Source organism: Rhizobium sp. 16-488-2b, from assembly GCF_017741815.1.
In the GTDB taxonomy this organism is placed as follows: Bacteria; Pseudomonadota; Alphaproteobacteria; order Rhizobiales; family Rhizobiaceae; genus Rhizobium.
Genome location: NZ_JAGHMF010000010.1, coordinates 1 through 57671, shown reverse-complemented (window position 1 = coordinate 57671; position 57671 = coordinate 1). Strand labels below are relative to the sequence as shown.

The window sequence follows — 57671 nt, the reverse complement described above, 5'->3', positions numbered from 1 at the left end:
CCGCAGACAGAATTTCAGCTTGAACAAGTCGAGCTCCTGCGCCAGCCGGTGAAAGGGTCTCGCGATTCAGTGAGTGACACTTATGGAATCAGCGATTATCGGTATCAACCTTTTCGGCGCTGTTGCTCTGTTGCTGTTCGGCCTCAGCCAGGTAAAGGACGGAATGACGCGCGCCTTCGGCGCAAAGCTAAGGGTCGGTCTAGCGAAAGGGACCCGCAGTGGATTTCGTTCGCTGGTCGCGGGTTTCGTCGCAACGATCGCCCTTCAGAGCTCGACCGCGACCGCGCTCATGGTCGCATCATTCGTCGAGCGCGACCTCATTGTGCCGGCGATGGCCCAGATCGTACTGCTTGGTGCAAACATCGGTACCGCTGCAACGGCGTGGATCGTGGCACTCGGCCTGGAATGGCTATCGCCGCTTCTTCTCCTTGCCGGTGCCTTCCTGATGCGCCGGCGCTCGGCGCCGATGCAGGGCGCCGGTGCAGCAATTGTCGGTGTCGGGCTCATGCTGCTCTCGCTTCATCTTCTCTCGGGAGCAACGGAACCGTTGCGCCAATCGCCGGCTCTGACCGTCTTCATTGGGATGCTCGGAAACGCGTGGCCTGTCGCCTTGCTGTTTTCCGCACTCCTCGCCATCCTGGCATCGTCCAGCCTTGCGGTCGTCGTGTTGATCCTGTCGCTTTCGGCGAACGGTCAGATAGATACTGGGCTTTTGATCGTGCTTGTCCTTGGGGCCAATCTGGGTGGCGCAGTGCCCCCGGTTCTGGCGACGATGCGCGCGCCGCTGAGCGCAAGACGCGTCGCCGTTGGTAATCTGGTCGTGCGTGCGGCGGGAGTTTGTCTTGCTCTGCCATTGGCAGGCTATGGCGCATTGCTATTGGAAGCATCTCCGTTTCCGCATGCGAACTTTGCCGTCGACGCGCATCTGGCCTTCAATCTTCTCCTGGCCTTTCTCGCCTGGCCATTGTCGACGCTAGTCCTTAAGCTCACGGGCTCCATGTTGCCCGATCCGAAGGTGGAAGATGGCGAGATCAGCTTCCTTGACCGCAGCAACCTTTCCCATCCGGTTGCCGCGATGGCGGGCGCGAGCCGTGAAGCAATGGCGGTGGGAGATCTTGTCGAAAAAATGCTGTCGCAGGCAGCGGCCGCGATCGGGCGCAATGACCCGGCCGAGCTCGTCGGTATCGTCAAACTTGAAGGACAAGTCGATCGTATACAGCACGGCATCAAGGTCTATATCGCCAAACTCGGGCAGGATGGCTTGAGTTCATCCGAACACCGCCAGTCGATGGATATCGTCGAGTATGCGATCAACTTGGAACATATCGGCGATATCATCGAAAAGGGTATCGTTCCGGAGATCGCGAAGAAAATCGACCGTGGTCTCCAGTTTTCGGAAGAGGGGAACAGCGAGATTACGGCGTTGTTTGCCCTGACGCTGGACAGCCTGCGCATGGCACAGGCTGTGTTTTCAACCCGCAATCCGGATCTCGCCCGGCGCCTGGTAGAGGTCAAGGAGGAGGTTCGCCGTCTCGAAAAGCAGTCCTCCGAACGCCATTTGCAGCGTCTTCGGGAAGGGCGGTCCGACAGCGTGCAGACGAGCTCGCTCCATCTCGATCTTCTGCGCGACCTAAAGCGGATACATGCACATATCGTATCAGTCGCTCATCCCATTCTCGACAATAGCGGTCTGCTGATAGAAAGCCGGATCCGCCAGGCAGGCTAGCGGGCCGTCTTGCGCTCGACCATCGCAACGGACACGACCTGAAGTCTTGTTTCGGCTTCGTCACTATCGAGGGCACCGAGCACTTTGTCAGTTAACTCCTCAAGCGACTGCGCGACGGTGGTGAGCTGGTATGCCTTCCATCCCGCTTGGGGGATGTCATCGAAGCCGACGATCGATACCTCTTCGGGAACCTTTCGGCCCATTTCAAGCCGGGCAGCATCCAGAAAGCCGAGCGCAAGCAGGTCGGTGACGCAGAACGCACCATCGATTGCGGCATCAGAGAGCAACTCGCATCCCGCCTTGTATCCGCTCTCATAGCTTGTCGGGCTTTCCGACCAGAGTACGACCTCGACACCTTCAATCGCCATTCGTTGGGTGAAGGCGTGGGCTCGCCGTGTCTGTGCAGGGGTCTGGCTACTGCCCGAAACCACGGCAACTTTCTTGCATCCGGCGTCAACCAGCCGCATTGCTGCGAGGTCCGCTCCATGGGAATCGTCGCTGAGAACCATGTTGGTGTCTGTGCGGTCAAGCCTCTGGTTGATGAGGATCAGGCGAACACCGTTGGCGATACACTCATCGACGATCGATGCGGGGGGTTCTCCGGACAGGACCACGATCGCCTGCACTCTAAACTCGAATAGAAGCTCGATCAGCGGCGCGATGTCCTTACGAGCATCGGCAGCATTCAGAAGCAGGCACTGCAGCCCACGCCGCAAGAGACCGATACTCAAGAGGTCCAGTTGCTTCGAAATGAAGGGGGAGCCGAGATTGGCGCCGACGACCCCGATCAGGTTGGACCGGTCGTTGTTGAGGCCCTGGGCCAGTCGGTTGACACGATAGCCAAGTTCGCGCGCGGCTTTCAGGACCTTCCGTCTGACCAGCTTCGAAACGCTCCCGCCTGGAGTGAATGTCCGCGACACCGCGGAGCGGGAAACGCCGGCCCGTTTTGCTACGTCTTCCGCGGTTACAAACGTCGTTGCCATATGCCACTTTCAATGAACTCGAGAGGAATATCACAGGCCACAAAGCTCCGAATTTTCCAACTGGAAAATTTCGCGACCGTTTTGCGAGAGTGGCGCAAAGAATTATCGCAGGGCCAAACAGGCGTTCAAGTCCGGCCTCAAGAACTACGTGCTCGGTCAAAACGGAGCGTTTATTCCATCGCTTGACTACGGGGCTGAAAGCCCGCTCAAAAAATATTGTGATGGATCAAAAAATATTCAGTAAAATCATATCTATAGACCGTTGCGCACGTGTGCAAATTTTTGTTGACAAAGATCCGCTTTGCATGGATCATGCATTCTATGAGCAGGCTCATGTGGAATAAATATTTCATTTGAACCTGACTACGAGCTTACCGGAAGGAGCCGGTGGCTCGATGCGAGGCGGATTGAGACGATCCACCTTCGGAGGACATTTTACGTAACCCCTGCTGGGCAAAGCCGCGATGTCTCGCGGAACGGTGCTTTGCGCCCTGAATTTCGGCTGACGCATGGGCTGCGATGATGATGCAATGGGAGGAAGGGTTGAGTTTTTTCAGTGAGACCATGAAAGCGGAGGCGTCACGCAAGACTGCACTCGCTGTACCATCCAGCTGGCAGCGGTGGAGGTATCGTCTGAAGATTGCTGTTCGGGAGCCAACGACCCTCGTCGGCATTCTCGTGGCATTGCTCTTTACCTACCTCATCGTCGTACCGATCATATCGATCGTTCTTGACGCGGTTAGGGTGCAGTTTGGCCATGAGCGACGTCTCGGCAAGGAAGTAGGGGAGCTAACGCTCTATTATCTTGACCGGGCATTCTTCTCGCCAGTTGCCTCCGATCTCTTCTGGCATCCGCTTCTCAACACACTGACAGTCGCATTTGGCGCCATCGCCCTGTCGCTCGTAATCGGGACGACACTCGCTTGGCTGATCAGCAGGACAGACATGTTTGGCCGGCGCTGGTTCGCGACCGCGCTCATTGTACCCTACATGCTCCCCGCCTGGACGTTTGCTCTGGCCTGGACGACGTTGTTCAAGAACCGAACGATCGGCGGTACGCCCGGCTGGTTCGAGGCTACCGGGATGACGCCACCCGATTGGGTCGCCTATGGCCGGTTCCCGATCACCATCATTCTGGCGCTTCATTACACACCGTTCGTCATCCTGCTTTTTGGCTCGGCGCTGCGCCGGTTCGACTCGCAGCTCGAAGACTCCGCCCGCATCCTCGGGGCGCGCCGCTACCAGGTTGCAATCCAGGTTATTCTTCCGCTGATGCGTCCGGCGCTTCTCTCGTCAATGGTGCTGATCTTCGCAAAGTGCCTGGGCGAGTTCGGCGTTCCCTATGTGCTCGGCCTGCCGGTGAAGTTCGAGGTCCTGTCGACTTCGCTCTTTCGCAGCATTGCGTCACGCCAGACAGGTGTGGCCGGCGTTGTGGCAGCCTCGATCATGGTTATCGGCATTATCACGCTCATGATAGATGCACGCCTGGTGCGCGAGGCACGGCGGTTCGTTACCATCGGATCGAAAGGTTCGATGAACCGACTAAGCCGGCTTGGCAGCATGCGTATACCTGCAACCGCCTTTGCTGCAGCCATTTTTGTTCTGAGCGTCGGCCTGCCGATCCTGACCCTTGCACTTTCGACGGTCATGAAGATCCCGGCTCAATTCACGCTCGATAATTTCACGCTCGACTACTGGATCGGCACCAACCTCGACACAGTGGCCCTGCAGAGTGGTATTCTGCTAAGTCCGGACCTCTGGGCGGCTGCCAAGAACACCTTGATGATTGTCGGGCTTGCATCGCTGACCTCCGGAATTCTCGGCCTCTTCGTTGGCTATGTCGTCATCCGCACGCCGGTTCGCGCTCTGTCCGTCTATCTTCGCCAGGTCACCTTCCTGCCGTATCTCGTGCCCGGTATCGCCTTTGCGGCGGCATATCTGTCGCTCTTTGCCGTACCCCGCGGACCAATGCCTGCACTTTACGGAACGGTGACTATCCTCGTGCTTGCTCTCATCGCTGACCAGATGCCCTATGCTTCTCGCGCTGGCATTTCGGCGATGACGCAGCTCGGAAAGGATCCCGAAGAAGCGGCACAGATCGCGGGCGCCGGCTGGCTGCGACGAATGATCTCGATCGTGATCCCAATTCAGAAGGGATCGCTGGTGACAGGCGTGCTCCTGCCTTTTATTTCAGGGATCAAGGGCCTCAGCCTATTCGTCATCCTCGCTGTGCCGAGCACGGACGTGCTCACGACCTACTCGCTCCGACTGGTTGATTATCACTACACACAGGCCGCCAATGCGGTGGTCCTCATCATTGCTGGCATCGCCTACTTCGGTACGCTGCTGGCCCAGAAACTCACGCGCACAAATCTTGCAGAAGGACTCGGAAGCTGATGCCTACTATCAACCTGCGCGGCGCGCAAAAGAACTACGGCGTGAACTCGGCAAATGCCGTTTCCGATCTAGATCTGGAAATCCGCGATGGCGAATTCATGTGTCTGCTTGGACCGTCGGGTTGCGGCAAGACGACGACACTGCGAATGATCGCTGGGCTGGAAAATCTCTCTGGTGGCGAGATCAGGGTTGGTGAGCGGGTAATCGATTCCGTTGCAGATGGGATTTTCGTTCCGCCGGAAAAGCGGGAAATGGGGTTGGTTTTTCAGAGCTATGCGCTCTGGCCACACCTGACGATCGAACGCAACACCGACTTTGGTCTGCGGCTTCGCAACCTGCCGAAGGCCGAGCGTGAGGCACGTGTCGAAAAGGTGATGCAGGCCCTCGACATCGCGAAATATCGAGACCGCTATCCGTCGCAGCTTTCCGGCGGGCAGCAACAGCGCGTGGCGCTCGCTCGCATGCTTGCGGTCAACCCAGGTGTCCTGCTTCTCGACGAGCCCCTATCGAACCTCGATGCAAGGCTCCGGCTCGAAATGCGTGCTGAGTTGAAGCGCCTTCACAAGGAGTTTAAGACAACAATCGTCTTCGTTACTCACGATCAATGGGAAGCGATGACCCTGGCGACCACCATTGCCGTGATGAACGAGGGCACCCTTCAGCAGATGGGCACCCCGAACGACATTTACGACCGCCCGGCCAACCGCTTTGTTGCCGAATTTGTCGGGAGCCCTCCGATCAATATCCTGACTTTTGGCAAGCCAGGCGTCTCTGATATCGCCGATAAGGCCGAAGCATACTTCTCTTCACGCTACCCGACGCTACGGGGCGTCGCTTCGATTGGCGTTCGACCGGAGGCAATGGGCTACGTCACCAAGATCGAGGATGCGCCCCGAGGCGAATTTGCTGCAGAAATGACTGTCACCGGTGTTCTGCCGACGGGAGGCAGTTGGATTCTCGAGTTGAAGAGCGACAACCACACGCTCTTTTTGACGACCCATGTATTGCCACGTCTCGACGGGGGCGAACGTGTGTTCGTCCATGCCCCGTCAGAGGCACTTCATGCGTTCGATGGGCAAGGAGACCGCCTCGTCGAGGCCGACGCATTGCTTCGCGCCGGCGCTTTGAACTGAACGAATAGCGTTCTTACTGAAGGAGGAGCAGTATGAAGCGAGTGATGAAAGATGGTGTCGGTCGGCTGCTTTGCGCGGTATCCATTGTTGCCGCAACGGCAGGGTCCGCAATTGCTGGCAGTGATTTTGATCTCGACGCGCTCATTGCGGCCGCGAAGAAGGAAAAGCCGATCACGGTCTATGATAGCACCGGGAAGATCGTGGAGATGGCGAAGAACTTCGCCAAGAAGTACGGTCTGGAAGCAGAAGGGTCGAAGGTAAAGGCCTCAGCCCAACTCGAAATGATCATCCGAGAGGCTCGTGCGAACAATATCCAGGGCGACGTATCGATCGTCAGCGACGCACCTGCCGCGCTCGCACAGCTCATTCCGCAGGGCTTTGCGGAAAGCTGGTTGCCGCCGGACCTCGCCGCCAAAATTCCTGCCGAATATCAAGATCCGTTGACCGTGGTCACGAGCGCCAATGTCTGGTCATACAATACAACGCTTTTCGACAAGTGCCCGGTTAGCAATATCTGGGAGCTGACCGAACCGAGGTGGAAGGCCAAGGTGGCAATGCAGGATCCGCTCGGGAAAGCGTCCTATGTTGACTGGTTCAACCAGATGGCAAAGCACGGAGACGACGAGGTGAGGGCGGCCTACAAGGCGCGCTACGGCAAAGACCTGCAAACGGACGAAGCGACTGCCACTGCGGCCTGGGTCAAGGCGCTTGCTGCTAACGCGCCGCTTCTGACGGACGCCGATGCCGCCGCCGCCGATGCAGTGGCTGCACCCGGCCAATCGCAGCCGTTCATGGGGCTGATCAGCTCCGCCAAGTTCCGCGACAACGCCGACAAGGGAATGAAACTCGGTCTCTGCTCGGACCTTAAGCCCTGGCTCGGTTGGCTTTACCCTGGCGTCGGCCTGATCACCAAGGGCACCGATAGCCCGAATGCCGCCAAGCTCTTTGTCCACTTCATAATGACCGAAGAAGGCATCGCGCCCCAGGCGATCGACGGAAAAATGTCGACGAACAAGGACGTCAAACTGCCAGCGGACGAACCTTCGGGGATTGGTGCCGCCCTGAACAAACTGCTGCCCTACTCGATGTCGACTAGCCTCGACGACTGGGACGCTCGGGAGACCTGGCAGGACTTCTGGCGAATGAACTACCAAAAATAAAATCGGGGAGCGGGAGGAGTGAAATGATGAAGGTGAAGAAAATCGATACTGCTGTGCTGGTGTGCGTTGCCGCAATCACAGCCGCATCCATGTTCTGCGATGAGTCGCGCGCCGACGATGCATTCGATCTCAGTGCGATGGTCGAGGCGGCCAAGAAAGAGCCGCCAATCACTGTCTACGCGGTGACGGGCAAGATCGTCGATACGGCCGCGGCCTTTACCAAGAAATATGGGGTAAAGGCGAGCGGCAAGAAGGTGAATGAGGCGACCCAGGTCGAACTGATGATCCGCGAGCGCCAAGCGGGGAATGTGGTCGGGGATGTCAGTGTTGCCACCGATGTTGCGTCCGCAATGGGTGAGCTGTTGCCGGAGGGGATTGTTAGCAGTTGGACGCCGCCGGACCTCGAGGCGGATATCCCTGAAAAACTGCGCAATCCATTGACGGTTGTGTCCGACGCACATGTATGGACTTACAACACCGAGAAATACGCGAAGTGCCCCGTAACCAATATCTGGCAGCTTACCGAACCCCAGTGGAAGGGAAAGCTCGCGATGCTCGACCTTTTCGATAAGCCTCTCTACGCAGACTGGTTCAACCAGATCGAGACGCATCACGACGCAGAAGTCGCCAAAGCATATGAAGACCTCTACGGCAAGAAGCTGGATACCGGCGGTGCCACTGCCACCGCAGCCTGGGTAAAGGCTTTCGCTGAAAACGGTCCCCTTCTTTCGGATTCGACGACTGTCGCCGACGCTGCGGGTGCGCCGGGCCAAGCCGATCCGTTTTTTGTCATCACCTCGACGGCGAAATACCGCGACAACGAAGCAAAGGGCCTGAAGCTCGGCCTGTGCGCGGGGGTCAAGCCGTTCTCGGGATTCCTCTATCCGGGATTTGGTCTGATCGCTACCCAGACGAAAAGCCCGAATGCGGCCAAGCTCTTCGTTCACTACCTGATGACCGAAGAGGGGATTGCGCCCCAGACTGTCGACGGGAAAATCTCAGGCAATTCGAAGATCAATCTCCCCTCTGACGAGCCGTCCGGTGTCTCGAGTCACATTAATGAGCTCATGGCATTCGATGCATCAACTGCGGCCTCCGATCTCGACAAGCGCGAGAACTGGCAGGACTTCTGGCGGATGAATTACCGCAAGTGAAAGCTGATCACGTTTATCGGGGAGGAAGCAAATGAGAAGCATGTCAAATCTGAAGTCTGCCGCGATTGCGGTCTTGGCGGCGGCGGTGGCAATTCCCGCTGCTGCGGCTGATGGGTTCGATCTTGAAGCGTTGGTCAAGGCTGCAAAGGCCGAAACGCCGATCAACATCTACGACAGCACGGGCAAAATCGTCGAGATGGCGGAAAACTTCACCAGGAAGTACGGGATCAAGGCGACAGGAATGAAGGTCTCGGCGAATAGCCAGCTGGAGATGATCATTCGCGAAAGCCAAGCGAACAATGTCCAGGGTGATGTCGTTCTGATCACCGATGCGCCGGCTGCGCTTGCGCAGCTCCTGCCGGAAAAATTTGTTGAGAATTATATCCCGGCGGACAAGGTGTCGACGATACCAGAGCAGTTCCAGGATCCGTTGGCGATTTCAACCAACGCAAACGTTTGGGCTTATAATACCGAGGTGTACGACAAATGCCCGGTCACCAATATCTGGGAACTGACGGAACCCAAATGGAAGAGCAAGGTTGCTGTCATCGATCCTTTGACGAAGGGTAATTACACCGACTGGTTCAATCAGTTGGAGGCGCATGGCGCTGAAGCAGTGGCTGCCGCTTACAAATCGCATTTCGGCGAGGATTTGAAAACTGGCGAGAAGAGCGCTGCCGCGGCCTGGATCAAGGCTTTCGCTCAAAATGGCCCACTTGCAACGGACAGCGATGACAAAGTCTCGGAGGCGGTCGGGGCGTCTGGCCAGAAGGAGCCGTTCTTTGGGCTGCTGAGTTCGGCGAAGTTCCGCGACAACCAGGACAAGGGATACAAGCTGGGCATTTGCACCACGCTTGAGCCTTGGGTGGGTTGGAATTATGTCAAGCTCGGGCTCATTGCGACGAAGACGAAAAGCCCGAACGCCGCCAAGCTCTTCATTCACTATATCCTGACGGAGGAGGGCATCGCGCCACAGATGAAGGATGGCAAGCTCCCGACGAGCATGGATATCAAGATGCCCGATGACGAGCCATCCGGGTTGATGAAAGTCTCGACCAAATTGCAGTCCTACGACTCTTCCACCGGGCTCGATGATTTCGACCGGCGCGAGGAATGGCAGGATTTTTGGCGGGTGAACTACACGAAGTAGCAACGAGGCTGGCGCCGCCTCGCCGGTGCCAGCCGACAGCCTGCCTTTCATCTGAAGTGGATTACAGAAAATGAAGAACCGCTATCTCGGCGATCAGTCGCAGTTTGACGAAGAAACAGTTGCCCGATCGAAACAGTTGACCGAGATCGCCAAGGGCGCTGCGCTTGCCGTTCATGATCCCCTCATCATGGCTTTCCGGTCAAACGTAGCTGTCGATTACAAAGTTGATCTGCACGACGTCGTTACTGTGCATGACAAACAGGCGGAAAACACAATTAGGACTTTCATTCTGGAGCACGAGCCGGATTCCGCGATCATGGGTGAGGAAGGTGGCCAGACGGGTTCGGGCCGAATTCAGTGGTATGTCGATCCGATCGACGGGACGTCGAACTTTGCAAGGGGGCTCGCGTTTTGGTGCGTTTCGGTCGCAGCCGTCGTCGATGACCGTGTCGTAGCCGGCGCGATCTACGATCCTGTCACCGAGTTTATGTTCTCTGCCGACCTAAAGTTTTCCTATCTCAATGGCACAGAACTTAAGTCTCGCTCTATCCCCGATGAGACTCATGCGACCCTGATCACCGGCTATCCCGTTGCCCGGGATTTCCGACTCGATGGTCGAGAGGTGGCTCTAAGGAATTTCGGTGAACTTGTAGAGACGTTTTCCACGTTGCGACGTCCAGGCAGTGCTGCGCTCAGCATTGCCCACGTTGCTGCTGGATGGGCGGATGCCGCAACAGGATTTGGCGTGAACGCCTGGGACGTGGCCGCAGCGACCTTGATTTTAAAGAACGCGGGAGGTCGTTACGATCCCCTGACGCTTGGTCGGGTTCCCGTTGGGGCGACTGATTTCCTTTGCCCTGGATATATCGCGACGGGGCAGGGAGCGGCATATCCGACGTTGGAACGTGTTGCTAACAGGATATGTGAGACCAGGATTGCCAAAGCAGCGGCTTAGCGGGGCCATGGTCATTACAGTGTAGGCGGGAATTGCGACCCCAAGCTAAACCCTCACGCCATCCCATGGAGAAATGATGCAGATACCACAAGAAACCAATGAGGCGGCTAGCTCATCGCTTCCAAAGCTGAGTTTGATATATGAAGCTCACCCGCGTTACGGCGTAGATATCTTCATCTCCGGCAAGGAGGGCGCGAGTGATCTCGAACTTCTCCGGACGAAAGGCATCACCACCGTGGTCAACTGCGCGGTGAATCTTGACTTCAACTTTGTCGAGCAGTCGAGCCTTGTGGCGGACCACCAAGGAAGCGTCTACGGTCCCGGAGAAATCCGTTATTACAAGATCGGCCTGATTGACGGCGCGGGTAATCCCGACACGCAGATGGTGGCTGCTCACTACATACTGCAGGCGGCGCTGGAGCAGATCCTGCCCGACAAGCCCTCATATCCAAGGCGCGAGCGGGGTAGCGTGCTCATCAATTGCCGTGGCGGTCGGTCCCGCTCGGTCGCTGTCGTCTCGCTGTTTCTGCACCTGACCTTACCTTTGGAGTTCCCAACGCTGCAGGACGCGATCACCTTCGTACGCTTGCGACGTGAGATGCCCGTCGACGAGTATTACAAGGCACCAAAGCCCGTACTTGCCGAAGCGGCGATGCGCGCCGCCCACTGGATACGTATGATTGAGGGCGCGCAGCTGGAAACATTGAGATGAAGAGGTCCCCGCCTACTGTCGAGTATGCAGTCCATGCATAACGCGTCCCAACAACCCATCGCTCCAACCGATTTCGCCTCTTTCAAGCAGATGATCGCTGCCCGCGTGATCGTCTTCTCGGGTCTGGAGGAACGCGTAGCCAGACTGGCACTTGATAAGCCCGAAGCTATTGCCTTTGGCACATTACAATCGGTGGCGAAGGAATGTGCAGTGGGGCGCACGACTGTTTTCAGGGTCGCCCAAGCCACCGGATTTGATGGGTTTGCTGATTTCAAGACTATGTTCGTTCAACACGTCCGGTCGAGAAATACGGTATAGCGATGCGGAAGTTCGAGAGACATACAATTCGCCCGTAAGAAAGGCCAAAAACGTCGCCATAGTCACGCGTGTTGGAAAGAGAGACGGAATTCTTCGCTTCTTGTCCGGAAGAAGATACCGAGTTCGTCCCGGCTGTTAGCCGTTTACATTCTCTTTGCCATGATAATCGATGGCAGGCCCGCGATCTCGCTGAACCCGATCTTCCGGTAGAAATCGGCGACCGGCTCATTCATGTGATTGATGCCGAGATGGACCCCACTTGCGCCCGCAGTCTTTAGCGAGATCAGAAGCTGTTCCAGCAGGGTCGTCCCCAGGCGCCTTCCTTGGGCTTCGGGCAGCAGATTGATATGCAGGTGTGCCGGATAGCGCGATACGATTTCACTTGGTGAGGTCTCAGGGCGCCTGATGTAATCAAGCACGTATCCATCACCTGCAGCTGACGGTTCTCTGTCGACGAACTGCCGGCGTAGCTCCGGCCACCACGCGCGTTCCAGTTCTACCTCGAAGCTTGCCGTATCCACGGCGCCGACGGCATAGCCGACAACCTTACCGAGGCGTGTCAGCACGAAAGCGGTCTCCGGGTTCACGGTCAGATACGGCAGCGCCCAGATGAGGCCGGGATATCGGTGATCGCTGTAAAGGCTTCGGCCATCCCGACCCGCGTCGGCCGTCCGCACGCAGATCTCGAGGATCGCCTCCGCGTCGCCATGCTCTGCCTTGCGAATATCGAACCCCTCGTTCATGCCGGCACCGTGACTGGCTCGCCCTGCAACGCTGCGTCGAATTTCTCCCAGGTCTCGGCCATTTCGATCACTCGTCTGTCTCGCCGTGCTTCATCAATCTTGACGGCGGTCAGTCCGGCTTCAAGTGCGTCGATGACTCCAACAGGCAACGAGGCGCCATGGAGGAGATTTTCTGCGATATCGGCGGCCATTTGGTCGTCAGCACCGTAGTGGTCGCTCTCATCTCCCGCGTAGCGTCGCTCGGCCAGCAATTGACCGGTCGATGCGGCGTGGACCGTGAAGTTGTTTCGTACGAAGTCGCCTTCCGCCGTGCCTTTTGAGCCGACGACACAGAAGCGGCGGAATTGGTTCGGAACATTCAAATTGGCGTGAAACGCCATCGTGGCTCCGCTTTCGTATTCGATAAGCGCAGTCTGATAGTCAATGATGTCGGCGTCGCTGTCGAAGACCTTTTCCGTTGTGTTCCACCCGCTTGGCTTGCGGAAATACTGATCGCGCTCGGCGTTCGTCATCATCTCCGGGGCGTTCTGCGGCACGAAGGATTTGCGACCGCCGAAGCTTGACACCGCGCTCGCTCTTTTCCCCACAACGCTCGCGTAGATGTCCAGGTCGTGGCAGCATTTCTCAAGGATGTAAGGGCCGGCGAAACGCTCGTAGCGCCTCCAATCGCGCATGAAGAACGCGCCATGATAGGGGGCAATATGTTCGGATGCCTCGATGGAGACGACCTCACCGATCTGCCCCGCCGCCTGCGCGTGACGGAGGTCACGATAGAGGTCGGAGTAGCGCAACACCAGGCCCACGAGGACCCGGTCGCTTCCGTACTTCGCAAGAAGCGCCGCAAGCTCGAGTGTTTGGGCCTCGTTTATGACTACGGGCTTTTCCGTGAAGACCTTGAGGCCGCCGCGCAGCCCACTCTCTATATGTTCTAGATGGAACGTGTTGGGTGAGCCGACCATCAGGAGGTCGGCGCCGGACTGCGCTACCATCTCATCTACCGTATCGAACCGCCGGGAAACGAGAAGGCCCGCCTTCTCTATCTGCTGTAGTCCTGCGGGCTGCGGATCCACGAGCCCGACAATGGTCAGGTCGGGAGTTGCCTTCTGGAAGGACTGAAGGACATTTGCCATGCGGTAGCCAAGGCCGGCGACAGCAACTTTCATGGGGATCTCCAATGCTTCTCAGGTGTCGAAGGTTGGCTTAGCCAGCCACTCGATCAAATTGCGTTTCTGGGTCGATGGGGGTCGCACGGCCGCGCATGAGGGACAGACGCCGAAAGTCGGGACTGCCATGCGCGATGACGGGAAGCATCGCCGCGCCGACTGCTGAAGCGCTCGGGCCGAGCGTGCTTGTTACCAGCCTTGGGATCTCACGCGCTCTGCGTGCCGACACGGAAGGCATCAATGGATATGTGCGGTCGACCAGAGATCCAAGGATTGTCGGCGATATCGTTCCTCCGACAACGACCGTCTGCGGATCAAACAGGTTCTCAATAATGGAGACGAGAACGCGCAGCCTTCTCGCGTTAAGCTCGAGCCATTGCATCAGCGCAGTGTCTCGTTTCTGGTAGAGCCTATCGAGGGCGCCTTCCACTTCCAGCAGTCGAGCCTCGCAATTCATCGCCTGCGCGAGCTCATCAAGAGAGAATGGTGTGGCTGCAATTCCGGCTTCGGGCTGCAACTCACTTGGCCAGTTCAGCAAACCGATCTCACCGGCGTTGTTGAAAGCTCCCTGGAACGGCAGGCCATCGATTATGATGCCGGCACCAAGGCCGTGGCCGATGAACACGTAAACGAAATGCGTCAGGTCGACATGACGGTTCGAGCCCAGCTCGGCTATTGCAGCCGACGTTGCGTCGTTTTCGATAATCACCGGCTGACCGGAGGCTCGTTCAAGGGCATCGGCCAATTCGAAATTGCCCCAGTTTTGCCAGCCAGGTGAACCGACATAGTGTTCGAAATCGGCTTCCTGCAAAGTCGGCATTGCCACGCCAATCCCCCAGCAAGGCGTGCCCTGGCACCGTTCGGAGATCTCTGCAGCAACACTGGACATCAAGGCGACTGTCTCGCCTGGATCCACCCAGGGACTTTCGTAGTCGATGCGAATGATTTCACGGCCCTTCAGGTCGCACAGCACGCCCGTCAATCGATCGCGATCGAGGTGAAAACCGATGGAGCATCCGGCGCCGTCTGCCAGCGTCAGCAGCTTCTGCGGGGCGCCGCGCCCGCCGGCAGCCTGACTGGTTTCGGTAATCAGGCCGCGGTCGATCAGGTCGCGGGTGATGTTCGAGATGGTCTGTGGTTGCAGGCCGGTTAAATCAACCAGGTCGCCTCGACGAATCTCGGATTTCTGGCGGATGAGATCGAATACCAGTCGCCGATTGTAACGCCCGGAATAGGCGTGATTGTTGCCAGAGATCGCCACGAAGGCCCCCAATAATCCATTTAATGGATCATATATTGGCAAATGTGCCCCTGTCTAGCCTGCATTATTGCTGAGATTTCTATTTTCTTTGCATGATATGCGGTTGCCAATGGATTATTTATGCCATTTAATAGATTTATTGGTATCGGCAAAAACAAAGGGGAGCCGTCAATGATGAAGAAGTCTTTGGGAGCAGTGCTGTTTGCAGGCGTGGCGCTTGTTGCGGGCCACGGCATGGCGGCTGATCTTGTCGTTTACACATCGCATGGCGAAACCACGTCGGGGCCGGTGCTCGATGCCTTCAAGAAGGTGCGCCCTGATATCACCGTGACTGTCGTGCGCGGCGGTACGGGTGAGGTTGTCGAGCGGCTCCGCGCTGAATCGAAAAACCCGACAGCCGATGTGCTCTGGGGTGGTCCGACCCAGACGTTCGACGAAAACGGTTCTCTTTTCCAAGCTTACGAAAGCAAGACGGACGGCGATATGATCACCGTCGATCCGAACCATATCTGGCATCCCTATACGGCTCTGCTGCAGCCGATCATCGTCAGCACAAAGCGGGTCAAGGCCGGCGATCTTCCGAAGACGCAGGCGGATCTGGTCTCGGACAAGTGGAAGGGGCTTGGATCGCTGATCATTCCCGATCCGGCAAAATCCGGAACGGGCTACACGATTCTGTCGGCGCTTGCCGGGCAGATGGGCTGGGAGTTTGTGGGCAATCTCGCCAAGGGCGCCCGCATCGCGCCGGGATCCGATGATGCCTTCAATGCGGTTCGCGACGGCGAGGCGGCAGTCGGCTGGATCAACGAGGATCTGGGCGCCAAGTGGAAGGCCGAGGGACTGCCGATCGACGTCATCTATCCCACGGATGCCGTGACCGGTCAGGTCGATGCGCAGGCGATCGTCGCTGGCGCTCCGCATGTTGACGAGGCAAAGGCATTTATCGATTTTCTCGGATCGAAAGGTTCCCACGAAGTCGTGCGCGACGCAACGGTCAGGCGTTCGGCCCGCAACGATGTTACGCCGCCGAGCGTTCTCCCCGACATTGGTAGCCTCAACATCATCTCTCCGGTCGATCCCAAGCCGGTCGTCGTCGCACGCTTCCAGGAACTGACCGGCAAATGAGGTTCTGGCGCGATAATTGGCTGTTCTTTTCGATTGTCGCGCTCCTCGTCTGCATCGCGACCATTCTACTGCCCCAAATTAGGCTCCTGAGCGCCTCCGTCATCGGTGACGGAGGTCGCTTTTCGATCGTTCATCGTGCGGCAGGTCTGGAGCCTGTCCCTGAAATGACGAGCCAGTTCACTGCTGGTATCGTCGAAAAAAACAAGGCATTGCAGGTCACCAAGTCCGGGCAGTTCGCGCTCGATGTCCTGCACGTCGATCCGACGACAATTCTATTGCGCGCCGAAGAGCCGATCTCGGTAACGCCTGAGGGCAGCAACCAGCTCGCGGTCTCCGTCGATGGCGTTCGTCTTGTCGTCAGTCAGCAGGCGCCTCGCGGTCTCTTCAACAAGGCGGCGCCTCAACCGCTTGCCGGCCAAGCCAACCCGGATGGAAGCCTGTCCTTGCGTCATGCCCAGAACGCCTATCTCAGCTTCGAAGCGCGCGAGCCGACCATCACCGCATCCAATTACCTAGCGTTCGTTACCGGCCGGGACACGTTGCGAGCTACCGTGAACAGCCTGATCGTGTCATTATCGGCTACAGCGATCGCCGCCATACTCGGGGTTTCGCTGGCCTATGTCGTGGCGCGCTTCGATGTTCGTGGATCAACGGCGATCGTGTTCCTGACAACGATGGCGTCAGTGTCGCCGCCATTCCTCGGCGCCTATGCATGGCGGCTCCTCCTCGGGCGCAATGGTGTGGTGACGTCCTTCCTCGGCATCGACTTCACCATCGTCGGGATGCATGGGGTGATATGGGTGATCGCATGGCTCGTCTTCCCGGTCATTTTCCTCTTGAGCCATAGCGCCTTCTCGGGGCTGGATGCCTCCCACATCGAGGCTGCCGAAAGTCTCGGCGCGAGGCCGGCAAGGACGCGCTTTTCGATCGAGATACCGCTGGCCATGCCGGGCATCATAACCGGGTTGTACCTTGCCACCATGGCGGCTCTTTCGGATTTCGGAACGCCTAGGATCATCGGGCTGGATCTGAGTGTGCTTCCGGTCCTGATCTACACGTCGTTCCTCAGCGAGGCCGGGCGAAACCCCGCGCTTGCAGCGACGGGATCGGTCGTTCTCGTCGCAATCTCCAGCCTCTTTCTCATGGCACAGCAGATCTACCTGGCAAGACGGGGCTTTGCGGTCGTGTCGGCACGCCGACCGGACCGCCGCAAGCTATCGGCAATGGGTCAGGTGGCAGCGTGGATCTTTGCATCGACGGTGCTGTTCTTTGCCTTTGTCCCACATCTGACGGTGCTCGCAACGAGCTTCATGGAGTGGCGTGTCGGTCTGCCGCGGTTTTCTCTGACGCTGTCCAATTACGCAACCATGTGGCAGAGCGGGCTGACATCAGCATGGGTGACGCTGTCGCTGGGATTCGCCGGCACGATCGTCGCCTTCGCCGCCGGTCTCGGGATCGCCTTCGTCCTTGTGCGCAAACGCTATCGCGTGATTGCTCCGCTGCTGAGCATGACCGTGATGATGCCTTATGTTATCCCGGGAACCGTTCTCGGGATTGGACTAATCATGATGTTCAACGAGGCACCACTGCAGTTGACAGGCACCTGGTTCATCCTCGCGCTTGCCTATGTGATCCGAAACCTGCCGTTTACGGTCAAGGCGTCTGAAGCTTCCCTTCGGCAGGTTCACCCGGCGCTGGACGAAGCCGCGCTAAGCCTCGGCGCCCGTCCGTTCAAGGTCTTCGTGAGCGTGACCGCGCCGCTCATGCTTGCAGGCGCGATCACCGGTGCTACGCTCACTTTCCTGCATATCGTCACCGAGCTTTCCTCGACGATCGTGCTCTACCGGCCGCCCTGGAAGCCAATGACCGCGGTGATCTTCGAGAACACGCTTGTCGATGCCGACTTCGGCGTGTCTGCGGCGCAGACCATCCTGCTCATGATGATCATATATATCCCGCTTTATTTGGTCGTGCGTTATGGCCAGTCGCAGAGGTTACAGAATGCCTGATGCCATCCATCCAGTAGCTCCCGCACGGGGGTGCGAGGTCAATATCCAGTCGGTTTCGAAAGCCTACGGCCACGTCACGGTGCTCAAGGAAGTCTCGATGACCGTGCAACCCGGCGAGTTTTTTACGCTTCTCGGACCTTCTGGTTGCGGGAAAACGACGCTATTGAGGGCGATCGCCGGATTTCACCCCATCAACCGGGGGCGTATCGAATTCGACGGGAAGGACGTCTCCGCACGTCCGCCTTGGGAGCGCGACATCGGCTTCGTATTCCAGAATTATGCACTTTGGCCGAACAAGACGATCTTCGAGAATGTCGCCTACGGTCTGCGGCTCCGCAAGGTCAGCAAGAGCGACGTTGCGCGGCGTGTCCGGGACGCACTCGAGCAGGTGCAGCTTCGCAACGTCGAAGACCGCTATCCCGCCGAGATGAGCGGTGGCATGCAGCAACGCATTGCGATGGCACGCGCGCTGGTGATCGATCCACCGCTGCTCTTGCTCGATGAGCCTATGTCCAATCTCGACGCCCGGCTGCGCGTCTCGCTGCGACAGGAGTTGCGCGAATTGCAGCAGCGGATCGGCGTCACGGCGATCTACGTGACGCACGACCAGGAGGAAGCTCTTGAGCTATCCGACCGGATTGCTGTGATGAACGGGGGCGTGGTGGAGCAGCTTGCGGTTCCCGAGGACATTTACGCCCGTCCGGCCTCGCGTTTCGTGGCCGAATTCGTCGGTGACGCCAATTTCCTGGAGGGCAACGCCGAGGGAGTTGGCTTCCGCCTTGCCGATGGTCGCACGATGGCCCTTCCTACAGGTGAGATTCAAGGTGCATCCACGCTGTTCATACGGCCGGAGCGGCTTCTGATGACGGCGGCGGGCCAGGGCCATATCGATGCCGTCGTCGAAGATGTTCGCTATGTCGGGCGCAGCTTCGTGCATCGGATGGCATTGGGCCAAGCGGTATCGGTATGGGTCGACGCACCTATGCGGCTGGTCAACGGGCAGCACATGGGGCTTGATTTTAGCGCCGCAACGTTTCTAAGGAGCCAGCCGTGAAGGATGCCGAGATCGATCATCTGTTCCTTGCTGCCAAAGAGGCTGCGCGGGCAGGAGGGGCAGAACTTCTCGCTCGCTTCGGTCGTTTGAAAACCAATGCAATCAGCCAGAAGGGGCATGCGGACTATGTGTCCGAAGCCGACACGACCGCAGAGGCCGCAATTCTGGAAGTCCTCAACGAGGCCGCCCCTGGATACGGTTTTCTTGGCGAGGAGACAGGTTATCACGCCGGTGAAAAAACCGAGACCTGGGTTGTCGATCCACTGGACGGGACGAGCAATTTTGTCTGGGGCATTCCATATTTTGCCGTCAGCATCGCGTTGTGCGACGAAAGCGGTGAAGTGCTTGGAGTGGTTTTTGATCCCATTCGAGACGAGATGTTTTCCGCCGTTCGGGGAAGGGGTGCATGGATCAACGATGTCCACGTTCCGGCGCTTGCGGCTAAGCCACCAGAAAGCGCGATGGTCTCAATTTCAATGCCCGTGCCGGGGCAATTGCAATGCATCACAAAAAGCCAGTTCCTGGTCGGATTGCAAACGATCATCGATACAGCTGCGGGCGTCCGCCGCCTTGGCTCGGCCGCTCTTGACCTTGCTTATGTGGGTAGCGGCCGCCTCGATGGCTATTTTGAAGACGGTTTAAGTTACTACGATCTTGCCGCTGGTAAGCTGTTCGCACTGGAGGCAGGAGCAGCCGTCACGAACTTTGAAGGTGGAATTGCACGGGAGGGCTCGGTTGTTGCAGGGCAACGATCTTTGCACTCGTGGCTGGCCAGCGTGTTCCAATAGGGTAATTCCTAACCCCGATTACACCATCGGTGCCGTTCTAGGGATTGCTGGGAACACTCCATCTGCAAATCGACGCTATGCCCTGAAATCTGTTTCATCAACCACTTAATCGAGTTTGGAAAGTGGGTTGCAGGTTCGAACCCCTTCAAGAGCTTTGGAAAGGGTTCCCGATGATCCCGTTGCCTAACCAACTTGCGAAGGCCGGCACCTGCTCTCAGGCTTCCTGAGGCGCCTCCGCAGGGCGGGTGGTGCGATAGACCTCTTCCAGGCTCATCATGTTTGAAAGGTCGATGCTCATCGGGGCAGCGTGGCCGAAGGCGCCGCGCATCAGGCAGGTTTGCGCGGCGGCTTCTGCGGCTTTTGTCAGGATGAGTTCGGGCTGGAGGCCATCGAGCAGGCCGACGAGGACGTTGGCGATGTAGGTGTCGCCGGCTCCCAGCGTGTCGATGGGGTCGACCTGTTTAGCCGGGACTTCGACGATGCCACAGTCGCCGGCGAGAATAGCGCCTTCGATACCACGGGTGACGAGGCTCCAGCAGGCGCCCGCCATGCGCGCGCGTTCGGCCAGCGCGAACGAATCTTCACGGGACGCGCCGCTGGCGGAGAAGGCGATCAGGAAGCAGTGCGGAGCCACCCGTGCGATGCGGTCAGGATCGTGCACGGTGGCGAGATCGTACGAGATTTTCGTCCCCTCGGCAAAGCGCGGCAGCCAGGCGTCCACATGGCTCGACCGGCCGGTGTGAAGGGCATCGAAATCTGAAAGCCGCGTCAGATCTGTCCTTGTCGGCGCGATGATCGAGACGCCGAGATTGGCGCCCACGAAGACCCGGTCGCCGTCCCGCGTCTCGATCACGCAATAGGCTGTCTGCCCCGGCTCAACCCGCAGCGACGAGACATCCACGCCTTCCTCGGTCAGCGCCCGGCGGATCAGGCGGCCGGCATCGTCATCGCAGACCGCGCCGGCATAGGCGGTTTCGGCGCCGGCGCGGCGTGCTAAGACGGCATGATTGACGCAGTTCCCGCCGGGAAACATCAAGTTCTGGTCGCGGTAGCAGTCGACGACATTGTCGCCGAAGGCGAGAATTCTGGCGGGACGCGGCATCGGGTAAGCTCTCCTGAGAATCAAACTGAGAACGTTCTCAGTTAAAGGATCGAACTGAAAAAGGCAACCGATTTCGTGCGCCGCGCGCGCCGGATATCAGGAGCGATGATGAAATATGGAGGAAACGGCCAGGCCTGGTGACGGTGGCCGTCGGCATTGCCGCGAGAACGGTATGGAAAAATAACAGGCAATAATCCCTCGCGTTCGGCTTGCGGGGAGGAATGTTCCGCCCGGAAATCAGAGCTGCGCAACCGAGCCGCGTTCGATCAATTCCGCAGGCATCAGCACGGTGCGCGGCGGATAGTCCTCGCCGCGGATGCGCTCCAGCAGCATCCGCGCGGCGGCCTCGCCCATGGCAAGCCGTGGCTGTGCGACGGTGGTGATGCCGGGACGGTGGAAACTCATCCAGTCGAGATCGTCGAAGCAAATGATCGACAGATCCTGCGGGATGGAGAGCTTCAACTCGGCGAGCGCCCGCATGGTGCCTTCCGACATGGTGCCGTCCGTGGTGAACAGCGCCGTTGGCGGCTCTGGGCTTGTCATCAGGCGCGGTACGACGGCCTGTGCGGCCACGGCGGAATAGCTACCGGCCCGCAAAGTAAGGCTAGGGTCCACGGGCAGGCCTTCGATCCGATGCGCGCGCACGTAGCCCAGGAGGCGCTGCCAGCTCGGATAGAGCGTCTCGCTTTCGATAGGGTCGCCGGCGACGGCGCGGGCGAGGAAGGTCTCCAGCCCGCCGCTCTTTTCGTCCGCGAGTTCCGCCACGATGCCGATCCGGCGATGGCCGGCGGCGATCAAATGGCGCACGGCCTGCTCTGATGCGGCTATGTTGTCGGTCGCGACGCGATCGACCATCAGGCCCGCAACGGCGCGGTCGATCAGCACGAGTGGAACGCCCATAGCCTTGAGACTATGCAAATGCCGCGCCTTGCGCGTATCGCTCGGCGTGACGATCAGTCCGTCCACCTGTTTTTGCGTCAGAAGCTCGACCGAGTGAACCTCCTTGGGCTGCGCCTCATCGCTGTTGGTGATCAACAGGCCGAAGCCGTTGGCTTCCGCGACGTTGGAAATGCCGCGCAAAACAGAGGCATAGAACGGGTTCTGAATATCGCCGGCGACGACGCCGAGCGTGCGGGTCTTGCCGGTGATGAGGCTACGGGCCAGCGCATTGGGGCGATAGCCGAGGCTTTGGGCCGCCTTGAGAACCTGTTCCTTCTTGTCATCGCTGGTGTAGCCGTAGCCGCCGAGCACGCGTCCTGCAGTAGCCGTGGAAACACCCGCCGCCCGTGCAACCTCTGTGATCGTTGCCTTGCTTTTCGGAGCCACGTGGCCATTCCTCTCACAAACTGATCTGCCGAACTGAGAATCTTTTCATGTCTCGTCGGGAAAAATCGGCAACTCTTTATAGGTGTTAGCAGATCGACGGGGGTTTTCAAAGGCTTTGAGCGCGATGTCTTGATAAGACGGCGCTTGACGGCAGGGCAATCTCCGTGTCTCATATGTGAGAACGTTCTCGTTAATTTTTCAAGGGGAACCAGAGAACGGAAGTCCGAGCCCGCCGGGTTCGCTACAACAAGGAGGTCGTCATGTTTAAATCCATTCTGGCCGGATGTGTGCTGAGCGCCGCGCTGGCGATGCCGGCGCTGGCCGATGTCATTCCCGCGCTGCACGATGCGCTGCCGCAGGAATACAAGGACAACGGCATCAAGGCCGCGGTCTTCAACGATTGGGCGCCGGACGAGTACCAGGATGCCGATGGCCAGCTCAAGGGCTGGAGCGTCGACATCGCCAAGGAGATGGAACAGCGCCTCGGCGTGACCTTCACCTTCGAGGGCACGAGCTTCGACGCCATCATTCCGGGCCTGCAGTCCAAGCGTTTCGATGCCGGCTTCTCGTCCTTCGGTACTACGGCGGAGCGCCTGAAGACGCTCGACTTCGTTTCCCAGCGCCGCATCGGCACCTCCTTTGCCTATCCGAAAGACAGCACGCTCGACATCAAGTCGGCAGAGGATGCCTGCGGGCTGACGATCGCCGTCCTGAACGGCTCCTGGGACATCGGCCTTCTTGAAAAACTGAACGCCAATGAGTGCAAGGACAAGCCGGTCGTCATGCAGACGCATGGCACGCAGGCGCAGGCGGAGCTTGCCGTGCGCTCCAACCGGGCGCAGGCGACGGTGGGCGGATCGGTGAAGCTTGCCTATATGGCTAAACAGACCGGCGACCTGAAGGTGTCCGATCTGGTCCTGTCGCCGGTCAATAGCTGCATTGGCGTGCGCAAGGGCGATCCGCTCGGCCAAGTGCTGACGGATGCGATCCAGTCGATGATCGACGACGGCACCTATGAGAAGATCATGGCCAAGTGGGGCCTCAACGACAGCGGCATGCTGAGCAAGGCGCTGCTGATCACGGAAGAGCATCCGGCCGATCTGTGAGGCACCGTTTTGCCGCATGCAAAACCATTCCGGCCCGAAGCCCGCTTCGGGCCGGATCGGACAGGCCCGAAGCGGGCAGCTAGGAATGACGATGTCTGAAGAACCACTTTCGCGCCCCTCCATCCATGATGTGAAGCCCATTGCGGTGCCAAAGGTCGGCCACTGGATCGGCGGCGTGGCGCTTGCGATCCTCGCCGTCGTCTTCCTTCAGGTGCTCGTCACCAACAAGAACATGCAGTGGAGCGTCGTCGCCGAGTATATGTTCAACCCGGCGATCCTTTCCGGTCTCGGCATGACGCTGCTCCTGACGGCGCTCGCCATGGTGCTGGGGCTGGCGATCGGCGTCGTGCTGGCCATCATGCGCCTGTCGGCCAGCAGCGTCTTCCAGTCGGTGAGCTGGGGCTGGATCTGGTTTTTCCGTGGCGTGCCGCCGCTGGTGCAGATGATCTTCTGGTACAATCTGGCACTTCTCCTGCCGGAGATCTCGATCGGTATTCCGTTCGGCGGGCCGAAGCTCATCTCCTGGAATACCAATGAACTCATCACGCCGTTCAGCGCCGCCATCATGGGCCTGGCCTTCACCGAAAGCGCCTATGCCGCCGAAATGATCCGCGCCGGCATTCAGGCGATCAATACCGGCCAGACGGAGGCCGCCGCGACGCTTGGGCTGACGCGCGGCCAGGCGCTTCGCCGTATCGTGCTGCCGCAGGCGCTGCGCATCGTCATCCCGCCGATCGGCAACGATACGATCTCGATGCTGAAATTCACCTCGCTCGTTTCCGTGCTGGCGCTGCCCGATCTGCTCTATTCCGCGCAGATGGTCTATGCGCGCACCTACCAGACCGTGCCGCTGCTTTTGGTCGCGACCATCTGGTATCTCGTGCTCACCACCATCCTGACGGCCGTGGAACATGCTGTCGAGCATCGATTGAAATCCGAACATCGCGCGGGTGAGAAGAAATCCGGCGGCATGTTCCGCCTGTTCGCGCGCCAACGGGAGGCCCAGGGATGAACGCCGAGATGATGATCGAACCGCTGCTGAAGGTCGAGCGCCTGCGCAAGAGTTTCGGCGCCCATGAAGTGTTGCGCGGCATCGATGTCGCGGTGATGCGCGGCGACGTGACCTGCATCGTCGGCCCTTCCGGTTCCGGCAAGAGCACGCTGCTTCGCTGCCTGAACTATCTCGAAAAGCCCACGGGCGGCGCCATCTTCCTCAATGGCGAGCCCGTCGGCGTGCGCTGGAAGGGCGACAAGCTCTATGAAATGAGCTTCAACGAACTGGCCCGCCAGCGCCAGCGCATGGGTATGGTGTTCCAGGGCTTCCATCTGTTTCCGCACAAGACCGTGCTCGAAAACGTCATCGAGGCCCCGGTTCTCGTCAAACGCGTTCCGCGGGCGACGGCAGTCCAGGAGGCGATGGTACTTCTGGAGCGCGTCGGCATGAAGGAGCGGGCGAGCTATTATCCCGCCCAGCTTTCCGGCGGGCAGCAGCAGCGCGCGGCAATCGCCCGTTCGCTGGCGATGAAGCCGGATGTAATGCTGTTCGACGAGCCGACCTCGGCGCTAGACCCGGAGCTTGTCGGTGAGGTCCTGGCCGTCATGCGCCAGCTCGCTGACGACGGCATGACCATGGTTGTCGTCACTCATGAAATGGGTTTTGCGCGCGATGTGGCCGACCATCTGATCTTCATGGATGGCGGGGTGATCGTGGAAGAAGGCCGGCCGGCGGACGTGCTGACGCGCCCGCAGCATGACCGCACGCGGGCGTTCCTGGCGCGCGTCCTGGCTGACGCGTAAAAGCGTCAGCCATAGGACCTCAACCGCGTGTCTGCGAAAGCGCGGATGCCGTGAAAAGGTCGAGATGGGCACCGCCGTTGTTCTTGAACACGGTGATCTGGCCGGCGCCGGTACGGCCTTCTCTTTTTCCCTGCGCGAGTTCGAAAAGATCGGCCTTCACGGCGTCCCAGGTGATGGCGCCCGATGCGACGGCCTGCGAAAGGTCGCCGCCGCCTTTCATGTTGTTGCGGCTGTCGACGAAGATCGTGCCGCGCACAAGGGCTGCATCATCCGCCTCCCGAAGCGTGGGCAGGTAAGCGCCGACAAGATCGAGATGGGTGCCGGGCCGCAGGAGCGCGCCCTTGACCAGTGCTGTATCCGACATTGTCACGCAGGACACGATATCGGCGCGGGCGACGGCGCCGTCGAGATCGTCGGTTACCGTCACGTCGATACCCGTTGCCCGAAGCTCGGCCGCCACGGCTTCGGCGCGGGCGGACGTGCGGTTCCAAATCGTGACCCTCCGCAACGACGGCCGGGCGGTCAGATGTGCTTCGGCAAAATGCGGCGCGAGAGCGCCGGCCCCGACGATCAGCAGGTCTTCCACATCCTCGCGGGCGAGAATGGCGGCGCCAAGGGCGGAGTCGGCGGCGGTCTTGCGCGCCGTCATGGCCGCGCCGTCGGCGACCAGCAGCGGTCCGCCGGTCTTGCCGTCAAACAGCGCTACCAGTCCCTGAACGGCGGGCTGCGGCGGCTCGAGATTCGCATTCTGCGGAAAGATGCCGACCATTTTCACGACGATCGGGCCGCCGAACGCCCAGCCGGGCAGGGTGACGAACTGTGCCTCGCCGCCGGCGGGATCGGATTGCACCACGACCTCGGAAGCAGGCATGCCGCCGAGATGCGCCTTGCGCAGGGCCGCGATCAGATACGGCCAGGGAAGCGCCGCGTGAACGGCAGCGGCGTCGAAAACATGCATGTCGAACCTTTCAGGTCTTGATCGTGTAGGTGACCAGATGGCTGGGGGTGACGAGCTGCGACAGGGCGAGCGGTCGGCCCTCGGCATCGGTGACGATCTTTTCGATGCGATAAACGGGCTGGGCGGCGCTGACGGCAAGGATGGAGCGCTCGCCGGCGGTGGCAAGGGCGACATCGATCTGCCGCTCGGCATGAGCCGGCTCGATGCCGGCTTTTTCGCGCAGCGCCGCGAAGAAGGAACCGCCGGCGGCGACCGGCTCGATCACGTCGGGAAAGCGCAGCGCATCGAACCAGAGCGTTTCAAGCGTCATCGGCCGGCCGTTATCCTCCAGCAGCCTGTCGAAGCGGATCAGTGCTTCGGCCTGCAGCCGGGCCCGGATGGCCGGGGCGTCCGGATTGTCGGAACGCGAGAGGATGCGGTGGCCGGCCCTCCGGCCGAACCCATCCATGGTCTCGGAAAAGCCTGACAGAGAGACCAGGGTCTGGCGTACCTTGGCCGGCATGACGATCGTGCCGCGGCCCTGCTGCCGCTGCAGGCGGCCATCGGCGCAAAGCTCTCCGATGGCGCGCCTGAGGGTGATCCGGCTGACCTCATAACGCGCCATCAACTCCGGTTCCGGAGGCAGGAAGCTGCCCTCGGCGAACTCGCCGGCATCGATGCCGGCGAGGATCGCGCGCCGGACCTGTTCATAGAGCGGCAAGAGATTCGCTTGGTCTTCCATCCGCTCTTCCAGGCTTTCTCAGTAGCTGATCTTTTTCATGTAGCGCCGCGCTTCCAGCATTTCGTGCTTGCGCAGGTCGGCGATCTTATAGGCGAAACGCCAGAGCGTGTCGAAGAAGATCAGCGGCACGACATTGCCCCGGAATTGCGGGTCGATGCCGGAGAGATCCAGCTTTTCGCCATCGAGAACCAGGATGTTCTCGGCCGAGCCGAAGCGGTGCAGGAATTCGTCGGCGCGCTGTTCGAGCGGCCGCGTGCTGTCGAGGCCCTTCAGGAGGATGAAGGCGCGGTCCTTGTCCAGCACCTCGAAGGGGCCGTGGAAGAACTCGTTGGCGTGGATCGCCTGGCTGTTGATCCACTGCATTTCCATGAGCACGCAGATGGCGAAGGAATAGGCCGCGCCGTAGCTCGCGCCGCTGGCGACGGTATAGATCACGTCCTCCTTGGCAAAGCGTGGCGCGTAGTCCTCAAACATCGGCGCGAAGGTTGCATGCGCCCGATCGATCGCCGGCTGCAGGGCGGCAAGGCTGCCGATCAGCGTCCCGGTCAGGTCTTCGCCGCCGGTCAGCGCCACGAGGCCCATGACGATCTGGTAGATCCGCGAATAGTTGCTGTCCTTGGCATCGATCGGCACGCCGGTCGTGTAGGGCGCTTCGAAGCCGACGACATGGTCGACCGCCCTGGCGAGCGGCGAGGCGGGCTCGACCGTCAGGCCGATGGTCTTGGCCCCCTTCGAACGGGCGAACTCGGCCGCGGCGGTGGTTTCCTTAGTGGTGCCGGTCATCGAGCAGAGAATAACCAGCGATTTCTTGTCGAGCGCACGCGGCGCGCGGGAGATGAACTCGGCGGCGTTGTAGACATCCGAGGGCAGCGGTGAATGCTGGTCGAGCAGGAACTTTGCCGGATGCATGATCGACAGCGAGCCGCCGCAGGCGACGAAGAACACATGCTTCACCGATTTTGCGTCAAGCGCGGAGAGCGCGGCAATGACGCCGGCATCGAAGGCAGAAGGGAGGGACATGGGTGAACCTTTCTATATGACGTTATAATACGTATTATAGCGCCGGCTTTGCCGTCAAGCGGTCTTGACACCATCGGCAAAATTTTGCGAACGTTCTCACATTCGGTGTGAAAATCTGTCGCTGTGGCGATGGCGGGGAGGTGAGCGTGAGCGGTGTCTACGACACACTCGTAGTCGGCGGCGGCATCATCGCCGCATCGGCAGGGCAGCACTTGGCGGCGGCCGGATATCGCACGTTGCTGGTAGAGCGCGATGACTATGGTGCGGGCACATCCAGCAGAACCTCGCGCCTGCAGCATTGCGGGCTCGGCTATCTCTCGGCCGCCAGCGGCTCGATCGCCACCTTTCTCGCCCATCCGCGCAGCGCCATCGAGTGCCTCAGCCTGATGCGCCGCGCGATGCAGGGGCGGGCGGAGTTTGTGCGCCTGGCGCCCGAGCGGGTAAAGCCCGTCACCTTCATCGTTCCGCTAACTCCGGAAAACGCCATTCCCCGTTGGAAGGCCCGGCTTGCCTTTCGCCTGATGACGGCCAGCGACGGCGGCCGGGTACCGCTCGACCTTCGCATTCTGTCTGCCGCGGAAGCGCGGGCGCATCCGGGGCTTCAGGGCATGGCGGGGTTACAGGATATCGGCGGAGCGATGACTTTCACCGAATACCAGTATCATTGGCCGGAGCGCATCGTTGTCGATACGATCATGAAGGCCCGGGCGATCGGCATGGAGGCGCTGAACCATACGGCGGTGACGGGGCTGGCGCGGGAGGGCGACTTCTGGCGGATTACACTGGAGGCAGCCAAGGGCTCGCGCGACGTTCTCGCGCGCGCCGTCGTCAATTGCGCCGGCGTTTGGGTCGACGAGATCACCGCTCTGGCCGGGGCGCCGCATCTTCGCAAGAATACCGGCGAAAAGGGCACGAATATCGTCGTTCGGCTACCAGGAAGCCTGCGCGGCATCGGTTTCGAGACCGTGACTGCGGCCGGCGCGCCCTTCTATTTGATCCCTTGGGGCGAACTTCATTATGCCGGGCCCTGGGATTCTATCTCGGACGGCAGGCCGGAAGGTTTTCGCGTTACGGAGGCCGAGATTGCGGCCATCCTAGATCAGATCGGCCGCCTGTTCCCGGGCTTCGGGCTGACGCGCGAGGATGTGCTCTATGCATGGGCGGGCGTGCGGCCGCGTAGTCTTGCCAATGACGGCAGGGGCTCCGCGCCCGCTGTTCGCGAGCATGACCTCACCGACGAAGGCCTGCCGAATGTCTTCACTTTCACCGGCGGGCTGCTGATGACCCATCGCGACGCCGGGCGGCGGCTGAGGCGCGCCGTTGCCCGCCGGCTGAAGCCGTCCGGCTCGCCACGCCCGCTGGACCTGCCTTTGCCGCCCCACCCGGATTTGCATTGTGTCACCGAAGCCTCGGTCGCCCATGCCGTCCTCAACGAGCAGGCATGCACGCTCTCGGACATCCTTCGCCGCCGCCTCTCCGTTGGCTGGGAGGCGGATCTCGGTCGACGCTATGCGGAAACGGCTGCCAAACTGGCGGCGCGACATCTCGGCTGGACGCCGGATGAGGCTGCGACGCAGGCCGCCGCCTTCATCGAGGAGACAATGACCGAATTCGGTCTCAGGACGCCTTAGCCTGGCAACAATACACGAATTTGTACGAAATCATGAGAGAACGTTCTCACAATACTTGAGAATTCTTTTATACAGGCAACCATTGGAGGAGTAGAGACATGGCACTGGATGAACGTAATATCAGCGTGATGAATTTCCACTATGTCCGGCATACGATGGATCGGTTTCTGGCCGATGTCTGCGAGGCCGGCGTCTCTCGCATCGAGCTTTGGGCCGCCGCGCCGCATTTCTATATCGGTGACAAGACGCTGGCCGATGCGCGGGCGCTGGGACGAAAAGTGCGGGGCATGGGCCTCGATATCGTCGCCCTCACGCCGGAGCAGTGCATCTATCCGATCAACATCTCAGCGAAGGAAGCGGAGCTGCGCGACCGTTCGGTGCGCTATTTCCTGGAATCCATGGAATTCGCCACCGAATGCGGTGCTCCGGCACTTCTGGTGACGGCAGGCGGCGGTTACCGCGACGAGCCTGCGGAACAGGCGCTGGAGCGCTGTGTCGATTCCATGGGCCTGCTCTGCGACCGCGCGCAAAAACTCGGCATCGATCTCTGGATGGAATCACTGCCGGATTCCTTTGCCAACATCATCCGCTCGGCCAGGGAAATCCGCAACCTGATGGACACGCTGAACAGCCCCGCGCTATATGCGGTCTATGACGTGGCAGGCGCGGTGATGACCCATGAGACGCCTCAGGATTATTTTACCCATCTCGCCGGCCGCGTCGCGCATGTGCATTTCACAGATTCCGATGCCGGTGGCAGTCATCTCGCCTGGGGCGACGGTATCATCGACCTCGACGAACTTACCGCCTATCTGCGCAGCCAAAATTACGAGGGCTCGCTGACGATCGAACTGACCAACTGGAAATACAATGTCGATCCCACCCCGCCCCTGAAACAGTGCATCGAGGCCATGCGCAAGGCCCTCGGTCCGGCTTAGGTGGTGCGGGCATGGAGGAGGAAAATCCAGCCGTTGCGCCAGCAGGAAGGGCCGATCCGCTGCTGCGACCGTTGCAGGTTGGCCGGCTCACCCTGCGCAACCGGATCATGAGCACCAGCCACGAGACCGCCCTCGACGAGGGCGGCCTTCCGCTCGACGCCTATCAGCGCTATCACGAGGAAAAGGCCAAGGGCGGGCTCGCGCTGACGATGTTCGGCGGCTCGGCGCGCATTTCCGCCGATACAAGCTGGGATGGCACGCAGCTCGACGTGTCGAGCGATGCGGTCGTCCCGGTGTTCCGCGCCTTCTCCGAACGCGTCCATCGCCATGGCGCGGCGCTGATGTGCCAGATCTCCCATGTCGGCCGGCGTGCCAACGCCACTGTCGGCGCCTGGCTTCCCGCGCTCGGCCCCTCCCATTCGCGGGAGGACTATAACCGCAGCTTTGCCCATGAAATGGACCGCCACGACATCGCGCGCATCGTGCGCGACTTCGGCCAGTCAGCGCGGCGCGCGCGGGAGGGCGGGCTTGACGGCATCGAGACGATGACCGGCGGCCATTTGATTGGGCAATTCCTGTCGCCGATGGTCAATCGCCGCACGGATGAGTTCGGCGGCTCCTTGGAAAACCGCATGCGCTTCCTGCGCATGGTCCACGAGGAGATCCGCCGGGAGGTCGGAAGCGATTATCCGGTGGGCATCCGCTACACGATCGATGAGGACCACAAGGACGGCTTGAGCTTCGCCGAGGCAGTTACGGTTGCCAACAGGCTGGAGCGGGAAGGGCTGGTCGATTTCTTCAACTGTATTTTCGGCCGGTTCGACACGCGTCTCAACCTGCTCGTCTACAACATTCCCGACATGACGGCCGCCTCCGCGCCGTGGCTGCATCAGGTCGGATCGTTCAAGGCGCAGACGGATCTTCCGGTCTTCCACGCCGCGAAGATTGCCGATGTCGCGACAGCGCGTTACGCGGTCGAAGCAGCGCTGGTCGATATGGTCGGCATGACGCGGGCGCACATGGCCGACCCCCAGATCGTCAACAAGCTGCGAGCAGGCCGGGAACAGGAAATCCGCCCCTGCGTGGGCGCTTCGCACTGTCTCTATCGCCCGGTGCATTGCATCCACAATCCGGCGACAGGTCGTGACACCTGGCTGCCGCAGGTGATCGAGCGCTCGCCGCAGGCGGGACGAAAGGCAGTCGTCGTCGGGGGCGGACCGGCGGGGCTGGAGGCGGCGCGGGTGCTTGCTGCGCGGGGACACCGGGTTGTACTGCTGGAGGCGGCCGATCGGCTTGGCGGGCAGCTGGTGCTGGCCGCGAGAACCAGGCTTCGTCGCGCCCTGATCGGCATCGTCGACTGGCGCGCCGCCGAACTGGAGCGGCTCGGCGTCGACGTTCGGCTGAATGTGTACGCGGAGGCGGCCGAGGTTCTTGCCGAACAACCCGACTTGGTTTTCGTCGCCACCGGCGGCATTCCGGATTTTGGTCCGGTCGCAGGCAGCGACCTTTGCCTCAGTGTCTCCGATGCGCTCGGCAATCCAATGCAGATCGCTGACGAGGTGCTGATCTACGACGCGACCGGACGCCATCCCGCACCCTCGGCTGCCGCGGAAATTGCCTCCGCGGGAAAGAGGGTGACATTCGTTGCCCGCGACCCCTCCGTCGCGCCGGAAATGGAGCACCATTCGAGCATCACCTATCGCAAGGCGCTCGCCGAACGGGATGTTCGGGTGCTGCTAGAATACGAATTGGTGTCGGTGAGCGTGCGGGAGGGGCGACGCGAGGTGGTGTTGCGCCACCTGCTGACTGGCCGGGAAATGCTCGAGACCCACGCACAGGTCATTGTCGAGCATGGCACCGTGCCGGTGAACGACCTTTTCGCGGAACTGCGCCCGCTCTCGGCAAATGATGGCGCCACGTCGGTCGAAAGCCTGCTGGGCGCCGCGCCTTTGCGCGCGCGGCCGCCCGCCGGCTTCGAGTTGCATCGGCTCGGCGACGCCGTCAGCAGCCGGTCGGTGCATGCCGCCATGTTGGATGCCCTGCGGCTCGCGGTACAGTTCTGAGGATGTCTCGATGTTATACGGGAGCGTCGGCGATGGAGGCACGATCGACGACTTCGGTGCGCAGGACGATGCGGCTGGCCTCGCCGCCCTTCCCGTTTAGTCGTTCGACCAGCAGCTTGGCCGCCGTCTCGCCGAGGCCATAGACGGGCTGGCGCACGACGGTAACGGGCGGCGTCGTGACGGACGTCCAGTCCGCATCGTGAAACGAGACCAGCGACAGGTCGTCCGGAATGCTGAGCCCAAGGTCACGGCAAACCTTGAACACTTCAAGGCCTATGACGCTGTCCGACGCGATGATGGCCGTCGGGCGATGTGCCGATTGCAGCATTGCGGTGACGATGCGATGCGTTTGTTCCGGCGTCGCGGCGCCGACATGCACCCAATCCTCCATGCCAATCAGGCCAGCTTCGCGACAGACGCCGAGAAACCCTTCGATGCGCCGGCGCACCGAGCCGGTATTGATGTCTCCCGCCGCATGGAAGCGGTGATCGGGCGTATCGCAGGCGGTGAGATAAGCGATGCGGTGATGACCAAGCGAGACGAGCCGGCGGGTAATGCCCTCAGCAGCGTGGCGGTCGTCGGCGATGACGGTATCGACGTCGAGTGCGTCGCTGCCGCGATCCAGCAACGCGAGCGGCAGGCCGGAGCGGGCGGCTTCGCGCAGATGCTCGACATCGCTCTCCTTGGCCGGCGAGACGATGAGGCCGTCGACGCGCTTTGCAAGCAAGGTTCTGATCGCCGCCTTTTCCGCGCCGACGTCTTCGCCCGAATTGATGAGGATGACGGTGAAGCCCGCTTGCCGGGCAACGTCGGTGATGCCGCGCACGGCGAGGCTGAAGAACGGGTTCTCGATATCGCCGACTACGACGCCGATCGTGCCAGAGCGGCCCGTCGTCATGCTGCGGGCGAGTTCGTTCGGTCGGTAATCGAGCGCGCGTGCAGCGGCGGTAACGGCCTCGCGTACCCGGTCGCTGACAGTTCCGTAACCGCCCAGAACGCGTGCGGCGGTCGCCTTCGAGACGCCGGCTTTATGCGCAACGTCGGCAACGGTGACGGAGGTGTTTCGCGGTGGGCTCTGATCCATGAACGGTAGCCTTACAAGAGATATTGACGACTGGCAAATGCGAAGATAACAATCGTCAAAAGCCAAAGAGACCGGTCTCTTTTATATTGAGACCGGTCTCAAGGAATAAGAAGCACAAATTCCAGCATGCGAGGCGCATCGGCTGGACGCGTGGCCCCATGCCGCCGTCCGGATGAGATTTCCTGCGTCTTGGAGACATCGCAGACACCACCAGAGGAGACGAAACGAGATGCGATTTACCGAAGTTCTCACTTCCCACTTTGCCCGGCTGCGTACCGGCGCCATCGCGGTTGCCCTTGGCGTGCTGGCAGGCGCCACGACACCGGCGCTCGCCCAGGACAATCCGCTGGGCCTCATCGATCCCGCCGTCATCAGCGTGGGGACGATGGGCGATGCCAAGCCCTATGCCTTCACCACCGCCGACGGCGGGTTTACCGGCTTCGATATCGAACTCTTCCTCAATGTCGCCGAGCGCCTGGGTTTCAAAAAGGAGCAGGTGATCTTCACGGGCCAAGAATTCTCCGCGCTGATGCCCTCGGTCGCCAACGGCCGCTTCGACGTTGCCGCCGCCGCCATCGGTACGACGGACAAGCGCAAGGAGACCGTCGACTTCTCGGATGGCTATCTCGCCGGCTTCCTGACCGTGCTGACGCCGGATGCCGCCATCACCGATGCGGCCGGGCTCAAGGGCAAGCGTCTTGGCGTGGTGCAGGGCACCCTGCAGGAAATCTATGCCGAGAAGAATTTCGCGGGCGCCGATCTGGTGAAGTTCCCCGACAACAATTCCGCCGTCTCCGCGCTCAATAACGGTACCGTCGATGCGCATTTCCTCGACTACGAGGCGGCAAAGGATTATGCGGCGCGCTATCCCGAGCTGAAGGTCGCCGTCAATATTCCGAGCTTCGACGCGCCGGCCGGTTTCGTCGTCCGCAAGGGCAACGATGCCCTGCGTGAGGCGCTGAACAAAGGCCTCAAGGCCGCCATGCAGGACGGCACCTGGAAAACCCTGCACGAAAAGTGGTTCCCCGGCACGCCGATGCCGGATGCCTATCTTCCCAAGCCGTGACGCCGCCTTGCCGGTCCGGCCTTTCCGGTCGGACCGGTCTTTCTTTCAAGGGACCTCCTGATGAACTGGCTTGAAAACCTGCGGCGCAGCTTCCTCGACTGGAACGCCATGGCCGAAGTCCTGCCGACCATGATCACGGTCGGTTTGAAGAACACGCTGATCCTTGCGGCGGCCTCGACGGTGCTCGGCGTCGTCATAGGCATGGTGCTGGCCATCATGGGCATTTCCCGTTCGCCCTGGCTGCGCATCCCCGCCCGCCTGTATACGGATATCTTCCGCGGCCTGCCGGCCATCGTCACCATCCTGCTGATCGGGCAGGGGTTCGCCCGCATCGGCCGCGAATTGTTCGGTCCGTCGCCTTATCCGCTCGGCATTCTCGCGCTCAGCCTGATCGCCGGCGCCTATATCGGCGAGATCTTCCGCTCGGGCATCCAGAGCGTCGATCGCGGACAGATGGAAGCCTGCCGGGCACTGTCGATGAGCTATGGGCAGGGCATGCGGCTTATCGTCGTGCCGCAGGGCGTGCGCCGCGTGCTGCCGGCCCTCGTCAACCAGTTCATCGGCAATGTGAAGGATTCGAGCCTCGTCTACTTCCTCGGCCTGCTGGCCTCCGAGCGCGAGATTTTTCGCGTGGGGCAAGACCAGGCCGTGGTGACCGGCAATCTTTCGCCGCTGCTGTTGGCCGGCGTCTTCTATCTCGTCGTCACCGTGCCGCTTACCCATGTCGTCAACGCCATCGACAACCGCCTGCGTGTGGGCAAGCAGCGCCCGGCGGTCATCACCAGCGGGCTGGAGGAGGTCAGCGAACTCGATGGTGCCGGCCGCACCTCCGGAACGACCTTCAAGGGGGGCAGTCTCGACGTTCGGAATCTCGGAATGGCCTATGGCGATCTGGACGTCCTCAAGGGCGTGGACCTCACCGTAAAGCCCGGCAGCGTCACCTGCATCATCGGTCCCTCCGGTTCCGGCAAGTCAACACTGCTGCGCGGGCTCAACCGCCTCGTCGAGCCGAAGAGCGGCGACATCCTCATCGATGGCGAGAGTATTCTTGCGATGAAGCCGGAGACCCTTCGCCGCCGCGTCGGCATGGTGTTCCAGCACTTCAATCTCTTTCCCGATCACACGGCGCTGGAAAACGTCATGCTCTCGCTGACGAAGATCAAGGGCCTGCCGAAGGCCGAGGCGGAGCGCGTCGCCAAGGCGCGCCTTGCCGATGTCGGCCTTGCGAGCCGGCAGCATCACCGGCCCGGCGGCCTCTCGGGCGGCCAGCAGCAGCGCGTCGCCATAGCCCGTGCGCTCGCCATGGAGCCGGAAGTCATCCTCTTCGACGAGGTGACGAGCGCCCTCGACCCGGAACTGGTCAAGGGCGTGCTCAACCTGATGGCCGATCTCGGCAAGCGCGGCATGACCATGGTCGTCGTCACGCACGAAATGGGCTTTGCCCGCCGCGTCGCCGATCAGGTCGTCTTCATGGACGAGGGACGTGTGGTGGAGGCGGGCACGCCTGCGGCAATCTTCGACAGCCCGCAGAGCCCGCGTCTCCAGCGCTTCCTTGCGGAAGTGCTCTGAGGCGGGAAGGAGGACACCATGACACCACGGATACGATGGGGCGTGCTCGGCTGCGCGAGCATCGCGGCGAAAGCGGTCATCCCCGCCATCCAGTCCAGCCGCCTCGGCCGCGTGACTGCCATTGCCTCGCGCGATCTGGACAGGGCCACGGAGATGGCGGCGCGCTTCGGCATTCCCAAGGCCCATGGCAGCTACGAGGATCTCCTGGCCGATCCCGAGATCGATGCGATCTACAACCCGCTACCCAATCACCTGCATGTGCCGCTGACGATCAGGGCGCTGGAACATGGCAAGCCGGTGCTCTGCGAAAAGCCGATCGCGCTGGATGCCGCACAGGCGATGGAGCTTGCGGCCGCGCAGAAGGCCGCCGGCCTGCCGGTCGCCGAAGCCTTCATGGTGCGCCATCACCCGCAATGGAAGACGGCGCGCGCATTGGTGAACGAGGGACGGCTCGGCGAGGTGAGGGCCATCCAGACGATCTTCTCCTATTATCTGGACGACCCGCGGAATGTGCGCAACCAAGCGGATATCGGCGGGGGCGGCCTGTTCGACGTCGGCTGCTACGCCGTAAACACCGCCCGCTTCCTGTTCGGCGCGGAGCCGCTGCGGGCGATCGCCTTGATGGAGAGGGATCCCGCCTTCGGCACGGACCGGCTGACGAGCGGGCTGCTGGCGTTTCCCGAGGGCCGGCAGCTTGCCTTCACATGTTCGACCCAGCTTGCCCTCACGCAGAAGGTCACGGTGCTCGGAACGCGGGCGCGCCTGGAAATCCCCATTCCCTTCAATGCGCCGGCCGATGCGCCGACCCGGCTCGTGCTGGACGACGGCCGCGATCTTGCCGGAGGCGGGCGCGAGGAGATCGCCATCGCACCCGTCGACCAGTACCGCGAGCAGGCCGATGCCTTCGCTGAAGCCGTGCTCTCCGGCACGCCGCTCGATATGGGGCTGAAGGATACGGTCGTCAACATGAAGGCGATCGACGCGCTCTTCCGCTCCGCCGTCAGCGGCCGCTGGGAAGAGCCTTGACAGCCTGATCCATCCGCATAACCAACCGACTGAAAGACACCACCATGACCGACAACACCATCTCTTCGGCAGTCATCATCGGCGCCGGCATTTTCGGCGTCTCCACGGGCGTCCAGCTTGCGCGGCGCGGCATCCGCGTGACCATTCTCAACGACGGCCCGCCGGCCAACGGGGCTTCCGGTCGCTCGCTCTCCTGGCTGAACTCGGCACGTATGCGCTCGGAACCCTATCACCACCTGCGCATGGCCGGCATCGACCGCTACCGCACGCTTGCGGCGCGGTTTCCGGATGCCGACTGGCTTCGCTTCGACGGCGGCCTGACCTGGGATGCCGACGACGCGCGCAACGAGATCGACGCGGCCTTTCGCTACGAAGTCTCGCTTGCCTACGATGCGCAGTGGCTTCCGGCCGCTGCCGTCGCCGGCGTCACGTCCGGCATCGATGCGCGCGCAATCACGCGGCAGGGCGCGATTTTCAATCCCGGTGAAGGCTGGGTCGACCTGCCGACGCTGATCGGCCTGCTTCTCAAGGAGTTTTCCGCGCTCGGGGGCGTGCTGGTGACCGAGCAAGGGGCCGCACGGGTCCTTGTCGAGGGCGGCCGGGCCGTCGGGGCCGAAACGGCAAAGGGTGGGCGCTTCCTCGCCAATGCCGTCGTGCTGGCGACCGGCCCCGCCGTGCCGAGGATGGCTGCGGAGAACGGCCAGACCATCGGCGACGGGACGCCGGTCGCCCTTCTGGTTCAGACCAGGCCGCTCGCCCATCCCTTGCGCGCCGTCTTGAACACGCCGCGTGTCGCCGTTCGTCCGGCGCCGGGCGGCAGCTTCTCGCTGGATGCTGACTGGGCGGCGGACGAGGGGGTGAGGCTGCGCGCGGATGGTGGCTACCACATTGACGAGGCCGTCGTGGATGCCTTGCTGACCGAGGCCGCGAAGGTGATGGAGGGCAATCCGAAGCTTGAGGTCGCCTCCATAGGCGTTGGCGGCAAGCCGATCCCCGGTGATGGCGAACCTGTTGTCGGCGCGTTGAAGGCCATCCCGGGCTACTACGTCGCCTTCAGCCACAGCGGGGCAACGCTCGGCCTCATCGTTGGCGAACTGCTGGCTCACGAAATCGCGACGGGCGCCGAGCATCCCATGCTTGCAACCTTCCGGCCGGAGCGTTTTGCGTCGCGATAGGCGAACGGGAGAGCCCCGCCGTAAATGGCGGGGCCGGATGTTGCGACCTGTCCTCTGTATTTGCGTGCTGCAGAGGCCCTATGCGAACCGAAAACCCGCAGCTACAAGGGGGCCTTGTAAGGCTCCTGTTGTATGATCGAAGGGTGACATGGTTCGCAAACGCGCGACTTTGAAGGATGTGGCGGCGCTCGCCAATGTGTCGCGCGCAACGGCCGCCCGGGCTCTCAACAGTTACGGCTATGTTGGCGACGAGACCGCCCAGAAGGTTCAGGCGGCGGCGGAAAAGCTGGGATACCGTGGCAATCGCCTGGCGCAGGCGCTGCGCAACGGCCAATTGCCGATCGTCGGCTGTATCCTCGGCGACATCCAGAATCCGTTCTTCGCTCGGATCGCCCATGATATCGAGGTTCTTGCGCGCGAATGCGGGCACAACCTCGTGATCGGCAGCAGCGAGGAGGAGCTGGACCAGGAGATTTCGCTTCTGTCGAGCCTGCGCTCACTGTCGATACGCGGCTTCATCGTGGCGCCGACCTCAGCGACGAACAACGCCCACCTTCAAAGCCTGAACCTCGAGAACGTGCCTCTCGTCCTGATCGACCGTGTTGCCGAGGACGTCGAGAGCGACCATGTGGTGGTGGATAATGAAGGGGGCGCGCGCAAGGCGGTGGAATATCTCATCGCCATGGGCCATCGCCGCATCGGCCTGCTGCAGGACGATATGCGCATCTTCACCTCGCGCGAGCGCATGACCGGCTACCGGACTGCACTTGCTGCCAGCGGCATCGCACCGGACGACCGGCTGATCGCCGTTTCACAATCCACGGTAGAGCATGCCGTTGACGCGACCATACGGCTCTTCAGTCAGAAGATGCCTCCGACGGCGCTCTTCACGGTCGACAGCCTGATGACGCAGGGCGCTCTTCTTGCCTTCCGTTCGATGGGAATCTCCATTCCCCACGACGTCTCGCTGATCGGTTTCGACGACTTCAATCTGGCGACATTTACCGATCCGCAGATCACTGTCGTCTCGCAACCGGTTTCCGAAATCGGGCGGGCGGCCGCGCGGCTTCTGTTTGACCGGCTCTCCGGAAAAAGCGATCCGCCACAGAAAATCCGCTTTGAAACCAAGCTGATAGTTCGCGGCTCCGTCAGCCGCCACAGCGCCGGTTAACGGGCAAAAACGACCTCCCATAATTTTTTGACGCCCTACTTGTCAGGGGGAATTTCTTGTGCGCTAAATATGTGTGAGATCGATCTCACATTGTCTCAAGGATCACTGCGTGAAGACGTCAGCTCGCTTCGAGGACGATTGCGGAGCGCAAAACGGGAAGGTTCAAATGCTCAATTTCGATAGGGATCGCTTTGTAAAGATCCAAAGCGGCGCGGTTGCAATCGCCAAGGACGTGCGTGTCCTGATGCGCGAACTGCTGGACGGCGGTCTGGAACGCATCTTCTTCATGGGGACCGGCGGCGTGCAGTTTCTGACCCAGCCGGCCATCGAGCTTGCACGCAACGCAACGCTCTTCCCGGTTTCGGCCGCCTATTCCGCACAGGTCGTTCTGGAGCCGCCGGCAGGCCTCGACGACAAGGCGCTGGTCGTGCTGCCGTCGCTCTCCGGCACCACCAAGGAGAGCGTGCAGCTTCTCGCCTTCCTGAAGGAGCGCGGCGTGAAGACGCTGTCGCTCACCGGCCACAAGGATACGCCGCTCGGCCGTGACGCCGACCACAACTTCACCAACTTCGCCGAGGACGATACGTCTTCGGAATCCTTCTATCTCCAGACCCTGCTCATCGTGCTCGCCCTGCTGGCCGAGCGCGGCGAATACGCCGATTTCGATGCGACGGTCGGCGAACTGGCGCTGCTGCCGGCACTGCTGGTTTCGGTGAAGGAAGGCTACGAGGCCGAGGCCGCCGCGCTCGCCCGGGAAATCAAGGACGAGACCTACCACATCTTTACCGGCGCCGGCTCGGTCTGGCCGGAAGCGCACTACTACGGCATGTGCATTCTGGAGGAGATGCAATGGATCCGCACCCGCCCCGTGCAGGCATCCGACTTCTTCCACGGAACGCTGGAACTGGTGGAGCCGGGCGTCAGCCTCTTCGTCTTCAAGGGCGAGGATGCCTTCCGTCCGCTGACGGACCGCGTGGAGAACTTCGCCAAGCGCTACACCGACAAGGTGCGCGTTCTCGACGCGGCCTCCGCCAAGCTTCCGGGCGTCTCGGCCAAGACGCGCGGCCTCATCTCGCCGATCGTCCTGGCGACCATGCTGGAGCGCCTGAGCGCCCATCTGGAAGTGCTGCGCGATCACCCGCTGACCACGCGCCGCTACTACAAGCGTGTCGAATACTGAGATCTTCCGGTCCGGCGGCGACGCCGGACCGGTTGCCTGACGCATGCTGACGTAACGAAAACAAGAGAGGAACTGCGAAATGAAAGCCAATACGTTCTTGAGCACGACCAGCCTTGCGGCAATCGCGACCGCCGCCTTCGTCATCGGCAGCGTCGGTGCTGCATCTGCAGCCGAGCCGGTCATCGCCGGTCCCAATGCGACGGTCGACTATTCGGGCACGGTCAGCGTGCTGACCAAATTCGGTCTGCAACAGCTTTCTCCCTTCTTCGTCGATGCCGCCAGGGACTATGAAAAGCTTCATCCCGGCGTGAAAGTCGAGCTCATCCAGGAGAGCGACGACAGCGTGAAGGGCAAGACCAAGGCGCTCGTCGCCTCCAATTCGCTGCCGGACGTCTACTTCACCTGGACGGGAAGCTGGGGTGAGAATTTCGCGCGCGGAAACCGCGCCGTCGATCTGACCCCGGTCATCGGCCCCGACACCGAATGGGGCAAGACGCTTGCGACCGCTGCCGTCTCCGCCTTCCAGTACAATGGCAAGCTTTACGGCATTCCGCTTTATCTCGACGCCAAGTTCATGGGCTACAACAAGAGCCTGTTCGAAAAGGCGGGCGTCGCCGAACCCAAGACCTTCGAGGACCTGCTCAGCGCCTGCGCCGCCCTGAAGAAATCCGGCGTCACGCCGGTCTCCTTCGGCAACAAGGAAGGCTGGCCGGGCGTGCACTATGCCGGACAGCTGCTGGCCTACAACGTACCGCAGGCGACGCTCGAAAAGGATTTCGTCCCTGCCACCGCCGAATTCGCCGATCCCGGCTATGTCGCCAGCCTGACGCAGTTCAAGCAGCTCATCGACGAGTGCTCCGATGGTTCGGGCACGAACGGCTCGTCCTATGCATCGGCTCTGCAGCAGTTCAGCAACGGCAAGTCCGCCATGTACTATCAGGAGATCATCGAATTCGATCAGTCGACCGCGGACGGCGCGTTGAACCGGGACGATTTCGGCTTCTTCACGCTTCCCGTGCCGAAGGACGCGAAGGGTGATCCCAAGGCTGTCGAAGGCGCGCCGGAAGGCTACATGATCAATGCGGCATCCAAGAACATCCCGCTTGCGATCGACTTCATGCGTTTCGTGACCTCGGCGGCAAACGGCAAGGTTCTCTCCGCGCCGCCTTACGGCCAGCCGAGCGCGACAGTCGGCGGATATTCGGCGGAAGCCATGAACCCGGCCGTGGTCGATGGTCTCAAGGTGATCGCCGGCGCCTCCTACCTGATGCCCTGGCTCGATACGGCCAACCCGCCGCGTGTGGCGTCCGCCTGGCTTTCCGGCCTCCAGGCGTTGATCGGCGGCTCGATGACACCCGAAGAGGTCATGGAGCGGGTCAAGGAAGCGGCGGCTTCGTCCAAGTGAGGATCGGCCTGAAATGACTGTCATGAAGCATGAGCAGAAGGGTGAAGCCGTCAAAATCGGCTTCACCGGGCCGGACCGGGCGGAAAGCAACCGGTTCCGCCCGCTGGCCGGGATCCTGTCGTTTCGCTGGGTGCTGGTCGCCTTCGTCCTGATCCTCTGGTTCGTCTATTATCCCATCATCGACAATTTCGTCGTCAGCACGAAGAACCAGGACATCTTCACCGGCGAGACGGCCTTTATCGGCCTGGAAAATTACCGTCGCCTGCAAGGCGACCCGGTGGTCTGGACGGCGATCGTCAACAACACGCTCTATGCCGTCATCTCCGTCGTCTTCCAGGTGTTCGGTGCCTTCATTCTGGCGGCGCTGATCGAGGGGCTTGCCGAGGAAAAATGGCGCCGCTTCTGGCGCGCCGTCTACTTCATTCCCTCGGCCATCTCGATCACCGTCACCGGCCTTCTCTTCTACTTCATCTACCAGCCCGACATCGGCCTCCTGGATTCGGCATTGGCACAGGTCGGCCTGGCGCAGTGGTCGCGCGCCTGGCTCGGCGAGGAGGGGACCGCAATCTACGCCATCATCGCCATGAGCCAGTGGCAGGGCTTCGGCTATTCCACCCTGCTTTTCGCCATCGCGATCCAGAAGATCCCGCGCGAACTCTACGACGCGGCGATCATGGACGGGGCGGGGACCTGGCGGCGCCTGTGGAACATCACCTTTCCGCTGACCCGTGAAATGACCGGCCTCATGGTGATCGTCACCATCACCGGCGCGTTTCAGGTGTTCAACGAGGTCATGGTGATGACCGGCGGCGGGCCGAACAACAGCAGTCAGGTGCTCGGCACATGGCTTTACCAGCAGGGCTTCATCGAAAACGACTTCGGCTACGGCGCGGCGATCGCATCGGTGATCTTCGTCATCACGCTCCTGACCGGCTTCGCGCAGCTCTGGTACACGAAAAGACGGAGGGTCGAGCTGTGAGCCTCGCCTATGACACCCGGGAAACCGAGCGCACCGACTTCGTCGCCGTGCTGGCGAAAGTCTGCCTCGTGACCTTCCTCATCAGCCTCGGCATCCTCGTCCTGTATCCACTGTTCTGGATGGCGCTGAACGGCTTCAAGACCAATGCCGAAATCTTCGGCAATCCCTTCGCGCTGCCGAGCGGTTTCGGCATTGCGAACTACATTTCGGCCTGGAACCAGGGCATCCGCAACTACATCGCGACCAGCGTCATCGTCACGCTCGCATCGGCCAGCTGCACGGTGTTGGTCAGTGCGTGGACGGCTTATGGCCTCACCCGCTCGAAACTGCCGGGAAAACCGTTCTTCGTCGGCATCGTGCTCGGCGGCCTCATGCTCAGCCCGACGGTCGCCGTGATCCCGCTGGTGCGCATGATGCAGGACCTCGGCCTCTACAATACCTACTGGGCGCTCATCATTCTCTACACCGCCTTCCGCATTCCCTTCACGACCTTCCTGATCCGCGCCTATATGCTGGGGCTACCGCGGGACCTCGATGAGGCTGCCATCATGGACGGTGCCAGCGAAGGCCAGATCTTCTGGAAAGTGACGCTGCCGCTGTGCAAGCCGATCCTGGTCTCCTGCGTCATCCTGCATGTGCTCTTCGCCTGGAACGAATATCTCTTCGCGATGATCTTCACCAGCGGCGCGGATCTGCAGACGCTGCCCGTCGGCCTCACCTCGATCATGGCAAAACACGGCACCAACTACGCGGTCGTCTTTGCCGCCATGACACTCTCGGCACTCCCCATCGTCATCACCTTCTTTGCGGCTCAGCGCTTCTTCATCCGCGGGCTGGCCGAAGGCATCGGAAAATAGGGCAGGCATCATGTTGAAACGACAACAGCTCATCGGTGCGAACTTCTCCTTCCAGCACCACCCCTTCCGCTGGACCACCGAAAAACTCAGCGGCATGGGCTTCCAGCGGATGGAGTTCTGGGGTGTCGCCCCGCATCTCGATCTCTTCCACGACAATCGCGCGCGGCTTGCGGAGGTGAGGGCGATCCTTGGCGACAACGGCCTGACGGTCCACTGCTTCACGCCCGAGCAGGTCCTCTATCCGATCAACATCGCATCCGGCGACAGCGCCTATCGCGCGGCGAGCGTCGAGCGTTTCCTGCGCGCGGCGGATATTTGCGCGGAACTTGGTGCGAAGTATCTTTTCCTGACACCCGGCCGCGGCTTCGAATGCGAAAGCCGCGAAACCGCCTGGGGCAATTCGATCCAGTCGATAAACCGGATCGCGGCCCATGCACGCTCGCTTGGCGTCTGCTGCCTGCTGGAACCCCTTCAGCGCCTCGAAAGCAACATCGTCACCGATGCCGACACGCTTCAGAGCTTCTGGCGCGCGCTCGACGGCGACGATATCGACATCGTTCTCGATCTCGTCGCCATGGCGACGGCAAACGACACTGTCGACGGCTACTTCGAGCGCTTCGGCAAGCGCATCGCGCATGTGCATATCGTGGATGGAACGCCAGCCGGGCATCTTGCCTGGGGCGACGGCAACCTGCCGCTCGGCGACTATCTCGGACAACTCGGCAGGCTCGGCTTCGCCGGCACGCTGACCTTCGAACCCTTCGGCAACGGTTCCTATGCGCTCGATCCCCTTGCCGCCTGGCGGCGATGCCTCGACGCCATTGCGCCCCATTTCGATGAAGCGGACACAGAATGACGACGGCCAATCCCAACCTGATCGCTGTCGGTGACAATTGCCTCGATGCCTACCTCAGCAAAGGGTTCGTCACCGTGGGCGGCAATGCCCTCAATGTTGCCGTGCAATGGCGGCGGCACGGTTTGAATGCCCGCTATTTCGGCGCGCTGGGGCCGGATGCGGAAGCCGACATCATGCTCGCCGCCATCGAGGAGGCGGGGCTCGAACGCAATGACGTCGAGATCCGCCCCGGCGCGTCGGCAGTCACGTTGCTCACGGACGACGCCGGCGAACGGCGCTTCCTTCTCGAGTCGCTCGGCGTGGGGGAAAATTACGTTCCGGATGCAGACCGCTACAAGGCGCTACGGCAAGCCGACTGGGTGCATCTCGGCACGAATTCCAGCGAAACGCTCGTCCGCCGGCTCGTCGCGGATGACATTCCCTTCAGCATCGACGTTTCCACCCGGCATTTCGACCTTTCGCTGCACGGCGTGCCGCTGGTCTTCGCCTCCGGCCCGGACGATCCGGCAGAGCCGGTCGAGCCGCTGATCGCACAGTTCAGGGCGGCAGGTGCCCGGCAGGTCGTCGTCACCTGCGGCAGGCGCGGCTCCTTCCACGACGATGGAACCGTGACATCCAGCGCGGGTTCCGTGCCGGTCACCGTCGTCGACACCTGCGGCGCGGGGGACAGTTTCATCGCGACCTTCATCGCGTCGCGGTTCTTCGCGGGCCTGCCCGTGCAGGCGGCGCTCGACCTCGCCGCCGAGAGGGCATCGAACACCTGCACCCATCTCGGCGGCTTCCCGCAGCCCATCCGGGCCATCCCGGACTGGCTGCTTGACAAATATGTCGATGTCATCGGCAGCACGGGGAGGGCGGAAACATGAACACCATCACACTGAGGCCGCCCGTCGCGGCGCCAAAGGGCGATCGCTCGTTCTGGCTGCAGAGCATCGCGGCGGCTGCCGTCGCGCCACCTTTGCAGGGCAGCGCGGATTGCGACGTTGCCATCGTCGGCGGCGGTTATGCCGGCCTCTGGACCGCGCTCCGGATCAAGGAACAGGCGCCCGAAACCCGCATCACCGTGCTCGAAGCGGATTTCTGCGGTTCCGGTGCCTCGGGTCGCAATGGCGGCCAGGTCCACAGCTGGTTTGCCGAAATCGACATGCTGCACGCGCTTGTCGGCGAAGACGACGCGCTCATGCTGTGCCGGGCAACCGCCGACGCGATCGAGGAGTTGAACGGCCTGCAGGCCTCCGGTGCCATCGACATGGACCTGAGGCTCGACGGCTGGCTATGGACGGCCAGCTCGACCGCCCAGGAAGGCGCCTGGACGGCGGCAACCGAACTTTGCCGCGCGCTCGGCGAGAACCGCTTCCGCCCGCTCCGGCGCGAAGACATCCTGCATCGCACCGGCTCGGCCGTCTCCTATGTCGGCATTCTGGAGGAGAGGGCCGGGACGGTGCAGCCCGCAAAGCTCGCCATCGGCCTGCGCAGCCTGGCACTTTCGAGGGGCATCGTCCTTCACGAACACAGCCCGGTGATAGAGATCGTGCCGGGCCACCGGCCCAAATTGCGAACCGCGGAGGGAACATTGACCGCCGGCAAGGTGGTGCTCGCCGCAAATGCGTGGCTCTCGGCCATTCCGGAACTGCATCCCTATCTCTATGTAGTCAGCAGCCAGGTCATCGCGACGGCGCCCGCGCCCGATATCCTCGCGCGGATCGGTTGGACGGATGGAGCCTCGATCTGCGACGCACAGCAGCATGTCCTCTATTACCAGCGCACGCCCGAGGGTACGGTGATCTTCGGCCGGGGCACCGGCGGCATCGCCTATGGCGACCGTATCGACGCCCGTTTCAACCGGAGCGGCGACGGCGGCGCGGAGAATATCCGCGAAATGCACCGGGTCTATCCCGAATTGAAGGACGTGCCGGTGCTCCATGACTGGAGCGGCCCGATTGACTGCACGGCGCAGCATCTGCCGGTCTTCGGGCATCTGAAGGACCATGCGAACATCTTCTATGCGATGGGCTTCAATGGCACCGGCATCGCGCAGGCGCCCGTCGCCGGCCGCATCATGGCGAGCCTCGTTCTTGAGCGCGACGACATCTGGAGCCGATGCGGTCTGGTCGGCATCGGCAAGCGCAGGAGGCTGCCGTCCGAGCCTCTGCGGTATCTCGGCGCCCGGGTCGTTCGCCGCGCCATCCGGCGCAAGAACGACCTCGAAATTCTCGACAGAAAACCCGGGCCGATCACGCGATTCCTGGCCGGGCTCGCGCCCTGACGACATGTGCTTTTGAAATCGAACAACGGAGTGGAACGATGGCCGATCTGTCGCTGAGAAATATCCGCAAGGCCTATGGGGATCTGGAAGTCCTGCATGGGATCGATCTGGAGATAAAGTCGGGCGAGTTCATCGTCTTCGTCGGTCCCTCGGGCTGCGGGAAATCCACCCTGTTGCGCTCGATCGCCGGCCTGGAAACGATTTCGTCCGGTGACCTTGTCATTGATGGTGCGCGGATGAATGCCGTCGCGCCATCCAAGCGGGGCATCTCCATGGTGTTCCAGTCCTATGCGCTCTACCCACACATGACCGTCTACGAGAACATGGCCTTCGGCTTGCGCATCGCGGGAACGCAGAAGGCGCAGATCGATGCGCGGGTGCGCAAGGCGGCCGAAATCCTCCAACTCGACAAATACCTGCAACGCCAGCCAAAGGCGCTTTCCGGCGGGCAGCGGCAGCGTGTCGCCATTGGCCGCGCCATCGTGCGCAATCCGCGGGTCTTCCTGTTCGACGAGCCCTTGTCGAACCTCGATGCCGCCCTGCGCGTCGCCACTCGCATCGAGATCGCCAAGCTCAAGCAAAGCATGCCGGATGTGACGATGATCTACGTCACCCATGACCAGGTCGAGGCGATGACGCTGGCGGACCGCATCGTCGTCTTCAAGGACGGAGACATAGAGCAGGTCGGTACGCCGGCCGATCTTTATCGCAACCCGGCCAACCTCTTCGTCGCGCAGTTTATCGGTTCACCGGCGATGAACATACTCAAAGGAACGGTCGTCGAGCGGGACGCGACATCGGCACGCTGCCGGCTCGATTGCGGGATCACGCTTGAACTAACCGCCGAACCCGGCAGGCTTTCGAAAGGCGAGGCCGTGAGCATCGGCATCCGCCCGGAAAATACGCGGGTCGTTGCCGGCGTCGAAAACGATCCGACCTTCACGGGAAGCATCGATCTCATCGAACATCTCGGCGAGGTGCAAATCCTCTATCTGGACCTGCCCGGCACCAGCGACAAATTCCTGGTCAAGGTGGATGGAGAGAGCGCGTTCGCGCGCCTGCAGGACATTTCTTTTTCCGTACGCGGGCAGGACATCCGCGTCTTTGACGCGGCCGGCAAAGCCGTCTCGTGCGACATACAGTAGGTTTCGCAGAAGCTTAAAGTTCAGAAAACTCAATGGGGTTGCCCGTTCGATTCGGATCAAGAGCATCAAGCGCCGGCAACCAAAATGCCCTATGTATCGACCGGCCCTTTGCCAGGGGATCTTCAGAAGGCGATATTATGCTTGCACATTTAGAGGCCTTTCTCTGCACCACCTGATCTTGGAACCCTGAGTGCTGCGGTGCCAATCAGCGTGATGTTGGTTGACACATGTCGGACTGCGTTGAAGCGCTCCTTTAGGAAAACCACACCAAGCATTACGGCGACGACCATGCTGTCTCTCGAACCGCTGAAACAAAGGCCAACGGCACCTGTGTCATCGCCCACCCAACGATCCGGTAAGCAAGCAGCGAAATCGGGCCGCCGATACACCTCAATATGCTGGGCCTACGACTGCGCCCTGTACGATGCCCCGCGATAGAAGCTGTATCCTATCAGAACGTCTTTTTTTTAGTTCTGGCTGTTGCTGCTGGATCGTCCAAGAAACCCATTCCATATGCACGCAAGTTCCCAGATCGAAGTTCGCAGATGTTATCTGTCCGGAATGTGGGCTTCCTTGTTAGATCCACGGTGCCGGACCGGAGAAGAGAGCGATGATCAATAACTTGCACTCGCGACGAAATTTCTTGAAGGGCACGGTATTGGCGACGGGGGGATTGGTGCTTTCGGTCCAACTGCCACGCCTTGGGAGAGGCGAGGTCGCCGCCGGTCAGGAAATCCAGAAGTCGTTCTTCCCGAATGCATTCATCAGAATCGATAGTGACGGCGTCACTCTGATCATGGCTCATCACGAGGTCGGTCAGGGCATCTTCACGTCCAGCGCCATGCTGATGGCCGAAGAACTCGAGGTTGGACTTGATCAGGTCAAGCTCCAACCCGCACCTCCGGACCTCTCGAAATATCTCGATCCGCTTCTCTTTGACCAGTCGACTGGTGGTTCCACGTCGACGAGGGCCGACTGGATGCGCTTGAGGCAAGCTGGGGCGGCCGCCCGGATGATGCTGATTCAGGCCGCCGCTTCCGAATGGTCGGTGCCGGCCTTAGAATGTCGCGTCGAGCTAGGTGTGGTCCATCACGATGCCACCGGACGATCCATGACCTACCTCGAGGCCGCGCCCAAAGCTGCGGCGTTGCCAGTTCCCGAAAACGTTGTGCTGAAGGAGCCCTCTGAATTCAGGGTGATCGGCACCCGCGCCAAGCGCCTCGATACCCCACATAAGATTAATGGCAGCGCCATCTACGGGATAGATATCGTCATTCCCGATATGAAATTTGCGACCCTGGCCATCAGCCCGGTGGTCGGAGGGCGCATCTTGAAGATGAATGAAAATGCGGCTCGATCCGTGAAAGGGGTCCGCGACATCGTCAAGCTGCAGGATGCTGTGGCCGTAATCGGCGATCATATGTGGGCCGCCAAGACAGGCGTCGATGCACTTGAGATCGAGTGGGAGGCTGGACCCAATGGATCGATGAGCCTCAATTCGATCGTCCAGAAGCTGGCACAGGCATCGCAGCAACAGGGGGTGATCATCCGCAACGACAAGGATGCCGCCTCGGTGGTCTCGAATGCGGCGGTGAAGCTTTCAGCTGTCTATGAGTCGCCCTTTCTCTCCCATTCGCCGCTGGAACCGCTCAATTGCACGCTTCACATTCAGGACCACAAGGCAGAGATGTGGGTCGGCACGCAAGTTCCAGTCCGCGCACAGAAGGCCGTCGCGGAAGCAACCGGGCTGCCGCAAGAGAGTGTAGTTGTGAACAACCAGCTGATCGGCGGGGCGTTCGGACGTCGCCTTGATGTGGATTCGATCGAACTTGCCGCCCGGCTTCTCAAGGATATCCGGTATCCGGTAAAGCTCGTCTGGACCCGAGAACAGGACATGACGCACGATTACTATCGCCCCTATTATTATGACAGGGTCGCGGCCGGACTGGACAAGGATGGTCGTCTCATCGGGCGGACGCACCGTGTGACGGGATCCTCGATCTTTGCACGCTATGCGCCTGCGGCTTTCATCAAGGGCGTCGATCCGGATGCCATCGAGTGCGCCTCGGAGACGCCCTACGACGAGGACGCGGTTTTCGTGGATTATGTCCGCAATGAACCCGACGGCGTCAATACGAGCTGGTGGCGTGGAGTTGGCCCGTCGCACAATCTTTTCGTAGTTGAAAGCTTTGTGGATGAAATGGCCGCGGCGATAATGCAGGATCCCGTCGAATTCAGACGCAGGATGCTGACCAAAAACCCGCGCGCGCTAGCGGTCCTGAACGAGGCGGCGGAGAGGGCGGGCTGGGGCGAAAAGCTTCCAGCCGGAAGAGGCCGGGGGGTCTCCCTTCAGGTGGCGTTCGGAAGCTATCTCGCACATATCCTCGATATCGAGATAACGAAAAAGGAAGTGAAGCTTCTTCGATCGGTCATCGCGGTCGATTGTGGTATCACTATCAACCCCGATACCGTAGAAGCCCAGATGCAGGGAGGTGTGATTTTCGGGCTGAGCAGCGCCATGTACAATCAGGTCACCTTCACCGACGGGGCCGTCGACCAGACCAATTTCGATATGTACCGTGCGCTCCGTATCAACGAGATCCCCAAGATCGAAATCTATCACATCAAGAGCCAGGAGACCCCGGGCGGCGTGGGTGAGGCCGCAACGGCTGCTGCCGCAGGTGCGCTCGCGAACGCCATCTTTGCGGCATCCGGAAAACGCATCCGTTCGCTGCCACTCGCGGAGGCGGCTCTGAGCTAGCAACAGGAGCTGAGAGACGGCGTTGGCTCAACTGTGATGGCGCGACGTCTCTGGGCTCAAACGAAAACCGTCCGCTATCAGTCACATAAATTGGTACCTACAACTGGCTAAACGCGAGTGGTACCGTCTCGGCGCAAGACGACATGGTCGACACACAGCGGCGCTCGCAGGTCGTAGGGTACAGTCTCTTTCGGTCGGCAGCACGGCTGGAAGTCGCCGACGACCATCGTGGAAGGTGGGAAGCCTCATACTTCCATCGGCAAAATCGGCCGGCGTAAATTCCACGCCGGATACCGTTGTCTAACCTCTCACCTCAATTGAGATCATCCAATGAAACTTTACACGCATCCCGGGGCAAGCTCGCTCTCCGTCCACATCCTTTTGCGCGAGACGCGTCTACCTTTCGACCTCGAGGTGATCAATGTCACTGCCAAAGTTCGCGCGGATGGTTCCGACTACTGGACGGTCGCCCAGCGAGGAATGGTACCGCTACTAGAACTAGACAACGGCGAGATGCTGACCGAGAACCTCGTGATCGCTCAGTACCTCTGTGATCTTGCTGGGCGTCGTGACCTCATGCCGGAACCGGGCACCATGCAGCGCTACCGTGTCATGGAGTGGCAGAGCTACGTGGCGGCGGAACTGCACAAGAGCTTCGTCCCAATGTTCTGGCCGATCGACGACGAAATGCGGACGCTCGTCTTGCAGCGTATCCGTAGCCGCCTCGGGTTCCTTAACGAGAGCCTCAAAGGCCCGTTCCTGACCGGGGAAACCTTCACGGCCGCCGATGCGTATCTCTTTGTGATTGGGAGCTGGGCAAGGCACTTCGGTATAGCGACCGATGAGTATCCGCGAGTGAGGAGTTTGCTCAGACTTGTATCTGAGAGGCAGTCGGTACGGGATGCACTGAACGCAGAGGGGCGCGGGCTCGTTGTTATCGACGATCCCGATCCGATGCCGTAATACGCGAATGACGAAAAGCTCGGCGGCGATGTTCGACATCGCCGCCGAGCATTCAAGGGTTGTTTGTGCTCAAACCCCTTGGCGTTTGAAGCGCCGGTCGAGAAGCAGCGCGATCATTTCAGCTGCACCTGCTGCCACTCCGATGAGCCAGATGTCGCCGGCACCAACGATGGCCGCTCCGATAGCGCTTCCGATAGAGAAACCCAAATACATCGTCGAGGTATTCAATGAGAGAGATACCGATGCCTGGGACGGCGACGAGGCCTGGATGAGACGCGCCATTTGCGCCGGGAAGAAGGACCAGACGCTGAAGCCCCACACGGCGATCGCAACGAGGGTCGGAACCAATGCAGCTGTTGGCGTCAGGCCCGTCAATGCGGCAAGCGCAAGGAAGGACAGTGCCAGAAGGACCAGCGAAGCCGTAGCTACCTTGCGCGAGCCGAACCGATCGTTGAGCGCTCCGCCTGTGGTTACTCCGACGGCAGCGGCGATTCCCCACATTGAAACGGTTGCAGCGATGCCAGTCACTCCGAAGCCAAGCTCGGATTTCAGATAGGGCGCAATGTAGGGGTAGGCAGTATAGGCACCCAAGGACCAGAATAGGGTCACGGCGAGTAGTTCTAGGATCGCCTTCTGGCGAATGACACTGACCCTTTCGGAGAGGCTAGCGACGGTCATACCGTTTCCAACCTGACGCCGTATTCCCGCCAAGATGCCGATAATTGCGATGAGGCCCATAACCGCGACAGCCAGAAACGTGGCCCGCCAACCAAACGCATGGCCGACCAATGCGCCGAGGGGCAGGCCAAGTGCAATCGCGATGGTCATCCCGCCGCTGACAATCGCCAAGGCGCGGCCGCGTCTATGCGGGCCAGCGATGGCACCCGCGAGTGCATTGGCGCTTGGGACGTAAAGACCCGATGCCACCGCCATCAGGACGCGCGCTACGAGTAGAGTGCTGAAGGTAGAAGAGAACGCAGCGGCAAGATTGCCAGCAGTGAACAACATCATTGCCACGATCAGCGTGTCCCGGCGGTTCATGCGTCCGGTGGCGACGGTCGTGATTGGCGAGCTGATGGCCAGCACGAGCGTGAATACGACGACCAGCATGGCGGTCGTCGAAATACTCATCCCCAGATCGTCGGCGATGGTTGGTAGAAGAGGCGCGATCATGAAGCCTTCGGTGCCGATGGCAAAGGTACCGAGAGCGAGGAAATAAGCTGGGACCAGGGAGGGTGCCGACGTTTCCGCGTTCTGCGCGACGTCGTCACTCGACAACCTGTTGTCTTTGGATTTCAGTCGATTTGACATGACGGATTCCCTGCGGAATTTGCCTCCCGGCCGTAGACCGGAAGGCAATGCCGCGATTTTGAAGGCTTAGACTGGGATCGGGTTCGCCGCCAAGGATTCATTGAATCCATGGACGAAGGCATGCTCGTTGTTCCCCGGGTTGTCACGAAGGGCCGCAATTTCCTCGACGTAAACTTCCGGGGCGTCCGTCTCGAGACCCTTCATCGTCTTTTCGATGAAAACATCCAGCGGCATCGCGCGCGGATCGCCGCTCTTTTTGACCAGGTCCGTATCGACCCATGGCGGAGCGATTTCCTGGACCCCTACATTGGTGTCGCGAAGCATGAACCGCTGCGAAAGCGAGTATGAATGAAGGGCTGCCTTTGTCGCTGAATAGACCGCGTTCGAAGCGAGCGGCACGAATGCGAGCACCGATGTGTTATTGATGATCGTCGCCTCGGGCTGCGCCTTCAGGTGCTCGACGAGCGCGGAGGTCATACGGATCGGGCCAAGCAGGTTCGTGTCAATGATGCGACGTGATACTTCGTCGTCAACCAGGCCGGAAGCATCGTCGAACGGCATGATGCCCGCGTTGTTGACCAAGACGTTCAGCCTGGGATACTCGGCGATCAGCTTCTTGGCGACGCGATGGATGTCGTTGATGTCGTTGATGTCGAGCTCGACGCCATCGATCCCTGGGTTTGCCGCGGAGACTTCGTCGAGCAAGGCCTTGCGGCGGCCTGCGATGATGACTTTGTTTCCAAGCTTGTGGAAGGCTTCCGCCAGCCCGCGGCCGATGCCGGAAGTTCCGCCCGTAATGAAGATCGTGTTACCTGTCGTTTTCATGGATCGCTCCTATTCGTTGAGACGCGCGTATTTCTAGGCGCATCGCCTCGGTTTCGATTGGAGGATCATGTCCCAAAATGCGATCGTCTCAAATGTCAAGGAAACGGCATTTTAGGACATTATTTGGCCGTCAGCTCTCCACATTCTCGAGCGCAGCGCCTCCGATCATTTTAAGAGTGCGACGAACGGCTTGAGGCGGCTGACCGAATGAGCGAAGAAACGCGCGGCGCATACGATCCCGATCAGCGAAACCTGTGTCGCGTGCCACGATTTCAACGGGATGGCTTCCGTTCTCGAGCATTGCCTTTGCTGCCTCGAGCCGGAGTCGCTCAACGGCTTTTGCGGGAGAATGTCCCGTTTCGTCACGGAACAGCCGACTGAACTGGCGAGGGCTCAGATTGGCGGAATCCGCGAGCTCTTCGACGCTCAAGGGATTTCGAAGATGCTCCTTGGCATAGATGAGTGCTTTTCGGATGCGGTCGGAGCGTGGCTCGAGCTCGAGAAGAGCTGAGAACTGGGACTGCCCGCCTGGCCTCCTGTGATAGACGACAAGTTTGCGCGCAATCGTCTTCGAAAGCGCCGCCCCGTAGTCATCCTCGATGAGCGCCAAAGTTAGGTCAATGGCGGCACTCATTCCGGCTGATGTCCAGATGTTCTCGTCGTGAACGAAGATTCGATCTTCGTCGACATGAATTTGTGGGAACTTCCGCTGCAGATTGCGTGCGTGTGCCCAATGGGTCGTGGCGAGCCGACCATCAAGCAGGCCCGCTTCGGCCAGGAGGAAGGCTCCAGTGCAGACTCCCGCAACACGCCTACTTTCCGTGGCAGCATTGACGATGTATTGCCGAAGTGCCGGTGAGGGCGCACGTGGAACCAGCTCGCCGACGACCATCAATGTATCGGGATACTCTTCCAGCTTCTTGGTCTGGACGCCGATGCTCAAGGATGACCTGACCGTTCCGCCCTTTTCAGACATCACCGTCAGCTTATAGGCCTCTTCACCCAGTTCCTGGTTTGCGAATTCGAACGCTGACAGCGCCGCCAGTCCCATGACCTGGAAACCATCCTCGAGAATGAAACCCACGCTGCGCATAGTCCTGATTACTCCTGCTGTTTTCAGTGCTGGCTGAATGCGGCACTGCCGACGTTACATCCTATCGGAGACGCCGGCAGATCTGTCTATATGGATTGGCGATGTTGCGATTGCTACGGGATGGCTGCCAGCTTGAGGCTGCTTCGATCGGAGAGGGTTACTCGGCCGCCTGCTTTGTCTCCGGCACCCAGTCGTCCTCGACGTGCTTCCCCGGCACATATCGTGACCGCAGCAGCACGTAAAACACCGGAGTCAGGAACAGGCCGAATAGCGTGACTCCGATCATGCCGCTGAACACGGCGGTGCCAAGCGAGCGCCGCATTTCGGCTCCCGGCCCCTCGGCGATCGCGAGTGGCAAAACGCCGAAGATAAATGCGAGTGCCGTCATGAGGATTGGGCGCAGACGCAGATGGCAGGCTTCGATAGCCGCTTCCACTGCAGTCTTTCCCGCGTCCTGTGCCTGGCGCGCGAATTCCACGATCAGAATGGCGTTCTTCGCCGCTAGGCCGATCAGAACCACGAAGCCGATCTGCGTGAGGATGTTGTTGTCCATTCCCCTCAGATAGACCCCGAAGAGCGCACCCAACACCGCCAGCGGAACGATGAGGATGATTGCCGCCGGCAGGATCCAGCTCTCATATTGTGCGGACAGTGCGAGAAATACGAAGACTACTGACAGCGCGAAGATGTAGACAGCGCTGCCCCCAGCGTGGGTTTCCTGGTAAGACAGTTCGGTCCACTCGTACGTCGTACCCGGTGGTAGCGTCTTTGCGGCAAGCTGCTGCATTTTTGCGATCGCCTCGCCGGTGGAGACGCCCTGAGCAGCGTTGCCCTGGAGAGGGACCGAGACATACATGTTGTAGCGCTGGACGAGCGTTGGTCCGCTTGTCTCCCTGATGTCCGCAAGCGTTCCCAACGGAACAAGGGCTCCCGTCGCGGATTTGACCTTGAGATCGAGCATGTCGTCGCGTTCGAGGCGGAACTGTTTATCGGCCTGGGCACGGACCTGATAGACTCTTCCGAATGCGTTGAAATCGTTGACGTAAGCGACGCCCAGATTGCTGGATAGGGCGTCGAAGATATTGGGGATCGGAACGTTCAGATACTGGGCCTTGTCTCTGTCGATATCCAGAAAATACTCCGGGCTCGATTCCGAGAAGGTAGTGAAGACCCCGGTGAGGCCCGGCGTCTGGTTCGCTTTGACCATCATCTGCCGAGCCAGGCCGAGGATGCGGGTCATGTTCGAGTTGTCCTGATCCATAATTTGCATCTTGAAGCCGCCCGAATTGCCAATGCCCTGAACCGGTGGAGGGGGGATGGCAATAATGAAGGCCTCATCGACGCTCTGCAGGTTCTTATAAAGTGCCCGGATAATCTTTTCGGACGTGTCCCCGGTCGCGAGCCGCTCCTCGAACGGCTTGAATGGTGTGAAAATCACGCCGGCGTTTGACGCGTTAGTAAAGGTTGCACCGCTGAAACCTGCGAATTGCACCGCATTGGCGACACCAGGTGTGTCCTTAGCGATATTTCCGGCCTTCTTGATCACCGCATCGGTGCGGTCGAGGGATGCGCCTTCCGGAAGCTGGACGACCACGATCGCATAACCCTGGTCCATGATCGGAATAAAGCCGCTCGGCACCTTAGTGTTGAGGAACCAGGTTGCTCCGAGGAGGGCGACAAAGACGGCAACTGCGCAGCTTAGACCGGTTTTCGAGCTGACGATGCTTCGGACGATTGCGGAGTAGCCGGAGCTGAGTTTGTTGAAGCAGTGATTGAATATCTCGGCACACCATTTCCCCAGTCTCGCCGGAAGGTTCGTCTTCGTCTCCGAGTGACCGTGAGCGCGCAGGACGATCGCGGCAATGGCCGGAGACAGGGTCAGCGAGTTCAGCGCCGAAATCGCGGTCGCGATTGAAATCGTCACCGCGAATTGTCTGTAGAACTGACCGGAGATTCCCGGGATAAAGGCTGTCGGCACGAATACGGCGATAAGAACGAGCGAGATAGCGATGACCGCCGTGCCCACTTCATTCATTGTCACGTGCGCTGCCCGACGGGGCGACATACCGTTCGCCAGATTGCGCTCGACGTTCTCCACCACGACGATCGCGTCGTCCACTACGATACCGATTGCGAGCACCAGACCGAAGAGAGTGAGCATGTTCAGGGACATGCCGAATGCCGCAAGGAAGGCGAAAGTACCGATAAGCGAAACCGGGATCGCGACGATCGGCACGATCGCGGTCCTCCACGACTGCAGGAATATGAGAACGTGTTGATTTGCGCTGAGAGCTGACCCGGGATTTGCGCCGAGAAGTGACCCGCCTTTAGGTATCGTTCGTGTCGGTCGTGGTAGTCAAGTTCCTCCGTTTCTCCTTTGTCGTTTTGGGCTCATGGGCCGAGCTGTTTTTGAAGCGGAAGCTGTCGTTTCCGGTTTCGAGGATAT

48 protein-coding genes and 1 pseudogene (1 of these 49 running past the window's edge) are annotated in these 57671 nt (G+C 60.7%); 35 read left to right on the top strand and 14 right to left on the bottom strand.

Annotation, left to right across the window (positions count from 1 at the left end):
- Together J5286_RS11505 and J5286_RS11500 are read left to right on the top strand one after the other, a co-directional pair.
- Positions 1-23: the 3' portion of a metallophosphoesterase family protein gene (locus J5286_RS11505; protein ID WP_209190437.1), read on the top strand. The gene continues 1663 nt to the left of window position 1, outside the view; only the last 23 of its 1686 coding nucleotides appear in the window; its start codon lies beyond the left edge, outside the window; its stop codon occupies positions 21-23.
- A 59-nt stretch (positions 24-82) separates the two neighbouring features.
- Positions 83-1726 carry a Na/Pi cotransporter family protein gene (locus J5286_RS11500; protein WP_037186644.1) on the top strand — a complete coding sequence of 548 codons (1644 nt, stop codon included), beginning with the start codon at positions 83-85 and terminating at the stop codon, positions 1724-1726.
- On the opposite strand, the gene J5286_RS11495 is transcribed toward J5286_RS11500, so the two are convergent.
- Positions 1723-2709, bottom strand: coding sequence for a LacI family DNA-binding transcriptional regulator (locus J5286_RS11495; protein ID WP_209190436.1), 987 nt, complete (start codon positions 2707-2709; stop codon positions 1723-1725). The genes J5286_RS11500 and J5286_RS11495 overlap by 4 nt on opposite strands.
- Positions 2710-3252: 543 nt before the next feature.
- Between J5286_RS11495 and J5286_RS11490 the strand changes: the two genes are divergently transcribed.
- From J5286_RS11490 to J5286_RS11455, 8 genes are all read left to right on the top strand, one after another.
- Positions 3253-5106 carry an ABC transporter permease gene (locus J5286_RS11490; RefSeq protein ID WP_449090073.1) on the top strand — a complete coding sequence of 618 codons (1854 nt, stop codon included), beginning with the start codon at positions 3253-3255 and terminating at the stop codon, positions 5104-5106.
- Positions 5106-6239 (top strand): ABC transporter ATP-binding protein, encoded by a 1134-nt coding sequence (locus J5286_RS11485; protein WP_209190435.1) that lies wholly within the window; start codon positions 5106-5108, stop codon positions 6237-6239. The genes J5286_RS11490 and J5286_RS11485 overlap by 1 nt, the downstream gene beginning before the upstream one ends.
- A 32-nt stretch (positions 6240-6271) precedes the next feature.
- Entirely contained in the window at positions 6272-7399 is a 1128-nt protein-coding gene (locus tag J5286_RS11480) for an ABC transporter substrate-binding protein (protein ID WP_209190434.1), read from the top strand.
- Between the two features lie 89 nt (positions 7400-7488).
- Positions 7489-8553 (top strand): ABC transporter substrate-binding protein, encoded by a 1065-nt coding sequence (locus tag J5286_RS11475; RefSeq protein ID WP_245205863.1) that lies wholly within the window; start codon positions 7489-7491, stop codon positions 8551-8553.
- A gap of 40 nt (positions 8554-8593) precedes the next feature.
- Complete coding sequence (locus J5286_RS11470; protein ID WP_449090074.1) at positions 8594-9703, top strand: ABC transporter substrate-binding protein; 1110 nt, start codon at positions 8594-8596, stop codon at positions 9701-9703.
- A 70-nt stretch (positions 9704-9773) separates the two neighbouring features.
- The gene (locus J5286_RS11465) at positions 9774-10658 is read left to right on the top strand and encodes an inositol monophosphatase family protein (RefSeq protein ID WP_037186632.1); all 885 of its coding nucleotides are present in this window, start codon (positions 9774-9776) and stop codon (positions 10656-10658) included.
- Between the two features lie 76 nt (positions 10659-10734).
- Positions 10735-11370 carry a dual specificity protein phosphatase family protein gene (locus J5286_RS11460; RefSeq protein WP_037186631.1) on the top strand — a complete coding sequence of 212 codons (636 nt, stop codon included), beginning with the start codon at positions 10735-10737 and terminating at the stop codon, positions 11368-11370.
- Between the two features lie 33 nt (positions 11371-11403).
- The gene (locus tag J5286_RS11455) at positions 11404-11688 is read left to right on the top strand and encodes a MurR/RpiR family transcriptional regulator (protein ID WP_081931788.1); all 285 of its coding nucleotides are present in this window, start codon (positions 11404-11406) and stop codon (positions 11686-11688) included.
- Between the two features lie 143 nt (positions 11689-11831).
- Here J5286_RS11455 and J5286_RS11450 read toward each other — a convergent pair whose 3' ends face one another.
- The 3 genes from J5286_RS11450 to J5286_RS11440 are packed head-to-tail and all read right to left on the bottom strand — an operon-like array spanning position 11832 to position 14855.
- Positions 11832-12431 (bottom strand): GNAT family N-acetyltransferase, encoded by a 600-nt coding sequence (locus J5286_RS11450; RefSeq protein ID WP_209190433.1) that lies wholly within the window; start codon positions 12429-12431, stop codon positions 11832-11834.
- Entirely contained in the window at positions 12428-13594 is a 1167-nt protein-coding gene (locus tag J5286_RS11445) for a Gfo/Idh/MocA family protein (RefSeq protein WP_209190432.1), read from the bottom strand. Before J5286_RS11445 ends, J5286_RS11450 begins: the two co-directional genes overlap by 4 nt.
- Positions 13595-13631: 37 nt before the next feature.
- Positions 13632-14855: an ROK family transcriptional regulator gene (locus J5286_RS11440; RefSeq protein WP_209190431.1), complete on the bottom strand. Its 1224-nt coding sequence runs from the start codon at positions 14853-14855 to the stop codon at positions 13632-13634.
- Positions 14856-15026: 171 nt separating this feature from the next.
- Between J5286_RS11440 and J5286_RS11435 the strand changes: the two genes are divergently transcribed.
- From J5286_RS11435 to J5286_RS11420, 4 genes are read left to right on the top strand one after another with little or no spacing between them, the layout of a single operon-like run.
- A complete protein-coding gene (locus J5286_RS11435; RefSeq protein ID WP_209190430.1) occupies positions 15027-15980 on the top strand; it encodes an extracellular solute-binding protein in 954 nt (317 codons plus the stop codon).
- Entirely contained in the window at positions 15977-17989 is a 2013-nt protein-coding gene (locus J5286_RS11430) for an ABC transporter permease (protein WP_209190429.1), read from the top strand. Before J5286_RS11435 ends, J5286_RS11430 begins: the two co-directional genes overlap by 4 nt.
- The gene (locus J5286_RS11425) at positions 17982-19043 is read left to right on the top strand and encodes an ABC transporter ATP-binding protein (protein WP_209190428.1); all 1062 of its coding nucleotides are present in this window, start codon (positions 17982-17984) and stop codon (positions 19041-19043) included. Before J5286_RS11430 ends, J5286_RS11425 begins: the two co-directional genes overlap by 8 nt.
- A complete protein-coding gene (locus J5286_RS11420; RefSeq protein WP_209190427.1) occupies positions 19040-19831 on the top strand; it encodes an inositol monophosphatase family protein in 792 nt (263 codons plus the stop codon). Before J5286_RS11425 ends, J5286_RS11420 begins: the two co-directional genes overlap by 4 nt.
- Positions 19832-20045: 214 nt before the next feature.
- Here J5286_RS11420 and J5286_RS11415 read toward each other — a convergent pair whose 3' ends face one another.
- Both J5286_RS11415 and J5286_RS11410 read right to left on the bottom strand, forming a co-directional pair.
- On the bottom strand, positions 20046-20933 hold the full coding sequence (locus tag J5286_RS11415) for a PfkB family carbohydrate kinase (protein ID WP_209190426.1): 888 nt from the start codon (positions 20931-20933) through the stop codon (positions 20046-20048).
- Positions 20934-21170: 237 nt separating this feature from the next.
- Complete coding sequence (locus J5286_RS11410) at positions 21171-22259, bottom strand: LacI family DNA-binding transcriptional regulator (protein ID WP_209190425.1); 1089 nt, start codon at positions 22257-22259, stop codon at positions 21171-21173.
- A gap of 260 nt (positions 22260-22519) precedes the next feature.
- On the opposite strand from J5286_RS11410, the gene J5286_RS11405 reads away from it, so the two are divergent.
- From J5286_RS11405 to J5286_RS11395, 3 genes are all read left to right on the top strand, one after another.
- Positions 22520-23365, top strand: coding sequence for an ABC transporter substrate-binding protein (locus J5286_RS11405; protein ID WP_003501639.1), 846 nt, complete (start codon positions 22520-22522; stop codon positions 23363-23365).
- A gap of 91 nt (positions 23366-23456) precedes the next feature.
- Positions 23457-24377, top strand: coding sequence for an amino acid ABC transporter permease (locus J5286_RS11400; RefSeq protein WP_023516380.1), 921 nt, complete (start codon positions 23457-23459; stop codon positions 24375-24377).
- Entirely contained in the window at positions 24374-25162 is a 789-nt protein-coding gene (locus tag J5286_RS11395; RefSeq protein WP_245205841.1) for an amino acid ABC transporter ATP-binding protein, read from the top strand. Before J5286_RS11400 ends, J5286_RS11395 begins: the two co-directional genes overlap by 4 nt.
- A 19-nt stretch (positions 25163-25181) precedes the next feature.
- On the opposite strand, the gene J5286_RS11390 is transcribed toward J5286_RS11395, so the two are convergent.
- From J5286_RS11390 to J5286_RS11380, 3 genes are read right to left on the bottom strand one after another with little or no spacing between them, the layout of a single operon-like run.
- On the bottom strand, positions 25182-26120 hold the full coding sequence (locus J5286_RS11390; RefSeq protein WP_209190424.1) for an ornithine cyclodeaminase: 939 nt from the start codon (positions 26118-26120) through the stop codon (positions 25182-25184).
- 10 nt (positions 26121-26130) lie between these two features.
- Entirely contained in the window at positions 26131-26841 is a 711-nt protein-coding gene (locus tag J5286_RS11385; RefSeq protein WP_209190423.1) for a GntR family transcriptional regulator, read from the bottom strand.
- An 18-nt stretch (positions 26842-26859) separates the two neighbouring features.
- The gene (locus J5286_RS11380; RefSeq protein WP_209190422.1) at positions 26860-27861 is read right to left on the bottom strand and encodes an SIS domain-containing protein; all 1002 of its coding nucleotides are present in this window, start codon (positions 27859-27861) and stop codon (positions 26860-26862) included.
- 146 nt (positions 27862-28007) lie between these two features.
- On the opposite strand from J5286_RS11380, the gene J5286_RS11375 reads away from it, so the two are divergent.
- The 3 genes from J5286_RS11375 to J5286_RS11365 all read left to right on the top strand — a co-directional run bounded on the left by J5286_RS11375 (position 28008) and on the right by J5286_RS11365 (position 32493).
- A complete protein-coding gene (locus J5286_RS11375; RefSeq protein WP_209190421.1) occupies positions 28008-29492 on the top strand; it encodes an FAD-dependent oxidoreductase in 1485 nt (494 codons plus the stop codon).
- Between the two features lie 98 nt (positions 29493-29590).
- Entirely contained in the window at positions 29591-30430 is an 840-nt protein-coding gene (locus tag J5286_RS11370) for a sugar phosphate isomerase/epimerase family protein (RefSeq protein WP_023516374.1), read from the top strand.
- Between the two features lie 11 nt (positions 30431-30441).
- Entirely contained in the window at positions 30442-32493 is a 2052-nt protein-coding gene (locus tag J5286_RS11365; RefSeq protein ID WP_209190420.1) for an NADH:flavin oxidoreductase, read from the top strand.
- 13 nt (positions 32494-32506) lie between these two features.
- Here the strand turns inward: J5286_RS11365 and J5286_RS11360 are convergent, their stop codons facing one another.
- Entirely contained in the window at positions 32507-33577 is a 1071-nt protein-coding gene (locus J5286_RS11360) for a LacI family DNA-binding transcriptional regulator (RefSeq protein ID WP_209190419.1), read from the bottom strand.
- A gap of 229 nt (positions 33578-33806) precedes the next feature.
- Here J5286_RS11360 and J5286_RS11355 point away from each other — a divergent pair, with 229 nt between their 5' ends.
- The 15 genes from J5286_RS11355 (at position 33807) to J5286_RS11285 (ending at position 51996) form a co-directional block, all read left to right on the top strand.
- Positions 33807-34643 carry an ABC transporter substrate-binding protein gene (locus J5286_RS11355; RefSeq protein ID WP_209190418.1) on the top strand — a complete coding sequence of 279 codons (837 nt, stop codon included), beginning with the start codon at positions 33807-33809 and terminating at the stop codon, positions 34641-34643.
- A gap of 60 nt (positions 34644-34703) precedes the next feature.
- Positions 34704-36212, top strand: coding sequence for an amino acid ABC transporter permease/ATP-binding protein (locus tag J5286_RS31530; protein WP_209190417.1), 1509 nt, complete (start codon positions 34704-34706; stop codon positions 36210-36212).
- 18 nt (positions 36213-36230) lie between these two features.
- On the top strand, positions 36231-37238 hold the full coding sequence (locus J5286_RS11345) for a Gfo/Idh/MocA family protein (RefSeq protein WP_209190416.1): 1008 nt from the start codon (positions 36231-36233) through the stop codon (positions 37236-37238).
- A 44-nt stretch (positions 37239-37282) separates the two neighbouring features.
- Positions 37283-38413, top strand: coding sequence for an NAD(P)/FAD-dependent oxidoreductase (locus tag J5286_RS11340; protein WP_209190415.1), 1131 nt, complete (start codon positions 37283-37285; stop codon positions 38411-38413).
- Positions 38414-38561: 148 nt separating this feature from the next.
- Positions 38562-39584, top strand: coding sequence for a LacI family DNA-binding transcriptional regulator (locus J5286_RS11335; RefSeq protein WP_209190414.1), 1023 nt, complete (start codon positions 38562-38564; stop codon positions 39582-39584).
- Positions 39585-39750: 166 nt separating this feature from the next.
- The gene (locus tag J5286_RS11330; protein ID WP_209215346.1) at positions 39751-40764 is read left to right on the top strand and encodes an SIS domain-containing protein; all 1014 of its coding nucleotides are present in this window, start codon (positions 39751-39753) and stop codon (positions 40762-40764) included.
- A 79-nt stretch (positions 40765-40843) separates the two neighbouring features.
- Positions 40844-42169, top strand: a complete 1326-nt coding sequence (locus J5286_RS11325) for an ABC transporter substrate-binding protein (protein WP_209190412.1) — start codon at positions 40844-40846, stop codon at positions 42167-42169.
- A 13-nt stretch (positions 42170-42182) separates the two neighbouring features.
- Positions 42183-43148: a carbohydrate ABC transporter permease gene (locus tag J5286_RS11320; RefSeq protein ID WP_209190411.1), complete on the top strand. Its 966-nt coding sequence runs from the start codon at positions 42183-42185 to the stop codon at positions 43146-43148.
- Entirely contained in the window at positions 43145-44005 is an 861-nt protein-coding gene (locus tag J5286_RS11315; RefSeq protein ID WP_209190410.1) for a carbohydrate ABC transporter permease, read from the top strand. The genes J5286_RS11320 and J5286_RS11315 overlap by 4 nt, the downstream gene beginning before the upstream one ends.
- A 10-nt stretch (positions 44006-44015) precedes the next feature.
- Positions 44016-44861, top strand: coding sequence for a sugar phosphate isomerase/epimerase family protein (locus tag J5286_RS11310; RefSeq protein ID WP_209190409.1), 846 nt, complete (start codon positions 44016-44018; stop codon positions 44859-44861).
- On the top strand, positions 44858-45727 hold the full coding sequence (locus tag J5286_RS11305; protein WP_209190408.1) for a PfkB family carbohydrate kinase: 870 nt from the start codon (positions 44858-44860) through the stop codon (positions 45725-45727). The genes J5286_RS11310 and J5286_RS11305 overlap by 4 nt, the downstream gene beginning before the upstream one ends.
- Complete coding sequence (locus J5286_RS11300) at positions 45724-47127, top strand: NAD(P)/FAD-dependent oxidoreductase (protein ID WP_209190407.1); 1404 nt, start codon at positions 45724-45726, stop codon at positions 47125-47127. The genes J5286_RS11305 and J5286_RS11300 overlap by 4 nt, the downstream gene beginning before the upstream one ends.
- A gap of 38 nt (positions 47128-47165) precedes the next feature.
- Positions 47166-48272, top strand: a complete 1107-nt coding sequence (locus J5286_RS11295; RefSeq protein ID WP_209190406.1) for an ABC transporter ATP-binding protein — start codon at positions 47166-47168, stop codon at positions 48270-48272.
- A gap of 610 nt (positions 48273-48882) precedes the next feature.
- Complete coding sequence (locus tag J5286_RS11290; protein ID WP_209190405.1) at positions 48883-51033, top strand: xanthine dehydrogenase family protein molybdopterin-binding subunit; 2151 nt, start codon at positions 48883-48885, stop codon at positions 51031-51033.
- 330 nt (positions 51034-51363) lie between these two features.
- The gene (locus tag J5286_RS11285; RefSeq protein ID WP_209190404.1) at positions 51364-51996 is read left to right on the top strand and encodes a glutathione S-transferase N-terminal domain-containing protein; all 633 of its coding nucleotides are present in this window, start codon (positions 51364-51366) and stop codon (positions 51994-51996) included.
- A gap of 69 nt (positions 51997-52065) precedes the next feature.
- On the opposite strand, the gene J5286_RS11280 is transcribed toward J5286_RS11285, so the two are convergent.
- From J5286_RS11280 to J5286_RS11265, 4 genes and pseudogenes are all read right to left on the bottom strand, one after another.
- Complete coding sequence (locus J5286_RS11280) at positions 52066-53307, bottom strand: MFS transporter (RefSeq protein ID WP_245205839.1); 1242 nt, start codon at positions 53305-53307, stop codon at positions 52066-52068.
- Positions 53308-53373: 66 nt separating this feature from the next.
- A complete protein-coding gene (locus J5286_RS11275) occupies positions 53374-54132 on the bottom strand; it encodes an SDR family oxidoreductase (protein ID WP_209190403.1) in 759 nt (252 codons plus the stop codon).
- A gap of 130 nt (positions 54133-54262) precedes the next feature.
- The gene (locus J5286_RS11270; protein ID WP_209190402.1) at positions 54263-55225 is read right to left on the bottom strand and encodes a GlxA family transcriptional regulator; all 963 of its coding nucleotides are present in this window, start codon (positions 55223-55225) and stop codon (positions 54263-54265) included.
- Positions 55226-55382: 157 nt separating this feature from the next.
- Positions 55383-57497 (bottom strand): annotated as a pseudogene (locus tag J5286_RS11265) (efflux RND transporter permease subunit); the annotation flags it as partial.
- Between the last annotated feature and the right edge of the window lie 174 nt (positions 57498-57671).

Excerpts from the sequence above, each read along its gene's own strand:
- J5286_RS11500 (WP_037186644.1), top strand. The coding sequence starts at position 83 with ATGGAATCAGCGATTATCGGTATCAACCTTTTCGGCGCTGTTGCTCTG.
- J5286_RS11495 (WP_209190436.1), bottom strand. The coding sequence starts at position 2,709 with ATGGCAACGACGTTTGTAACCGCGGAAGACGTAGCAAAACGGGCCGGC.
- J5286_RS11485 (WP_209190435.1), top strand. The coding sequence starts at position 5,106 with ATGCCTACTATCAACCTGCGCGGCGCGCAAAAGAACTACGGCGTGAAC.
- J5286_RS11480 (WP_209190434.1), top strand. The coding sequence starts at position 6,272 with ATGAAGCGAGTGATGAAAGATGGTGTCGGTCGGCTGCTTTGCGCGGTA.
- J5286_RS11475 (WP_245205863.1), top strand. The coding sequence starts at position 7,489 with ATGTTCTGCGATGAGTCGCGCGCCGACGATGCATTCGATCTCAGTGCG.
- J5286_RS11470 (WP_449090074.1), top strand. The coding sequence starts at position 8,594 with ATGTCAAATCTGAAGTCTGCCGCGATTGCGGTCTTGGCGGCGGCGGTG.
- J5286_RS11465 (WP_037186632.1), top strand. The coding sequence starts at position 9,774 with ATGAAGAACCGCTATCTCGGCGATCAGTCGCAGTTTGACGAAGAAACA.
- J5286_RS11460 (WP_037186631.1), top strand. The coding sequence starts at position 10,735 with ATGCAGATACCACAAGAAACCAATGAGGCGGCTAGCTCATCGCTTCCA.
- J5286_RS11455 (WP_081931788.1), top strand. The coding sequence starts at position 11,404 with ATGCATAACGCGTCCCAACAACCCATCGCTCCAACCGATTTCGCCTCT.
- J5286_RS11450 (WP_209190433.1), bottom strand. The coding sequence starts at position 12,431 with ATGAACGAGGGGTTCGATATTCGCAAGGCAGAGCATGGCGACGCGGAG.
- J5286_RS11445 (WP_209190432.1), bottom strand. The coding sequence starts at position 13,594 with ATGAAAGTTGCTGTCGCCGGCCTTGGCTACCGCATGGCAAATGTCCTT.
- J5286_RS11435 (WP_209190430.1), top strand. The coding sequence starts at position 15,027 with ATGATGAAGAAGTCTTTGGGAGCAGTGCTGTTTGCAGGCGTGGCGCTT.
- J5286_RS11430 (WP_209190429.1), top strand. The coding sequence starts at position 15,977 with ATGAGGTTCTGGCGCGATAATTGGCTGTTCTTTTCGATTGTCGCGCTC.
- J5286_RS11425 (WP_209190428.1), top strand. The coding sequence starts at position 17,982 with ATGCCTGATGCCATCCATCCAGTAGCTCCCGCACGGGGGTGCGAGGTC.
- J5286_RS11415 (WP_209190426.1), bottom strand. The coding sequence starts at position 20,933 with ATGCCGCGTCCCGCCAGAATTCTCGCCTTCGGCGACAATGTCGTCGAC.
- J5286_RS11405 (WP_003501639.1), top strand. The coding sequence starts at position 22,520 with ATGTTTAAATCCATTCTGGCCGGATGTGTGCTGAGCGCCGCGCTGGCG.
- J5286_RS11400 (WP_023516380.1), top strand. The coding sequence starts at position 23,457 with ATGTCTGAAGAACCACTTTCGCGCCCCTCCATCCATGATGTGAAGCCC.
- J5286_RS11395 (WP_245205841.1), top strand. The coding sequence starts at position 24,374 with ATGAACGCCGAGATGATGATCGAACCGCTGCTGAAGGTCGAGCGCCTG.
- J5286_RS11390 (WP_209190424.1), bottom strand. The coding sequence starts at position 26,120 with ATGCATGTTTTCGACGCCGCTGCCGTTCACGCGGCGCTTCCCTGGCCG.
- J5286_RS11385 (WP_209190423.1), bottom strand. The coding sequence starts at position 26,841 with ATGGAAGACCAAGCGAATCTCTTGCCGCTCTATGAACAGGTCCGGCGC.
- J5286_RS11380 (WP_209190422.1), bottom strand. The coding sequence starts at position 27,861 with ATGTCCCTCCCTTCTGCCTTCGATGCCGGCGTCATTGCCGCGCTCTCC.
- J5286_RS11370 (WP_023516374.1), top strand. The coding sequence starts at position 29,591 with ATGGCACTGGATGAACGTAATATCAGCGTGATGAATTTCCACTATGTC.
- J5286_RS11365 (WP_209190420.1), top strand. The coding sequence starts at position 30,442 with ATGGAGGAGGAAAATCCAGCCGTTGCGCCAGCAGGAAGGGCCGATCCG.
- J5286_RS11360 (WP_209190419.1), bottom strand. The coding sequence starts at position 33,577 with ATGGATCAGAGCCCACCGCGAAACACCTCCGTCACCGTTGCCGACGTT.
- J5286_RS11355 (WP_209190418.1), top strand. The coding sequence starts at position 33,807 with ATGCGATTTACCGAAGTTCTCACTTCCCACTTTGCCCGGCTGCGTACC.
- J5286_RS31530 (WP_209190417.1), top strand. The coding sequence starts at position 34,704 with ATGAACTGGCTTGAAAACCTGCGGCGCAGCTTCCTCGACTGGAACGCC.
- J5286_RS11345 (WP_209190416.1), top strand. The coding sequence starts at position 36,231 with ATGACACCACGGATACGATGGGGCGTGCTCGGCTGCGCGAGCATCGCG.
- J5286_RS11340 (WP_209190415.1), top strand. The coding sequence starts at position 37,283 with ATGACCGACAACACCATCTCTTCGGCAGTCATCATCGGCGCCGGCATT.
- J5286_RS11335 (WP_209190414.1), top strand. The coding sequence starts at position 38,562 with ATGGTTCGCAAACGCGCGACTTTGAAGGATGTGGCGGCGCTCGCCAAT.
- J5286_RS11330 (WP_209215346.1), top strand. The coding sequence starts at position 39,751 with ATGCTCAATTTCGATAGGGATCGCTTTGTAAAGATCCAAAGCGGCGCG.
- J5286_RS11325 (WP_209190412.1), top strand. The coding sequence starts at position 40,844 with ATGAAAGCCAATACGTTCTTGAGCACGACCAGCCTTGCGGCAATCGCG.
- J5286_RS11320 (WP_209190411.1), top strand. The coding sequence starts at position 42,183 with ATGACTGTCATGAAGCATGAGCAGAAGGGTGAAGCCGTCAAAATCGGC.
- J5286_RS11310 (WP_209190409.1), top strand. The coding sequence starts at position 44,016 with ATGTTGAAACGACAACAGCTCATCGGTGCGAACTTCTCCTTCCAGCAC.
- J5286_RS11305 (WP_209190408.1), top strand. The coding sequence starts at position 44,858 with ATGACGACGGCCAATCCCAACCTGATCGCTGTCGGTGACAATTGCCTC.
- J5286_RS11300 (WP_209190407.1), top strand. The coding sequence starts at position 45,724 with ATGAACACCATCACACTGAGGCCGCCCGTCGCGGCGCCAAAGGGCGAT.
- J5286_RS11295 (WP_209190406.1), top strand. The coding sequence starts at position 47,166 with ATGGCCGATCTGTCGCTGAGAAATATCCGCAAGGCCTATGGGGATCTG.
- J5286_RS11290 (WP_209190405.1), top strand. The coding sequence starts at position 48,883 with ATGATCAATAACTTGCACTCGCGACGAAATTTCTTGAAGGGCACGGTA.
- J5286_RS11285 (WP_209190404.1), top strand. The coding sequence starts at position 51,364 with ATGAAACTTTACACGCATCCCGGGGCAAGCTCGCTCTCCGTCCACATC.
- J5286_RS11280 (WP_245205839.1), bottom strand. The coding sequence starts at position 53,307 with ATGTCAAATCGACTGAAATCCAAAGACAACAGGTTGTCGAGTGACGAC.
- J5286_RS11275 (WP_209190403.1), bottom strand. The coding sequence starts at position 54,132 with ATGAAAACGACAGGTAACACGATCTTCATTACGGGCGGAACTTCCGGC.
- J5286_RS11270 (WP_209190402.1), bottom strand. The coding sequence starts at position 55,225 with ATGCGCAGCGTGGGTTTCATTCTCGAGGATGGTTTCCAGGTCATGGGA.